Annotated in this window: 43 protein-coding genes; 21 read left to right on the top strand and 22 right to left on the bottom strand. The window is 59.0% G+C overall.

Annotated features, from left to right (window positions below):
• Positions 1–109: 109 nt before the first annotated feature.
• A complete protein-coding gene (locus tag ACXAH8_RS16410) occupies positions 110–1,087 on the top strand; it encodes an HpcH/HpaI aldolase/citrate lyase family protein (protein ID WP_475219881.1) in 978 nt (325 codons plus the stop codon).
• A gap of 11 nt (positions 1,088–1,098) precedes the next feature.
• On the opposite strand, the gene ACXAH8_RS16405 is transcribed toward ACXAH8_RS16410, so the two are convergent.
• The gene (locus ACXAH8_RS16405; RefSeq protein WP_475219880.1) at positions 1,099–2,082 is read right to left on the bottom strand and encodes a GlxA family transcriptional regulator; all 984 of its coding nucleotides are present in this window, start codon (positions 2,080–2,082) and stop codon (positions 1,099–1,101) included.
• Positions 2,083–2,193: 111 nt separating this feature from the next.
• On the opposite strand from ACXAH8_RS16405, the gene bcoG reads away from it, so the two are divergent.
• The 4 genes from bcoG to ACXAH8_RS16385 all read left to right on the top strand — a co-directional run bounded on the left by bcoG (position 2,194) and on the right by ACXAH8_RS16385 (position 6,672).
• Entirely contained in the window at positions 2,194–3,111 is a 918-nt protein-coding gene (gene bcoG / locus ACXAH8_RS16400) for a 3-dehydrocarnitine:acetyl-CoA trimethylamine transferase BcoG (protein ID WP_170554807.1), read from the top strand.
• Entirely contained in the window at positions 3,108–3,872 is a 765-nt protein-coding gene (locus ACXAH8_RS16395) for an SDR family oxidoreductase (RefSeq protein ID WP_475219879.1), read from the top strand. The genes bcoG and ACXAH8_RS16395 overlap by 4 nt, the downstream gene beginning before the upstream one ends.
• Positions 3,869–5,293, top strand: a complete 1,425-nt coding sequence (locus tag ACXAH8_RS16390; RefSeq protein WP_475219878.1) for a carnitine 3-dehydrogenase — start codon at positions 3,869–3,871, stop codon at positions 5,291–5,293. Before ACXAH8_RS16395 ends, ACXAH8_RS16390 begins: the two co-directional genes overlap by 4 nt.
• A 152-nt stretch (positions 5,294–5,445) precedes the next feature.
• Positions 5,446–6,672, top strand: coding sequence for a peptidoglycan-binding domain-containing protein (locus ACXAH8_RS16385; protein WP_475219877.1), 1,227 nt, complete (start codon positions 5,446–5,448; stop codon positions 6,670–6,672).
• A gap of 331 nt (positions 6,673–7,003) precedes the next feature.
• Here the strand turns inward: ACXAH8_RS16385 and ACXAH8_RS16380 are convergent, their stop codons facing one another.
• From ACXAH8_RS16380 to ACXAH8_RS16365, 4 genes are all read right to left on the bottom strand, one after another.
• Complete coding sequence (locus ACXAH8_RS16380; RefSeq protein WP_475219876.1) at positions 7,004–7,603, bottom strand: rhomboid family intramembrane serine protease; 600 nt, start codon at positions 7,601–7,603, stop codon at positions 7,004–7,006.
• Between the two features lie 80 nt (positions 7,604–7,683).
• The gene (locus ACXAH8_RS16375) at positions 7,684–9,309 is read right to left on the bottom strand and encodes an FAD-binding oxidoreductase (protein WP_475219875.1); all 1,626 of its coding nucleotides are present in this window, start codon (positions 9,307–9,309) and stop codon (positions 7,684–7,686) included.
• Between the two features lie 23 nt (positions 9,310–9,332).
• Positions 9,333–9,809, bottom strand: coding sequence for a nuclear transport factor 2 family protein (locus ACXAH8_RS16370; RefSeq protein WP_475219874.1), 477 nt, complete (start codon positions 9,807–9,809; stop codon positions 9,333–9,335).
• Between the two features lie 34 nt (positions 9,810–9,843).
• A complete protein-coding gene (locus tag ACXAH8_RS16365; RefSeq protein ID WP_475219873.1) occupies positions 9,844–10,464 on the bottom strand; it encodes a glutathione S-transferase family protein in 621 nt (206 codons plus the stop codon).
• Positions 10,465–10,579: 115 nt separating this feature from the next.
• Between ACXAH8_RS16365 and ACXAH8_RS16360 the strand changes: the two genes are divergently transcribed.
• Both ACXAH8_RS16360 and ACXAH8_RS16355 read left to right on the top strand, forming a co-directional pair.
• Positions 10,580–11,479, top strand: coding sequence for a LysR family transcriptional regulator (locus ACXAH8_RS16360; protein WP_475219872.1), 900 nt, complete (start codon positions 10,580–10,582; stop codon positions 11,477–11,479).
• A gap of 128 nt (positions 11,480–11,607) precedes the next feature.
• On the top strand, positions 11,608–14,928 hold the full coding sequence (locus ACXAH8_RS16355; RefSeq protein WP_475219871.1) for an adenylate/guanylate cyclase domain-containing protein: 3,321 nt from the start codon (positions 11,608–11,610) through the stop codon (positions 14,926–14,928).
• On the opposite strand, the gene ACXAH8_RS16350 is transcribed toward ACXAH8_RS16355, so the two are convergent.
• Positions 14,925–17,360, bottom strand: a complete 2,436-nt coding sequence (locus tag ACXAH8_RS16350) for a GcvT family protein (RefSeq protein ID WP_475219870.1) — start codon at positions 17,358–17,360, stop codon at positions 14,925–14,927. The two genes, ACXAH8_RS16355 and ACXAH8_RS16350, sit on opposite strands and share 4 nt — an antisense overlap.
• Before the next feature lie 194 nt (positions 17,361–17,554).
• Here ACXAH8_RS16350 and ACXAH8_RS16345 point away from each other — a divergent pair, with 194 nt between their 5' ends.
• Positions 17,555–19,075, top strand: coding sequence for a trimethylamine methyltransferase family protein (locus ACXAH8_RS16345; RefSeq protein WP_475219869.1), 1,521 nt, complete (start codon positions 17,555–17,557; stop codon positions 19,073–19,075).
• Here ACXAH8_RS16345 and ACXAH8_RS16340 read toward each other — a convergent pair whose 3' ends face one another.
• Positions 19,076–20,050 carry a LysR family transcriptional regulator gene (locus tag ACXAH8_RS16340; protein ID WP_475219868.1) on the bottom strand — a complete coding sequence of 325 codons (975 nt, stop codon included), beginning with the start codon at positions 20,048–20,050 and terminating at the stop codon, positions 19,076–19,078.
• Between the two features lie 341 nt (positions 20,051–20,391).
• Here ACXAH8_RS16340 and ACXAH8_RS16335 point away from each other — a divergent pair, with 341 nt between their 5' ends.
• From ACXAH8_RS16335 to ACXAH8_RS16320, 4 genes are read left to right on the top strand one after another with little or no spacing between them, the layout of a single operon-like run.
• On the top strand, positions 20,392–21,006 hold the full coding sequence (locus ACXAH8_RS16335) for a CDP-alcohol phosphatidyltransferase family protein (RefSeq protein ID WP_475219867.1): 615 nt from the start codon (positions 20,392–20,394) through the stop codon (positions 21,004–21,006).
• Positions 21,007–21,021: 15 nt separating this feature from the next.
• Positions 21,022–22,218: an ABC transporter substrate-binding protein gene (locus tag ACXAH8_RS16330; protein WP_475219866.1), complete on the top strand. Its 1,197-nt coding sequence runs from the start codon at positions 21,022–21,024 to the stop codon at positions 22,216–22,218.
• Complete coding sequence (locus ACXAH8_RS16325; RefSeq protein ID WP_475219865.1) at positions 22,208–23,920, top strand: ABC transporter permease; 1,713 nt, start codon at positions 22,208–22,210, stop codon at positions 23,918–23,920. Before ACXAH8_RS16330 ends, ACXAH8_RS16325 begins: the two co-directional genes overlap by 11 nt.
• A complete protein-coding gene (locus ACXAH8_RS16320) occupies positions 23,916–24,548 on the top strand; it encodes an ATP-binding cassette domain-containing protein (RefSeq protein ID WP_475219887.1) in 633 nt (210 codons plus the stop codon). Before ACXAH8_RS16325 ends, ACXAH8_RS16320 begins: the two co-directional genes overlap by 5 nt.
• A 49-nt stretch (positions 24,549–24,597) precedes the next feature.
• On the opposite strand, the gene ACXAH8_RS16315 is transcribed toward ACXAH8_RS16320, so the two are convergent.
• From ACXAH8_RS16315 to ACXAH8_RS16300, 4 genes are all read right to left on the bottom strand, one after another.
• Positions 24,598–25,995, bottom strand: a complete 1,398-nt coding sequence (locus ACXAH8_RS16315; protein ID WP_475219864.1) for a Dyp-type peroxidase — start codon at positions 25,993–25,995, stop codon at positions 24,598–24,600.
• Positions 25,992–26,708 (bottom strand): hypothetical protein, encoded by a 717-nt coding sequence (locus ACXAH8_RS16310; RefSeq protein ID WP_475219863.1) that lies wholly within the window; start codon positions 26,706–26,708, stop codon positions 25,992–25,994. Before ACXAH8_RS16310 ends, ACXAH8_RS16315 begins: the two co-directional genes overlap by 4 nt.
• A gap of 4 nt (positions 26,709–26,712) precedes the next feature.
• A complete protein-coding gene (locus tag ACXAH8_RS16305; RefSeq protein ID WP_475219862.1) occupies positions 26,713–27,726 on the bottom strand; it encodes a catalase in 1,014 nt (337 codons plus the stop codon).
• Between the two features lie 133 nt (positions 27,727–27,859).
• Positions 27,860–28,909, bottom strand: coding sequence for a patatin-like phospholipase family protein (locus tag ACXAH8_RS16300; protein WP_475219861.1), 1,050 nt, complete (start codon positions 28,907–28,909; stop codon positions 27,860–27,862).
• Positions 28,910–29,024: 115 nt separating this feature from the next.
• Here ACXAH8_RS16300 and ACXAH8_RS16295 point away from each other — a divergent pair, with 115 nt between their 5' ends.
• Entirely contained in the window at positions 29,025–30,053 is a 1,029-nt protein-coding gene (locus ACXAH8_RS16295; RefSeq protein WP_475219860.1) for an SMP-30/gluconolactonase/LRE family protein, read from the top strand.
• Between the two features lie 142 nt (positions 30,054–30,195).
• Here ACXAH8_RS16295 and ACXAH8_RS16290 read toward each other — a convergent pair whose 3' ends face one another.
• The 6 genes from ACXAH8_RS16290 to ACXAH8_RS16265 all read right to left on the bottom strand — a co-directional run bounded on the left by ACXAH8_RS16290 (position 30,196) and on the right by ACXAH8_RS16265 (position 36,391).
• Positions 30,196–30,969 (bottom strand): 4'-phosphopantetheinyl transferase family protein, encoded by a 774-nt coding sequence (locus ACXAH8_RS16290; protein WP_475219859.1) that lies wholly within the window; start codon positions 30,967–30,969, stop codon positions 30,196–30,198.
• A 184-nt stretch (positions 30,970–31,153) separates the two neighbouring features.
• Entirely contained in the window at positions 31,154–32,170 is a 1,017-nt protein-coding gene (locus ACXAH8_RS16285) for an endonuclease/exonuclease/phosphatase family protein (protein ID WP_475219886.1), read from the bottom strand.
• The gene (locus ACXAH8_RS16280) at positions 32,170–33,216 is read right to left on the bottom strand and encodes an ABC transporter ATP-binding protein (RefSeq protein WP_475219858.1); all 1,047 of its coding nucleotides are present in this window, start codon (positions 33,214–33,216) and stop codon (positions 32,170–32,172) included. Before ACXAH8_RS16280 ends, ACXAH8_RS16285 begins: the two co-directional genes overlap by 1 nt.
• An 11-nt stretch (positions 33,217–33,227) precedes the next feature.
• A complete protein-coding gene (locus ACXAH8_RS16275) occupies positions 33,228–34,121 on the bottom strand; it encodes an ABC transporter permease subunit (RefSeq protein WP_475219857.1) in 894 nt (297 codons plus the stop codon).
• Positions 34,122–34,132: 11 nt separating this feature from the next.
• On the bottom strand, positions 34,133–35,014 hold the full coding sequence (locus ACXAH8_RS16270) for an ABC transporter permease subunit (RefSeq protein WP_170376925.1): 882 nt from the start codon (positions 35,012–35,014) through the stop codon (positions 34,133–34,135).
• 72 nt (positions 35,015–35,086) lie between these two features.
• Positions 35,087–36,391, bottom strand: a complete 1,305-nt coding sequence (locus ACXAH8_RS16265; RefSeq protein ID WP_475219856.1) for an extracellular solute-binding protein — start codon at positions 36,389–36,391, stop codon at positions 35,087–35,089.
• Positions 36,392–36,607: 216 nt separating this feature from the next.
• On the opposite strand from ACXAH8_RS16265, the gene ACXAH8_RS16260 reads away from it, so the two are divergent.
• The gene (locus tag ACXAH8_RS16260; RefSeq protein WP_475219855.1) at positions 36,608–37,636 is read left to right on the top strand and encodes a LacI family DNA-binding transcriptional regulator; all 1,029 of its coding nucleotides are present in this window, start codon (positions 36,608–36,610) and stop codon (positions 37,634–37,636) included.
• Between the two features lie 134 nt (positions 37,637–37,770).
• Here the strand turns inward: ACXAH8_RS16260 and ACXAH8_RS16255 are convergent, their stop codons facing one another.
• The gene (locus ACXAH8_RS16255) at positions 37,771–38,166 is read right to left on the bottom strand and encodes an RrF2 family transcriptional regulator (protein WP_475219854.1); all 396 of its coding nucleotides are present in this window, start codon (positions 38,164–38,166) and stop codon (positions 37,771–37,773) included.
• A 104-nt stretch (positions 38,167–38,270) separates the two neighbouring features.
• Here ACXAH8_RS16255 and ACXAH8_RS16250 point away from each other — a divergent pair, with 104 nt between their 5' ends.
• The 4 genes from ACXAH8_RS16250 to ACXAH8_RS16235 all read left to right on the top strand — a co-directional run bounded on the left by ACXAH8_RS16250 (position 38,271) and on the right by ACXAH8_RS16235 (position 41,391).
• Positions 38,271–39,482 carry a GTP-binding protein gene (locus ACXAH8_RS16250; protein ID WP_475219853.1) on the top strand — a complete coding sequence of 404 codons (1,212 nt, stop codon included), beginning with the start codon at positions 38,271–38,273 and terminating at the stop codon, positions 39,480–39,482.
• Entirely contained in the window at positions 39,479–40,114 is a 636-nt protein-coding gene (locus ACXAH8_RS16245) for a DUF1826 domain-containing protein (protein WP_475219852.1), read from the top strand. Before ACXAH8_RS16250 ends, ACXAH8_RS16245 begins: the two co-directional genes overlap by 4 nt.
• The gene (locus ACXAH8_RS16240) at positions 40,111–40,371 is read left to right on the top strand and encodes a DUF6525 family protein (protein ID WP_419739338.1); all 261 of its coding nucleotides are present in this window, start codon (positions 40,111–40,113) and stop codon (positions 40,369–40,371) included. The genes ACXAH8_RS16245 and ACXAH8_RS16240 overlap by 4 nt, the downstream gene beginning before the upstream one ends.
• 93 nt (positions 40,372–40,464) lie before the next feature.
• Positions 40,465–41,391 (top strand): hypothetical protein, encoded by a 927-nt coding sequence (locus ACXAH8_RS16235; RefSeq protein ID WP_475219851.1) that lies wholly within the window; start codon positions 40,465–40,467, stop codon positions 41,389–41,391.
• 8 nt (positions 41,392–41,399) lie between these two features.
• Here ACXAH8_RS16235 and ACXAH8_RS16230 read toward each other — a convergent pair whose 3' ends face one another.
• Together ACXAH8_RS16230 and ACXAH8_RS16225 are read right to left on the bottom strand one after the other, a co-directional pair.
• A complete protein-coding gene (locus tag ACXAH8_RS16230; RefSeq protein ID WP_475219850.1) occupies positions 41,400–42,410 on the bottom strand; it encodes a fatty acid desaturase in 1,011 nt (336 codons plus the stop codon).
• Positions 42,411–42,507: 97 nt separating this feature from the next.
• Positions 42,508–43,362 (bottom strand): class I SAM-dependent methyltransferase, encoded by an 855-nt coding sequence (locus ACXAH8_RS16225; RefSeq protein ID WP_475219849.1) that lies wholly within the window; start codon positions 43,360–43,362, stop codon positions 42,508–42,510.
• Positions 43,363–43,402: 40 nt separating this feature from the next.
• On the opposite strand from ACXAH8_RS16225, the gene ACXAH8_RS16220 reads away from it, so the two are divergent.
• Entirely contained in the window at positions 43,403–44,170 is a 768-nt protein-coding gene (locus ACXAH8_RS16220) for a DUF5765 domain-containing protein (protein ID WP_475219848.1), read from the top strand.
• 135 nt (positions 44,171–44,305) lie between these two features.
• Here ACXAH8_RS16220 and ACXAH8_RS16215 read toward each other — a convergent pair whose 3' ends face one another.
• Positions 44,306–44,932 (bottom strand): adenylate/guanylate cyclase domain-containing protein, encoded by a 627-nt coding sequence (locus ACXAH8_RS16215; RefSeq protein WP_475219847.1) that lies wholly within the window; start codon positions 44,930–44,932, stop codon positions 44,306–44,308.
• Between the two features lie 322 nt (positions 44,933–45,254).
• Between ACXAH8_RS16215 and ACXAH8_RS16210 the strand changes: the two genes are divergently transcribed.
• A complete protein-coding gene (locus ACXAH8_RS16210) occupies positions 45,255–45,962 on the top strand; it encodes a response regulator transcription factor (protein ID WP_170666965.1) in 708 nt (235 codons plus the stop codon).
• Positions 45,959–48,100: an ATP-binding protein gene (locus ACXAH8_RS16205; RefSeq protein WP_475219846.1), complete on the top strand. Its 2,142-nt coding sequence runs from the start codon at positions 45,959–45,961 to the stop codon at positions 48,098–48,100. The genes ACXAH8_RS16210 and ACXAH8_RS16205 overlap by 4 nt, the downstream gene beginning before the upstream one ends.
• A 9-nt stretch (positions 48,101–48,109) precedes the next feature.
• On the opposite strand, the gene ACXAH8_RS16200 is transcribed toward ACXAH8_RS16205, so the two are convergent.
• Positions 48,110–50,116, bottom strand: a complete 2,007-nt coding sequence (locus ACXAH8_RS16200; protein WP_475219845.1) for an adenylate/guanylate cyclase domain-containing protein — start codon at positions 50,114–50,116, stop codon at positions 48,110–48,112.
• Between the last annotated feature and the right edge of the window lie 107 nt (positions 50,117–50,223).

Raw genomic sequence — 50,223 nt, 5'->3', positions numbered from 1 at the left:
TGGCGAAGACGGCAACGCCGACGTCGAGGCCAAGGTCAAAGCAGAAGTCGCTGACCTCTGCGCCCGCTTCCCTATCTATCCGAACCTGTAAAACCAAGGACCCTAAACCATGAGCTTTCACCCAATCGAACAGGCTCCGGCCCGTCTGAACCGCAGCGAACTGGCTGTTCCGGGCAGCCAGCCCGGCATGTTTGAAAAAGCGGCCAAGTCGGATGTGGATGTGATCTTCCTGGATCTGGAAGACGCCGTCGCGCCCGACGAAAAAGAACAGGCTAGAGCGAACATCATCGAGGCCCTGAATGACATCGACTGGGGCAACAAGACCATGTCGGTGCGGATCAACGGGCTGGATACGCACTATATGTATCGCGACGTGGTGGATGTGGTCGAACAGGCCGGTAAGCGTCTAGACCTGATCATGATCCCCAAGGTCGGCACTGCCGCCGATGTCTATGCTGTCGACATGTTGGTCACCCAGATCGAGGACGCCAAGGGCTACAAAAAGCGGATCGGGTTCGAGCATATCATCGAAACGGCGCTCGGCATGCAGAATGTCAGCGAGATTGCTGCCGCATCGAAACGCAACGAAAGCCTGCATTTCGGGGTTGCCGACTATGCGGCCTCGACCCGTGCGCGGACAACCATCATTGGCGGTGTGAACCCGGACTACTCGGTCCTGACGGACGCCGATCCTGAGGGCGGCCGCATGACCCATTGGGGTGATATGTGGCACTACGCGCTGGCGCGTATGGTTGTTGCGGCGCGCGCAAACGGCCTGCGCCCGATCGACGGCCCGTTCGGTGATTTTCAGGACCCCGCTGGCTATCGCGCGGCGGCCAAGCGCGCAGCGGTTCTGGGTTGTGAGGGCAAGTGGGCCATTCACCCCAGCCAGATCGCGCTGGCCAATGAGGTCATGTCGCCTTCGGATGCCGAGGTGGACAAGGCCAAGCGGATTCTCGTCGCGATGGCCGATGCAGAGGCGGCAGGCAAGGGCGCTGTCTCGCTGGACGGTCGCCTGATTGACTATGCCTCGATCCGGCAGGCGGAGGTGCTGGTTGAAAAGGCAGGTCAGATCGCTGCCGCGTGATCTGCCAAGCGTTAGACGGAGCGGGCTGTCCCATCGAACGGCCCGTTTCGGTTTTGCGGGCGAAAGGCGCTGATCGGGCGGCCGAATTCACGGGTGAACGACCGCCCCAAGGCCGACGCACAGGAAAACCCGCATCTTAGGGCAATCTGTTCGACACTCAGTCTCGTTTCCTGCGCCAGATAGCGCGCATGTTGCAGACGATAGAGCTTGTAGTATTTGCCAGTCGTCATCCCCAGCTCATCTGCAAATGCGCGGCTGAGGCTGCGCTCGGAGAGCGAGACGCGTTCGGCAAGTTCAAAGGTTGTCAGCGGAGTCTCAACGTTTTCGGCAATGACATTCAGCGCGTCCAGCAGTTTCGGCGACCCACGATCTTGCAATTGTTGAGAACCGCGCTTCAGCTCGGATTGGCGGGCAGGGTCGTAGATGAACATGTTCGATGCATCAAATGCGGCGGCGGGGCCGAACAGGTTCTGGATCAGGTCGAGGGTCAGTTCCAGCGCCGTGCTGGCCCCTCCGCAGGTCAGAAACGGTCCGGAATGGACAAACCGGGCGCTGGACACGTTCACTTTGGGAAAGCTTTCGCGAAAGGCATCAAACTCTTGCCAGTGGATCGTGGCTTGGTGCCCGTCCAGAACCCCGGCTTCGGCCAGAATCCAGGCTGCCGTATCCAAGGCCAGAACGCGACAGGCGGTCCGAACAGCCAGTCGGATCGCTGCAAGCAATTCCTTGGTAATCTGCTGCCGGACGCGGTAACCGGCCACGATGACCAGCGTTCCGGTCGATTTCGTCGGGTCGAAGGCCCGATTGGGAGAAACTTGTATTTCGCTCGAGCTTTCCACGGGTTCACCGTTCAGGCTGGTGATCTCCCAACCCGGGCTGGCGTAGAGCGCGCGCATCTTGACGTCCCGCAATGGCTCCAGCGCGCTGGCCAGAACCATGTTGGAAAACCCGTCCAGTAGCAGGAACTCGAAATGCTCATGAGGGGATGACGACAAAAGTATTCCTCCTGACGAGAAATGTATCGTTGGTTGCGGGGTTTTGAAAGTAGCGTTGCCGCATTCCGTCGCCTTCCAAGGCGCGATTCCTGCTGATCGAAGGACAAAGATATGCCCCTTGCCATGAACCGCGAAGTTTTCATCACCTGTGCCATCACTGGATCGGGTGGGACGCAGGACAAGTCTCCGCATGTGCCGCGCTCGCCCGAGCAGATTGCCAATTCGGCGATTGATGCGGCCAAGGCGGGGGCTGCCGTTGTGCATTGCCACGTACGCGACCCCGAAACCGGCGTGCCCTCGCGCGATCTGGGCCTGTACCGCGAGGTGACAGACCGCATTCGCGATGCTGAGGTCGATGTGGTGCTGAACCTGACGGCCGGTATGGGCGGTGATATTGTGTTCGGCCCGACCGAAAACCCGTTTCCGGTCAATGAAGCGGCCACTGACATGATCGGCGCGACGGAGCGGATGGCGCATATTGCCGAATGTCTGCCGGAAATCTGCACGCTCGATTGCGGTACAATGAACTTTGCCGAGGCAGACTATGTGATGACCAACACCCCCGGCATGTTGCGGGCGATGGGTCAGATGATGACCGATCTTGGCGTAAAGCCCGAGATCGAAGCCTTCGACACCGGCCACCTATGGTTCGCCAAGCAATTGGTGAAAGAGGGTATTCTGGAGCCCAACGCTCTGGTCCAACTGTGTATGGGTGTCCCGTGGGGTGCCCCCAACGACATCAACACGTTCATGGCGATGGTCAATGCGGTGCCGTCTGATTGGACATGGTCGGCCTTCTCGCTGGGTCGCGATCAGATGCCCTATGTTGCACAATCGGTGCTGGCGGGTGGCAATGTCCGCGTAGGGCTTGAGGACAACCTTTTTCTGGAAAAAGGCGTTCTGGCCACCAACGCACAACTGGTCGAACGTGCCGTTACAGTGATCGAGAACATGGGCGCCAAGATCATCGGCCCGGACGCCGTGCGTGAGAAACTGGGCCTGACCAAGCGCGCTCCCGTCGCGAAATGAGCAGGCGCGTTCTTGTAACCGCAGGCGCGGCTGGCATCGGCCGCGTCATTGCGGAGCAATTCATTCAAGACGGATCACGGGTCGCGGTCTGCGATGCAGACCCTGCCGCGGTTCAGAGCTTTGCCGAAGCGCATCCCGGCAGTATCGCCGTGGTGGCCGATGTCACCTCGGAACCCGCCATGGACGCCTTCCTGAGTTCCGTTGAGGCGGAATGGGGCGGCATTGATGTGGTCTGCGCCAATGCCGGTACCGGCGGCCCCGCCGGGCCGATCGAAGACCTTGCCTATGACGCGTGGCAGCAATGCCTCGCCACCAACGTGCACGGCGCCTATCTGACCTGCCGCTGGGCGGCGCGGGTCATGAAGGCGCAAAAAAGTGGCCTGATAGTCATGACCTCGTCCACCGCTGGGATCATGGGCTATCCGATGCGGTCGCCCTATGCGGCGGCTAAATGGGCCTTGATCGGCTTGACCAAAACCCTCGCGATGGAGCTTGGCCCCTTTGGCATCCGCGTCAACGCGATCTGTCCCGGAGCTGTTGAAGGCGACCGGATGGAGCGCGTTTTGGCGAACGAAGCCGCCGCCCATGGTCAGAGTATTGAGACCATGCGCGCCGCCTATGTGACAGGCGTGTCCATGAAAACATGGGTCACGGCGCAGGACGTGGCGAACAGCATACATTTCCTTGCCTCGGAGGCGGGGACCAAAATCTCGGGGCAGGTTCTGTCCATTGATGGCCATACGGAGACACTCGCGCCATGACACAAAAAGCAACCATCGTCGGAGGCGGCGTGATCGGCGGGGGCTGGGTCGCCCGCTTTCTGCTGAACGGCTGGAACGTATCGGTCTTTGACCCGGACCCGGAAGCCGAGCGTAAAATCGGCGAAGTAATGGACAATGCCCGCCGTGCCTTGCCCGCCCTTTATGACAAGGCGCTGCCGGCCGAGGGTGCTCTGACCTTTCATGACGATATGGGTGAGGCTTTGGCCGGTGCCGCGTGGGTTCAGGAAAGCGTGCCCGAGCGTTTGGACCTCAAGCACAAGATCCACGCGCAGATCGACGAACTGTCGCCTGCGGATGCGGTGATCGGGTCTTCGACCTCAGGTTTCAAGCCCTCTGAGCTGAACGAACACGGCGGCCGCGTCGTCGTCGCGCACCCGTTCAACCCCGTCTACCTGCTGCCGCTGGTCGAGCTAGTGGGGGACGCCGACACATGTGCCAAGGCGTCGGATATCCTGCGGTCCATTGGGATGTATCCGCTGACTGTGCGCAAAGAGATTGATGCGCATATCGCCGACCGTTTCCTCGAGGCTGTCTGGCGTGAGGCGCTTTGGCTGGTCAAGGATGGCGTCGCCACGACCGAAGAAATCGACGAAGCGATCCGCATGGGGTTCGGCATCCGCTGGGCGCAGATGGGCCTGTTCGAAACCTACCGCGTCGCGGGTGGCGAGGCGGGGATGAAACACTTCATGGCGCAATTCGGCCCGGCCCTGCAATGGCCCTGGACCAAGTTGATGGATGTGCCGGAATTTACCGATGAACTGGTCGACCTGATCGCGGGTCAGTCGGACGCGCAATCCGGCCATATGTCGATCCGCGAACTGGAGCGTCTGCGCGATGACAACCTGATCGGGATGATGCGAGCGCTGAAGAAAACCGGCAGTGGTGCGGGCGGCGTTCTGAACGCGCACGAAGCGATGTTGCCTGACCCCGAAGGTGATGATCTGCCGATCACGGTGGATCGTGTCATCCCGCAAAGTTGGACAGACTATAATGGCCACATGAATGAGGCCCACTATATCGAGGTCTCGGCCCAGGCGACGGACAATTTCATGCTGATGATCGACGCGGATGCAGACTATATCGCCGCGGGCAACAGCTACTTCACGGTTGAGAACTTCGTGCAGTACCATGCGGAATTGCATGCAGGGGATCGGCTGACCGTCACAACGCAGGTTCTGCGCGGTGAAGGCAAGAAAATGCACCTGTTCCACCGTCTGCACGGCCCGGATGGAGAGGTCGCGGCCACCGTCGAAACCCTGTTGCTGCATATGGATCTGAACGCGCGCAAAACCTCTCTGCCGACCGAGGGAGTGGCCGCGAAACTGACCGCTTTCGCCGAAGATCACGCCAAGCTGCCAGCCCCTCAGGGGGCGGGCCGCCATGTGGGGCAACGGGGCTGATAGCAACGCGTGCCGCCTCTGGGTTCATGAATCCGGCGGCGGCATCTACTGGCGGGTCGATCTGCAAAGATCCTGATCCGCCTTTTTTCCGCGAGCCCGGCGGCGTTGTGTTATAATTTCCTCCAATTGTTGTTGTGTTTTGGAGGTAAATTATGATTTTTCGTTTAGTGGCAGCACTTTGTTTGACCTTCGCTTTGTCGACCGCGAATCCCCAGATTGCCCGGGCAGACGCGGGTGATTTCATCGGTGGCGCGGTCGTCGGAGGCGTGGTTGGCTACGCAATCGGCAAAGATCAGCAAAAGAAGAAAGCGCAGCGCTCGACCACCCGGACATATCGGTCGGGCATCCCATCCACCTCGCAAGGGGCGCAGACGCAAACGGCGCTCAACTATTTTGGCTACAACGCAGGGCGGGTTGATGGTCAGGTGGGTGCCGGCACGCGAGCTGCAATCCAACGGTATCAGGCGTCAATGGGATACCCGGTCAACGGGTATGATTTCCAACCCTATCAGCGCGATTTCCTGATGCAAGCGTATTACTGGGGTACAAGTGGCGGCCAGGCCAGCACTCAGCTTTCCGGTCAGCCTTTGTTGATGGCCTATCGTCGGCAAGTCCAAACGGGCACAGCTGTGGCCGCTGCTCCGCAACCCGCGCCACAACCTGTGGCACCTGTGACTGCAACGGCGGCACCTGCCGAACCGGCGCCCGAACCGGAAGCGACCGAAACTGCCTCCGCAGCCCTGCCAAGCTTGTTTGCGGGCGGTACCGGTGGCCCGTCTCTGGCCAACCGTTGTAGTGCGGTGATGCTGCAAACTTCGACCAATGGCGGCTACACGACGCTGGCGAATATGTCGGACCCAGATTTCGCCCTGAGCGAGCAGTTTTGTCTGGCGCGCAGCTACGCCATGGCGAGGGGTGAGGATCTGATGCAGGACATTCAGGGCCTGACACCGGATCAAGTAGCGGCGCAATGCGAGTCCTATGGTGAGATGCTAGCGCCACAGGTTGTCTCGCTGTCGTTGACGTCGAAAGCCGACGCCGAAACGCAAATGCGCAAGCTGGCTCTGGATTCCGGCCTCAGCCCCGAAGACCTTGCCGCGACCAGCAAGGTCTGTCTGGCGATGGGCTACCGTCAGGATAATATGGACAGCGCCGTGGGCTCGGCCCTGATGCTGGTTGCCATGGGTGAACCCGCCTACGGAGAGCTGATCGGCCACCACCTGCGCGAAGGTTTCGGCGTGCAGGAGCGTCGCGATCTGGCGATGCAATGGTATGACGCAAGCCTGTCCGCGCTGGATGCCGGATCTCAGGCCGTGTTCCTGCCATCACAATCGGATCGCCCGGAATTGCTGCGTGCGGCGATGACAAAGACTCAGTAGGTCTGGATGACCTGTTCCGCGGGCGCAAGGATCGCCCGCGGTTTTTTCCAGCGCTGCGATAGCAGGAACTATGATCGAGTGCCGCACAGTCCGGCGCAATCCAGCGATGTATGTTTAATTCTCGGCGTCACGCGCTTCTGAATGCATCAAGATACAATGCCCGTGCGCAAACACCTCAAAGGCGTGCTGTTTGGCATTGGCGGCCAGCGACATACCCGCTTGTTCCGCCAGCCAATGCGGTGGGCGAGGATACGTCGATCAGGATCGGGCAAATCCCGGCGCCAAGGGTGTGTCAGCGATCCGCAATCGACCCCTTGCCTCGTAATGCTGGCTACGGTTGGTCCACGTTCAAAATCCGCGGGGCATGTACGTGAGTTCGGACGAGCAAAGCCGCGGCAACGCCTGCGATTGCGCCGAACAGATGCGCCTCCCACGAGATGCCGGGCTGACCGGGCAGAACGCCCCAAAGGATTGATCCGTAAAGCACCCCAACCACCATGGCCACGGCAAGGGTCACGGGCGACCGATCAACCAATCCCCGCGCGACCAGAAAGCCGAACCACCCGAACACCAGCCCGGATGCGCCGATATGGATGGCTGTGTTTCCGAACAGCCAGACCAGCGCTCCGCCCAAGGCAATGATGACGGCGTTCACGACCAACAATGCCCGTGTTGCTGTCGCCGCCAGCAAGGCCCCCATCAGGATCAGCGGAGGCGTGTTTGAAATGAGATGGGGAAAGCTGGCATGCAGAAGCGGCATGCCAAAGATACCGTCCAACCCGGCGATCTGCCTTGGGATCAGCCCGAACGCGAGGTTCAGGCGGTACCCAACCGTCCAATTGAGAACCTGTATCGCCCAAAGCACCGCTATGAAGAGCGCCAGGACCTTGAACCGCGAAAAAACAACGCTTTTACCGTTTTTATCAATCATCTGAGATAGATAATCCCAGCAGGGAGAACGATCAATATGCCTTGCAGGATGGTCGGATCAGAGCGCGGTCGCTGACGCACTCAGGTAGAAAAGACCTCGAAATGGATCTGGTTTTCCTCAACCTCTAACGCTTCAAGACCGGCCTTCAGGTCGGTCATGAAATCCAACGGACCGCAGAGCAAGTACTGAGCGTTGGGACCGGCGTTCAATGCGATCAACTCTTGCGCCGTGATCCGGCCTTTAATGTCAAAATCCTGGCCCGCCACGTCCTGCGCCTCGGGCGCACTGTAGTAGATCCGTTTCCGTGCGGACGAGCTGGCGGCGATCAAGCGGTCAGTTTCGCCGCGCAACGCGTGAAATCGTCCGTTGCGCGCGGCGTGTATGAACCAGACCGGACGATCAGGGTGCTGTGCCACAGTCTGATGCAGCATTGCGACCATCGGGGTCACGCCAACGCCGGCGCTGACAAGGACAAGGGGGCTGTCACCGGAGGGGATCAGGAAATCTCCGGATGGCGGTTTGGCCTCGATAATGTCACCTACTTGCACCTTGTCGTGCAGATAGCGAGACGCCGTGCCATTAGGCTCGCGTTTCACAGTGATCCTGTAGTGGTCCTCGGCCGGGTTGCCGGACAGGGTGTATGTCCGCCTAAGCTTGGTGTCATGGGTCGGAACGCTGAGCACAATCGGCAGGTGCTGCCCTGCCTCAATCGTGGCAAGTGGACCTCCGTTTGTGGGTCGCAAGTGAAATGAGGTAATCCCCTCGGCCTCGGTAGTCTTGTCCGTAACGACCAGCTGCCTCGATGGGGTCGGCTCAGCCGACCATCGCAACGACAGCGCGTTTGGTCGGTCAATCACGGCGTCGACCTGAACGTCGATCATGCGCAGAATGTTGGGGTCACGCGCCTCGGCCGGCGCCCAGTCGATCTCGGCCCGCCCGGACAGATGCAGCAGCCCTCCAGTCGCGAAATCGACGAATAGCAGCCCGATGCGGGGGTTCTCCAACAGGTTGCCAATCGTATTGAAGAAATTGTTTCCGGAATAGTCGGGAATACGCAGACGGTTTGGAGCGACCACGCGGACAAAACCGGGTGTCCCTCCGCGATGAGAGGCATCAAACCCGTTCGACGCCGCGTGTTGCGGACCATGTCGGCCGGACCCGATGAACAAGGTATCCGAGGCGCTGATACGGACGATCTGTTCGGGGTCGAGGTGGTCCGATACAACCGCCTCTGCAGGTTTATTGGTGGCCACCCGCCGCCAGTCGCGTTCATTGATGTACTGAGGGCAGTTGCCGAAGCTCTGGCGGATGTCGATTGCAAAACCAGTGTCGGTTGGACGGGTCCGACCGCTGAACCGATTGCGTCGCCGCGTCGCCAGCTCGATGCCGACAACGCCGATATCAGCCCCTTTTCGCAGGCTTTCTGCCATCGGATCACACGGGTCAATCAGGGTATCAACTATCAGCGTTTTTGGATCAGGCGAATGAACGAACCCGTCCTCGCCTTCAATGATTGTCGCCCATATGCGGCCTTCTGCATCGCTGGACGCAGCCACCAGAAACGGCTGCGCTTTATAGAAGGCACGATGCTGGTCGGGTAAGTGGTCGCGAATGTACGGCGCGGCCCTGCGGGCTATATCGCCCGCACCCGCCCGCACCTGCGCCGCCAGTTCGCCCGCGTGAAACGGAGTATCCGTGCCAGACATCGTCTTACCTCCTTGCAGTGTGTTTAAAGGCCCAGATCGCTCAGCCCCGGATGGTCGTCCGGGCGGCGGCCCAGAGGCCAGTGGAACTTGCGCTCATCCTCTGTGATCGGCAATTCGTTGATGCTGGCAAACCGGTTGGCCATGTAGCCACTCTCGTCGAATTCCCAATTTTCGTTGCCGTAGGCCCGGAACCAGTGCCCGCTGTCATCACGGTATTCATAGGCGTATCGCACCGCGATGCGGTTGCCGTCATGGGCCCAGAGCTCCTTGATCAGGCGATAGTCCAGTTCCTTGTTCCATTTGCGGGTCAGAAACGCCTCGATCTCGGCGCGGCCAACGGGGAATTCTGCCCGGTTGCGCCATTTGCTGTCCGGCGTGTAGGCCAGCGCGACCTTGGCCGGGTTGCGGCCATTCCAGCCGTCTTCGGCCAGACGGACCTTTTCAATCGCGGTTTCGCGGGTGAAGGGCGGCAGAGGTTGGCGAGGTTCTTCTTGTGTCATTGCAAGTCTCCGATGCGGTGTCTGGCGAGGACGTTCAGGCGACAAGGCCCGCGGCCGTGGCCGGCATCGGTTCGAACCCGTCCAGCGCCTCGAACCGGGCGATCCATGCCCGCACATTCGGATAGGGGTCGAGCGAGACATTCCCCTCGGGCGCATGGGCCGTGTAGGAGTAGGCAGCGACATCTGCGATGGTCGGTCGGTCGCCAACCAGCCAGTCGTGGCCTTCCAGTCCTTGTTCAAGCTTTTGCATCGCCTTGGCTGCGGTTGCGGCGGCGAAATCGACGTCCAGAGGTGCACCAAACACCGTGATCAACCGCGCCGCGGCGGATCCGAATGCGATCTCACCCGCGGCGAGAGTCAGCCAGCGCTGCACCGCCGCCTCGCCCACCGCGTCGGTCGGCATCCAGTCGGGCGCGTATTGCCGGGCGAGGTATACGAGAATCGCATTGGAATCCGAGACTACAACATCGCCATCCTCAAGCACGGGGACTTGCCCGTTGGGATTCATCTCCAGAAACTCGGGCGATTTATGAGCGCCTGCGGCCAGATCGACGAAAACGGCCTCGTGGGCGATACCGGCCAACTTGGCAAAGACCAGGGCGCGGTGCGCGTGGCCGGATTTCGGGAAGTGGTGGATACGTACTGCGTTCGACATTTGTCAGCTCCTGTCATGCGCGGAATTGCTTCTGCAGCTATATATACAGCTTGCCATCTCGGGAGATAATGGGCAGTTTTAGGGGATCATTAAGCCCTAGGAGGGCGTAAAATACATGGACAAGATCGACCGAATGCGCGCCTTTGCGCTGGTGGCACAGAATGCCTCGTTCACTTTGGCAGCCCAGCGGCTTGGGCGGTCGTCTCGTTTGGTCAGCAAATACGTGGCCGATCTGGAGGAGGCACTGGGCGTTCAGCTTCTGAACCGAACGACTCGCAGTGTATCCCTTACCGATGCGGGGGCGACCTACCTGGCGATGTGCGAACCGCTTCTGGACGGGTTTGACGAAATGGAGGAGGCGGTGCGCAATGCGCAGATCTCTTTGCGCGGTGTGATACGGATTTCTGCGCCGACAGGGTTCGGCTCACTACGGCTTGCCCCGTCGCTGGCGGCTTTTGTCGAACAGCACACTGAGGTCGAAATTGACCTCAACCTTTCAGACCGCCGGGTGTCGATAGTAGAAGAGGGTCTGGATTTGGCGATCCGGATCGGGCCGACACGAGACAGTTCCCTCAAGATGCGCCGGCTGGGGCCGATGCCGCTGATTGTGTGTGCGTCTCCTGACTATCTCGACCGTGCAGGTGTGCCCGCGCATCCAAGTGCCCTTGCCACGCATGAGTGCATTCTGGACGGCAACATGAGCGACCCTGCAGTCTGGCGGTTTGATGTCGATGGCAACGAGGTGGCGGTTCACGTCAATGGTCGCCTTCAGGCCAATGCGCCTGCGGCCTCGGCGCGGTTAGCCGCTGCAGGAGTGGCCGTTGCCAGATGCCCGGCCTACACGGTGGCCGATGCCCTTAGGTCCGGGGAATTGGTCGAGCTGTTCGCCGAACACCGTGTCATACCTTACGTTGTGGCCGCACTTTTCCCGCAGAACCGACGCCTGACCACGCGGGTCCGCGCGTTGATCGACCATCTGGCGAGCGATGACTTGATCTGCAACGCCGGGGCGTGACGGCTATGCCTTCAGGTGCCTAGACCCTTGACCTATCCCTGGCCCCTTGTTTTCGTAGGGTCGAGCGATGGGCAACTCTCACTGCATTCAGTTTTTGAGGGGACGCCCGCAGCCGTGGAAGGGATGTAATGGCCGAAATCGAACGTTGGCTGAACAAGCACGGACTGGCCAAATACGCCAGTGCCTTCGCCGACAATGAGATTGAGCTGGGCGACCTGACAGAGCTGACCGACGAAGACCTCGTGACCATTGGCCTGCCGCTGGGGCCTCGGCGGCGGTTCATGAAGGCGGTGCGCGCAACCACTGACGGCACCCCCCGACCTCAAAACACGGCACTGGGCGCGTCGATCGTGGCCGAACGCCGTCAGCTGACGGTCATGTTCATTGATCTGGTCGGCTCGACCGAGATATCGCAACGGGTCGATCCTGAGGATTTGGCCGAGGTTCTACGGCTGTTCAAAGAGACTTGCGCGGCTTCGGTCGCGGATTTCGATGGTCAGATTGCAAGCTATTACGGTGACGGGATCATGGTGTTCTTCGGGTTTCCGCTGGCCCATGAAGAAGACCCCGAGCGCGCCATTCGCGCCGGCTTGCGCATCATCCGAGAAGTGCCGGAAATCCGCACTCACGCGAAACTTCAGGTGCGTATCGGGATCGCCACCGGTCTGGTCGTGGTTGGCGATTTGCGCGGTGAGAAGATGTTCGAAGACGGAACCGCGATGGGTGAGACACCCAATCTGGCCGCCCGTCTTCAAGCGATGGCGGAACCCGGCACCATGATCGTGTCACCTCGGACGCATCAATTGGCGGGTGGGGCCTTCGACTATGTGCTGCAAGGGTCTTTCAAGCTGAAAGGGTTCACGAACGAAGTCGAGGCGTGGCAAGTAACCGGCGCGCGCGATACGGACAGCCGTTTCAGGCGCGTTGAGGGTGCCTCGCTCGGCCCTCTGATCGGTCGCATGACAGAATATGAGACGCTCAGCGACAAGTGGAAGCTGGCCAGTGAGGGCGAAGGTCAAATCGTTCTGGTGTCCGGAGAGCCGGGGATCGGGAAATCGCGCCTGATTGAGGAGTTGCGGCAGAAAGCCCCCCAAGGCGCGCATGAGCGAATTCGGCTGCAGTGTTCGCCGTATCATTTTGCCAGCTCGTTTTATCCGATCATCCGGCGGCTTCACCATGTCGCCGACCTGGGGTCTGAGGACTCGGATGAGGCAAAGCTGGAGAAGATTTCGTCGGTTTTGAAAGACCCCTCGGATCAGGTCCTGCGATTGGCCGCGTCGCTATTGTCGGTCCCGTTCGAGGATCGGCTGGGGCCGCTGACCCTGACACCGCAGCAGATCATGGATCAGACGCACGAGATGTTGTTGGACCATTTGCTGGCCCATGCGTCGGAAAAGCCGGTTTTGCTGTTGTTTGAGGATGCGCATTGGCTCGACCCGACGACAAAGGCGTTGATGGATCGGCTTGTTGACCGTCTCCGGGATCTTCCGGTGATGGTTGCAATGACTTTCCGGCCGGAATTTGATCCGGGTTGGGCGTTGCAATCCAATCTGACCAAAGTGGTGCTCAGGCAGCTTGATTTTCAAGACGTTAAACGCATCGCAAATGAGGTCGCGCAAGGGCAGGACATCCCCGACGCCATGTATGAACTGGTAGCGGCCCGATCCGATGGTGTGCCGCTCTACGTGGAAGAGGTGACGAAGGATCTACTGGAAGCAGGCGATATGCCCGATGCTCCAATTGCTCGCGCCAGCGGAGGGGCCTCTGCTGCAAGCTCAGTTCCCAGTGCATTGCATGATGCGTTGATGGCACGTTTGGATCGCCTGAGCTCGGCCAAAGAAGTGGCGCAGATCGGGGCTGTGATTGGGCCGCAATTCTCGTATCCGCTGATCTCGAAAGTGTCGCGATTCAGCGATACTGTGCTGCGGTCCGGCTTGGACCTGTTGGTTGAGGCTGGCATCGTCACGACCTCAGGAGATGACGAGTTGCAGACCTTCAACTATCGCCACGCCCTGATCCGCGACACCGCCTATAACAGTCTTCTGAAAACCGAACGCCGGGTTCTGCACGAACGGGTGGCCAAAACGCTGGACCAGAAAACCTCAGCGGTCGAGGATGCAGGCCCAGAAGTTCTGGCCCATCACTACACCCTTGCAGGTATGGTGGATGAGGCGATCGACTGTCGCTATCTGGCGGGTCAGCGCGCCGTCAAACGCTCGGCCAATACCGAGGCTAACACGCAGCTGTCCCTGGCGCTTGATCTGCTGGGCGATCAGACGACCAGTACTGAGCGTGACAAGAGAGAGATCGAGATACAGACTTTGCGCGCAGGGGTTCTGCGGTCGACGGCTGGTATCGCAGCGGATGAGACCGGTTCGACCTATGCCCGGATACGGGACTTGTGCGAACGCATGGATGAGACAGAGAACCTGTTCCCGGTCCTCAACGGCCTCTATTCCTTTCACTTAGTTCGGGGTGAGTATGATTTGGCGCGGGCCGTCGCGCGACAACTTCTCCACTTGGCGGAAACATCAGGCGAAACGCAACATCAGATGGTGGCCCATCGGGCGATGGGCGCGGTGCTGTTTCATATCGGAGAGCTGGACCCCGCCCACGCGCATCTCGAACAGGCGTTGGCGCTTTACCGCCCCGACCGCGATGCCCATCTGGCATATGTCTATGGATCCGACCACGCGGCCATAACCTCTTGCTTCCTGAGCCTTGCCACCTGGATGCGTGGTGAGCCGGACAAGGCGCTGGAAATACAGAATCGGGCGGTTGAGGCTGCCCGCGACCTCGAACATGCCCATAGCGTGGCGCAGGCTCTGACTTACCTGTGTATGCTGCATCTTCTGCGCCGCGATCCGGTCGCTGTGACCCGGGAGATGGAGCAACTGGAAGAGCTGTCGAACAAGCACGCGTTCACCTTCATGACCCTGACAGCCAATGTCTGGAGAAGCTGGGTCAAGGCCTACGCATCCCCTGGCCCGGAAACCATCAAGGACCTCAAAAGGGCGACGGATGCATGGTGGGCCAGCGGAGCGGGAAATCACAAACCGTTCTTCATGACACTGATTGCCGAAGTCACGCTTGCCATGGGCGACCACGAAGGTGCTCTGACCGCTTTGGCGGAAGCGCGTGAACATCAGCGTTTGACCAACGAGGGGTGGGCACAGGCAGAAACCGACCGGGTTTATGCGCTGGCGAAATCCTCAACCAGTCCAGCCGAGGCGGAATTCCGACAGGCTTTGTCCCGCGCAAAGGACCAGAAGGCGCGGATGTTTGCCCTCCATACGGCCATAAATTTCGCCCGAACCTGCGAGCGGTTTCACTGCTCGGCGATTGCAAACTCAGAGCTTCAGGCGGCGGCTGAAGCGATCTCGGGCGGGGACCAAACGGTTGAGATGCGCCTCGCTCGTGAATTGTTGGCTGGGGTGGAAACGGCCTAGGCGCGCATCCGTACGTGTTCAGGATCATAGGGTGAGGCAAGGATGACCTGCGCGTCGACTAGATCCCCATACATGTCAATCTGAACGTTGGTCCCTTCGCCCGCCAGCGCTGTATCAATGAACGCGTAGGCCAGGTTCCGCCCGACCCGATGACCCCAGTCGCCCGAGGTGACGGTGCCAACCACAGTGTCGCCATGCATCAACGAAGCCCCGCCATGAGCGGGTGCGTGGGTGGCGTCGATCTGCAGCGTCACGAGTTGCTTGCGCTTGCCGCTGGCGCGACGTTCCAACAGGGCCTCCTTGCCGATGAATTCGCCCTTATTCGGGTTTACGAACCGATCCAAACCGGTCTCATATGGGTCGAATTCCGTGAGGATGTCGGATTTCCAATGCAGAAATCCCTTCTCCATCCGCATGGAATCCACCGCGCGCGCGCCAAACAGCTTCATGCCATGGGCCTCACCCGCCGCGCGCAAGGCCAGATAGGCTGCATAGAGCGAGGCGTTGGGTACGTGGATTTCATAGGCCAACTCACCCGAGAAGCTGACACCCATGACCGTGGCCGGGGCGAACCCGACGAAACATTCGCGCACGGACAGCCAGGGGAAGGCCTCTTTCGACCAGTCGCCGCGCGCACAGGCCGACAGAACATTGCGGGCCTTGGGACCAGCCAGAACCAGAATGGTCTGGTCATTGGTCAGGGATCGGATCTGAACATCCTCATCCTTGCGAATGTGCTGGGTCAGCCAGTCCATGTCGTGATATTCGCTGGCCGCAGCCGAGCCGTACCAGACACGCTCTGGCCCCCGATCCGAGGCAGGCAGGTTTGCCACAGTGGCCTCAGCTTTGACCATGCCGTGGTGGTTCAGCAGGTAACCCAGGCCAACGCGGCCGTCGCGCTTGGTGACCGTGCCGCAGAACATCCGATCGAGGAAACTGTGGCGATCGGTGCCGGTGATCTCGAACCGATTGAAGCCGTTGACTTCGCACAGGCCAACATTCTCCTGCACGTTCTTCACGTCTTCGGTGACGATGTCGAACGACTCATCGAAGTTGAAGGTAAGTGTGGGGTGAAAATCGGGCGATGGCTTGATGTAGTCCACCCGCTCCCACCCGTTCACGACGGTAAACTCGGCCCCTTCTGCCGCCAGTACAGGCGTCAGCGGGGTTGTCTTGGCCGGTCGTCCGGCGGGCCGATGTTCATGCGGGAAGTGGAACCGGAATTCGTTCTGGTAGTCTTCGATAGCCTTCAGAGAGGTCAGTTCCACATTCGTATGACCAGTGAACCGGCGCGGATCGAGGCACCACGTGTCATAGCATGCCTCACCATGCACGATCTGTTGCGCCAACAGCCAGCCGTGGCCGCCGCCTTCACCCAACCCCGCGCGCAGGCCGATGATACAGAAGGCGTTGCGCTTGCCGGGGATCGGTCCGACCAGTGGCGCTCCGTCGATTGTATAGGTGATCGGCCCGTTCACGATGGACCGAATGCCGGTTTCTTCCAATGCTGGCATGCGTTCAAACGCTCCGGCAAGAACGTCCATGACACGTTCCAGATCATCGGGGCAGAGCGCGTTTACAAAGTTTGGATCAATCCCGTCCATGCCCCAGGTTTTGCAGTCCTGTTCATAGAACCCGACCAGTAGCCCGCCCTTTTCCTGCCGGCAGTAATAATCACTGATTGGGCAGCGCAGCAGAGGCATCCGGTGACCGGCTTCGGCAATACCAGGGATATCTTCGGTCAGGAAATACTGATGCTCCATCGAGGCGACGGGATGGTGAACCCCCATCATCGCGCCCACTTCGTTCACGCGGTAGCCACAGGCATTGACGACGATGTCACAATCGATGTCGCCATGTTCCGTATGCACGGTCCAAGTGTCATCCTTGTGCTGGGTCATCGCGATGACTGGGGTATTGCGGTACACCTCAGCCCCGGCCTTGCGGGCGTGATAGGCCAGCGCCTGACACAGCTGGGCCGGGTCGATGTCACCGTCCAGAGGGTCCCACAATCCACCCAACAGGTTGGTGGTCGAGATCAGCGGGTGACGGCGGGCGCATTCCTCGGCGTCGATCACCTCAAAATGCACGCCCATCCCGCGCGCCATCGAAGCAAAGTGGCGGTAGCCCTGCATCTGCGCTTCGGTATTGGCTAGCCGGATGCCGCCATCTGCGTGGTGGTAGTTGATCGGATATTCGGGGTTTTCGGAGAGTTCCTTGTACAGATTGATCGAATGCGTCTTCAGCCCGACCATGGTCTGGTTCATACCGAAATTCGTCACCTGCGCCGCCGAATGCCATGTGGTGCCGCTGGTCAGCTCGTTCCGCTCGACCAGAACCACGTCGCTCCAGCCTTCCTGTGTCAGGTGGTAGAGTGTCGAGCATCCGGCAATGCCGCCGCCGATGACAACAACTTTGGTACGGGATTTCATAGCGGGTGAGCCTCCGGAGTTCGCTTGCTCTGCATACGAAGTTCGTTTGTCACAGTGTGCAATTATAGAGTGATATAATGAGACGTTATCAAAATTAGAAATCTATTTTTTCGAAATAAAAGAGATGATCTTGCGCCACGCGCAACAATTCCTCTTGCTTGATGTCACGAACCCCCTGTTTCAAAGGACTGGGAATGGCTGGACAGCGTAGCAAGCGAGGTGGGCGCGAAGGGCGTCTGGCAAAACGAGCAGCCAAGCCCGCGTTTGATCCATGCCCGCCCGGTCAGATCGGCGGGATGTACAAGCCGCTCAGCGAAGCCGACCTGCGCCGCATCTATGACACTGCCCTCGACTTGCTTGAGAAACTGGGTATCGGTGAGGTGCCGGAGAGACTGCGCAACGATCTGTTGGCCGTGGGTGCCGTGGACAACGGCAAAGGACGGGTTCTGTTCCCGCCCGAGCTTGTCGAAGAGGCGATTGATCAAGCTGCAAAGACCTTCACCTTACATGGCCGCGATCCTAAGCGGTCGATCGAGGTTGGTGGCAACAAAGTGTATTTCGGAACCGGCGGCGCCGCTGTGCAGACGCTTGATATGGAAAGCGCGCTTTATCGGCCTTCGACCCTGAAGGACCTGCATGACTTTACGCGGCTACAGGACACGCTGGCCAATATCAGCTGGTTCACACGTTGCTGCGTGGCGACCGATGTGCCGGACAATTTCGATCTGGATGTGAACACCGTTTTCGCGCTGCTCAAGAACACCACCAAACCGACGGCAACGTCGTTCACGCTGGCCGAATATGTCGCTCCGATCGTCGAGATGCTTGACATTGCCGCAGGAGGGCCCGGAGAATTTGCCAAACGCCCGTTCATGAAGGCGCATATCAGTCCAATGATATCGCCCATGCGCTATGGCGAAGATGCGGTGGATGTCACTTACGCATGCATCAAACACAACATTCCGATCTCGTGCATCACGGCGGCGCAAGCCGGAGCAACGGCGCCTGCAACCTTGGCGGGGTTTCTGGCGCAATCTCTGGCGGAAACCTTGGCCGCCCTATTGTTGGTCCACGCGATCCAGCCCGGTTTTCCGATGGTGTTTTCCAACTGGCCTCTGGTTATCGACCTGCGCACCGGGGCATTTTCCGGCGGCAGCGGAGAGACCGCGGTGTTGAATGCCGCGTCCGCCCAGCTGTCCAATTGGCTTGGTTTGCCCTCGGGCGTGGCTTGTTCCATGACCGACGCCAAGGCCATAGACGCGCAATATGGGATGGAGAAAGGCATAACTTCCATGGCAGCGGCCTTGGCGGGTGGGAACTTGATCTACGAAAGTTCTGGCATGACCGCATCGTTGTTGGGGGCGAGTTTTGAGGCTTTCGTGCTGGATGATGAGATGCATTCCAACTCCTATCGCGCCTTACGCGGGGTCGAGGTGACGGATGAGAACCTCGGGTTCGATGCAATTTGTGATGCCGTTCTGGGCGATGGGCACTTCTTGGGTGGCCAGCATACGCATGCGGCGATGGAGCGGGATTACTTCTACCCCACGCTTGCTGACCGAGCCGAGCCGCGCACATGGGCCGAAAACGGTGCGCAAGACGCATGGGGCAGAGCAAGGGCCCGCGCGGATGAGATTCTTCGCGAGCACAAGCCTTCTTACCTGACCGATGAGCAAGAGGAGGCCATCAGGTCTCGGTTCAATATTCTGATCTGATCATTCCACCAGTTTGAAGCTGTCCGCCAGCCACGGTGTTTTCTCGTATTGCGCAGTCAAAGCATGATCTCGGATCAGTGCGCGCATCTTGCCGTCTATCAGGTCCAACACGGACCGCGAACAATCGGGTGTAGAGACAATCGCAAGCGTGCGCGCAAAGCTCTTGCCTGGAAACTTGTGCATGCTGAGATTTGGGTGAAACCTTTTGGCACGCGAGAACAGCAAAGGGGTGGTGATGGTCCAGCCCGCACCGGCGGCGACCATCGCCATCAAAGTCTGGTTGTTGCTGCATTCGAAATTGGACTGCGGTGAAAGCCCCAGCCGACGCATTTGGGACTCGATCTGCCGGGCGATGATCAAATTGCTGGAAAACCGCAAGAACGGCAGTTTGGTGCGCCCTTCGACTATATCCGGAAGGGATTTCTCGCTGAACCGAGGGAGGACGACCACAAACGGATCTCGTAGCAACGGGCGATCCTGCAGGTCCCGCAGCCGTTCCTCTGGGGTGGTCGTGATCCCCAGATCAAGATGCCGGTTGCGCAGCATCTCGACAATCGCGTGGCTGGAATCGGTGTGGTACATGAAATCGCAGCTCGGCATATGGCCCGAAAGAAAGACGGCGAGTTCTGGGATAATATCGCTGTCGAAATCTTCGATCGTGCCGATCCTGAGGTAACTCGCCTCGGCAATATTCCCAGCGGATGCTTCGGCCTTGGCCTTGCGGATGGCATAGAGCGCATCGCTGATATTGCGCAGAAAGACCTGCCCTTTGGGCGTCAGAACCATCGGCCTTCGCGCGTGGTTGAACAGCTCGACCCCGAGGTGGTCTTCGAGATTGCGCAAGTGATGCGAGACGGTGCTGATGGTCAGGCCGGTTTCCTCGGCTGCGGCCTGAAGCGATCCTTTCTGGGCGCAGATCTGAAACAACTCCAAGCCTTTTAGGTTCAGGTCCTTGTTGGCGGTAGGACGGGGCATGTTTCCTCGGCAAGAACTAGGTGTGAATTAGTTACAATGATTTGAAATTATTGTTGGTAAAAAATCAAATCAACGAAAAGCCGCACCTACCGACCGGAGCGCCACTATCTTCTCGTGTTGCAGATGACACAACAGCGTGAAGATGCGGTATTCCTTTTTTCTTTCACCGCTTCGTTCTTTAAGCGTACCCAAGTAAAACGGCACGATCTTGTCGATGTCGTGCAAACCGGTAGTGAGGCAACTCAGGTTGGAAAACGGCCTTCTCTTCTCAATTCTGCCCGATGCCACGGCATGTGAAAGCTGCGTCTTCGTGCCAATTGTCTGCAGCCCGGATGCCAACCATGCTTGATGCCCGCATCCGCCCACTGATCGATCCGCCGCTGAACGCGATTGGGCGGGGGTTGGCGGCGCGTGGTGTCTCGGCTGATCTTGTGACTCTGGTGGGTCTGGGGTTCGGCCTGATGGCGGCTGGCGCGATCGTTCTAGGTTTGCAGGTTCTGGCCGTCCTGTTCATCCTGTTGTCGCGTCTGGCGGATGGTCTGGATGGGGCAATCGCGCGCGCTGGGCGTAAGACCGACTTTGGCGGCTATCTCGATATCACTTGTGACTTTTTGTTCTACGGTGCGATCCCCATGGCGTTTGTCTGGGCGGACCCGTCGGCAAATGCCCTGGCCGGAGCGTGGTTGCTGGTCAGCTTCTACTTCAACGGCGCGACCTTCCTGGGCTATGCGATCCTCGCCGAAAAACGCGGGCTGGAGTCGCAGAAATATGGTGCCAAGTCACTGTATTTCACCGGCGGTCTTCTGGAAGGCACTGAAACCATTGCCTTCTTCATCGCAATTTGCCTGCTGCCTAAATGGTTCGACCCGATGGCATGGGCGTTTGGCGCGGTTTGCTTTGTCACCGCCATTTCGCGCATCCTGTTGGCGCGGCAGGTCTTCACTCACTCGGAATAAACGCAAGGAAAACCCATGAAACATCTATTTGCTGCCCTCTGCGCGGCGCTGGCCGGAACAGCATGGGCTGAACCTGATCCCGCGAACTGGCAGGACGTTCTGGATGAGGCCAACGGCCAGACCGTCTATTGGAACGCGTGGGGTGGCTCGACCACGATCAACGATTTTATCGAATGGGTCGGAACCCGCGTCGAAGAGGAGCATGGCGTCAAGCTTGAGCATGTGAAACTCACCGATACGGCCGATGCGGTCAGCCGGGTGATTGCCGAGAAGTCTGCGGGTCAGGACAAAGATGGAGCGATTGATCTGATCTGGATCAACGGTGCCAATTTCAGTGCCATGAAAGAGGCAGATCTTTTGTTCGGCCCCTTTGCTGAGGCTCTGCCCAACTGGCGGTTCGTAGACGTGGACGGTAAAACTGTCACCACCGATTTCACTGTCCCGACCGAAGGGTTTGAAAGCCCTTGGGCCATGGCGCAGGTCGTGTTCATCTATGACAGCGAGGTTCTGCCCGAACCCCCCAAATCCGCCGAGGCAATTCGCGAATGGGCGGCTGCGAACCCGGGTCAGTTCACGTTCCCTCAGCCCCCTGACTTTCTGGGAACGACGTTCCTGAAACAGATGCTGATTGAACTGGTCGAAGACCCGGCCATCCTGCAACAGCCCGCCGGGGACGACTATGCGCAGGTGACGGCGCCACTGTGGGACTGGTTGCAGGATGTAACACCGAACCTCTGGCGGGCAGGTCGCGCCTATCCGCAAACCGGTCCAAGCCAACTGCAGCTGATCAATGATGGAGAGGTCGACATGGCGATCAGCTTCTCTCCGGGTGAGGCGACAACGGCCATTGCCAACCAACAGCTGCCGGAAAGCGCACGGACTTTCGTTCTGGAGGATGGAACGCTGGGCAATGCCAGCTTTGTAGCGATCCCCTACAATGCCTCGGCCAAGGCGGGTGCCATGGTCGTTGCAGATTTCCTGATGAGCCCCGAGGCGCAGTTGCGCGCGCAGGACCCGGACGTATTGGGATTTAGCACTGTGCTGGACATGGCCGCTCTGCCCGCTGACGATCGCTCCGGGTTCGACGCGTTGGAGCTTGGCGTGGCAACCTTGTCGCCCGCCGAACTTGGCCAAGCCCTGCCCGAGCCGCATCCCAGCTGGATGACCCGGATCGAAGCGGATTGGGCCGAGCGTTACGGCGTTGGCAACTGAACTAAGCCCCGGCAAACCATGGGGGCTGGCACCGACGCTGACGATAGCGTTGCTGCTGGGTCCCATCGCTGCCGGGCTTTTGGGAACGATCCTACCGGCCTTCGGAGGCATGCGCCCGGACGGGCAAAACGGGTTTTCATTCGACCCGTGGACGCGCCTCTGGGCCGAGCCCGGCGTGGGTCAGGCCCTCTGGCTGTCGTTCAAAACCGGTTTCCTTTCGACGCTTGGGTCGCTGATCGGGTGTTTTCTGCTGATCGCAGGTTGGCAGGGCACGCGCGCGTTTTCGCGGCTTGAGGCGCTACTGTCTCCCCTTTTGTCAGTCCCCCATGCGGCGGCCGCGTTGGGGCTGGCGTTCCTGATTGCGCCGTCTGGCTGGATTGCGCGGCTCATCTCGCCCGGTCTGACGGGATGGACCCGCCCGCCGGACGTGTTGATCCTGCAAGACCCCGGCGGGTGGTCTTTGATTGCTGGGCTGATGACTAAAGAACTGCCATTTCTGCTGCTGATGTCGCTGGCCGCGCTGCCTCAGATCAAATCGGCCGAGCGGATGCGCGTGACGCAAGTGCTGGGCTACGGCAGGGTCCGAGGGTGGTTTCTGGCCGTGATGCCCGCGCTTTATGCGCAGATCCGGCTGCCCATCTATGCGGTCCTGGCCTATGCGATGTCGAATGTGGATGTCGCGATGGTTCTGGGGCCGTCGCGCCCGCAGACGCTGTCCATGTTCATCCTGCGCTGGATGACGGATCCTGATCTTGCTTTGCGCGCGCCCGCTGCTGCGGCTGCCTTGGTTCAGTTGGGGCTGGTGGCCGCAGCCATCATGGTCTGGCGAGGTGGTGAAAGGGCCGTGGCCGCGCTGATCAACCGTGGTGTGGAAAGCGGAACGCGCGGCATGGGCTTGCGCGACACCGCCCTTAGAACCCTTGGCCTCGTGGTGTCACTCACGGCGGGGATCGCGGTGTTCGGCGGGCTGATCGGCCAACTTTTCTGGTCTTTCGCCGGGCGTTGGAGGTTTCCCGACGCGCTACCGAGCAGCTTCAGTCTGATTTCCTGGGAGCGCCACGGCCCGGACGCAGTAGAGGTCACCTTGGTCACTTTGGCGCTGGCGTTTGCCACCGCAATTATCGCTTTGGTTCTGGTGATCGGCTGCCTGAACGCAGAACTCCGCACCCGGCGCAAGATGAACAAGACGGGTATGGTGATCCTTTACCTGCCACTCATCCTGCCTCAGATCGCTTTCCTGCCGGGCCTGCAGATTCTGATGATCCAGATCGGAGCGGCGCAGGGCATCCTTCCCGTGGTCCTGACCCACTTGGTCTTCGTTCTGCCCTATGTGTTTCTGGCATTGGCCGGCCCTTACCGCGCGCTCGACCGCCGCTATGCCACGATTGGCGCCGCCATGGGGCTGGGACCGGTTGGAGTGCTCTGGCGCATCCGACTGCCAATGTTGCTGGCTCCGATCTTGACCGCGCTTGCGGTGGGGATGGCGGTGTCAGTCGGCCAATATCTGGCCACTCTTCTGGCCTCGGGCGGGCGGCTGAACACGTTGACGACCGAGGCTCTGGCCCTGTTTTCAGGCGGTGATCGCCGTGCGATAGGGGTCTGGACCATCGCGCTGGCGTTCACGGCATGGCTGCCATTCCTGCTGGCCTTGATGATCCCCAGAATTGTCTATCGCAACAAAAGCGGACTGCGCCATGATTGAAAACGGCCTCTTTTTGGATCAGCTTTCGATCTCTCACGCCGATGGCAGAGGGCTGGCGCAGCTATCGGCTGACATTGCGCCCGGTGAGGTTCTGAGCCTGATGGGGCCGTCCGGGGTTGGGAAATCCACAATTCTTGCGGCAATCACCGGAACTTTGTCGCCTGCCTTTCGTCTTGAAGGGCGCATAGCGTTGAACGGGCGGGTTCTGAATGCCCTGCCGCCTCAGAAGCGGCGCGTTGGGATCCTGTTTCAGGACCATCTGTTGTTTCCACACCTGTCTGTTGGTCAGAATGTCGGCTTTGGCCTGCCGCCCCGTACCGCGGACCGGGCCGCGCGCATTCAGGCCGCCCTGTCCGAGATCGGGCTGGACGGGTTTGAAACCCGCGATCCCGAGACCCTGTCCGGAGGTCAGCGCGCCCGTGTGGCCCTGATGCGGATGCTTCTGGCGGAGCCCGATGCGTTGCTTTTGGATGAGCCTTTCTCGCGCCTCGATGTCGGTCTCCGGGACAAAATGCGGGACCTCGTCTTTGCCCGAGCCGGCGCGGCGCGGCTGCCAGTTTTGTTGGTGACCCATGACATCGCCGATGCCGATGCCGCAGGAGGCAGGGTTGTGACTCTGCCTCAATAGCGGTGTTGGTCGAGATGTTCGGCTTTATCTGGTTCCGGCTCGCCCTAGCCTAGTTCGTCAATCCGGACAGGTACTTGATCGCCGTCAGGCTGGGCAGGAACGTGTACGCGCCACCGCGCGTATGGATCAGGCGGGGAAAGCCGTGCAGGCGGATAGTGCCGCCATCGGGCAGGCTGAGGTCGAACCAGCTGGTTTCCGGCGTGTTCGCCCCCAGCAGAGGGTCATTGGCACCCGTGATCGTTGGGTCGTGCAGGCCAAGGTTGATCCAGTCGCACATTACCGCTTCGAACTGCGCGCCGATATTGGCGCCAATGAAGCTGCCCAGCAGGCCGCGCTCGGCCGTGTCGGGTTTTTGGGGGTCGAAATCCGGTCCATAGGACATGCCGCGCCGTACCAAACGTCGCGTGTAGTTGGCGATGCGTTGCACGATCCGACCGCCACGCGGGTTGCCTCGTCGTAAATGCGAGCCGGCGGGACAGCGGGAGTGGGCGTTGTAGTTGAAATTGGTCAGCGAGACCTCATGCTCGGGCCATTGCGCGTCTGGTGACAGCTCGTACGGAATGCCGTTGCGCCAGCGCCCGCACATCTGGGCCGCGACGACTTCGCGAAGGGCACCGTGGATGTCCAGGCCTTCGCCGATGCGATCCAGATTGTTCGGATCGACCAATTTGTCGCGATCCGGATGATTCATCAGATCATCGGCGGCTTTGTCCAGATAGGCCTCGAAACCGGCCGCATCCTGCGCCAGAACTCGGAACGCATTGAACGACCCGTTGAAACCAAGCGCATTGGGCGAGGGGACGCGGAACACCACCCCCTCCTGTCGTGTGGGATAGCCCAGAAGGGCGGTGCCCAGCGGGTCGATCGGTTCGTCGACACCGGCCTGTTCGGGGTCAAAAACCTGCTCGAACCGGGGCTGGGAAATGCCGTCGACATAGCCGAAAAACACCTTGCTATCGGCCAGATTGCGGCCGTCGCGTTTGCCCAGAATGGTGAAGGCCGCGCCAACCTGTTTCTCGACCAGGTCGAGGTGATCCTGAACGTCGGAATAGACCGACGCCATGATGTGAACCCGGTCAGGCTGATCAAACGGAGCAGGCCAGTGATCCGGCCCGCTGGCGCCGAAATCGCCCAGTTTCGTCGCGCGTTTCGTCATGCCCTGCACGAATTCGCTGGGGAAGGTTTTCAGATGCTCGGGCGCGGTGCCAAGGGCGCGCAGCCCGGCATAGGTGAGGCCGATGTTGAAGCAGAAGGGCGGTTTGACCTCCCACAACACACCTCGGGTGATTTCGGGGACGGTTTCACTGCCGCCATCGACGGCGGTTGCCAGAAACTGACGGGCCGCGGCGCGGTCGGTGACTTCAAGAAACAGATGGCGCACCAGATCGCGGCGATAACCGCGCAGGATGTTGCCCTGAATGTCGGCGAGATCGAGTTTTGCAGTCACCAGCCTTGTCCAAATTTTTGGCGCACTTGCGCGGCGGAAACGCCCGGATAGGCGCGATAACCGCCCCCCAGCGACAGGTTAGGGTTCGCGTAGAGTTGCAGAACAAACGCACGCGGTAGGGTCTCCAGCCGATGCGGCGGCTGGTTCGGAGGCAGCCCTTTGGCCTCATCCTGAAGGCCGAACAGGTCGGTCGGGAAATCGGGGGCCTGAAACAGGTCGTGCTCATGGACCCAGTCGATGAATTCTTCTACGTTGTGCTCGGTCGGGATCAGGTGCTCCGCCCCGTCCACAAGCGAGATGACATCGTTGAACACACTGCCGATGGTGGTGATGAAATCCCGAATGTAGTTGCTGAAATCGCCGTCATAGACCGAAATCATGCAGATCTTGTCGTCGATCAGCAGAAACCGGGCGAAATGCACCGTTCCGACATTGTCCAGCCCTGCAAAGATCTCTTCGACATTTTGGGCGATGGCCAGTGCAGCATGGGCCCGTCCGGCGGGCGAGGGGTCTTTCAACGGCATGATCAGGTTCATCATGCGCTGCACGTTCTCGCTGGGTTGCGGTGAGGGGCGCGGGCCGCCGGGCAGTTTCGGCTTGGGGTCGCGCCAATGCCAATAGGGCACAACGATGTAGCGTGACAGGAACTTGAACCATCCCCGATCCGGCAGGCTGTTGACGTAGCGATTGAACCAACTGTTCTGACGAGTCATGACCTTACCCCTTCGAAAACGGGCAAGGGGACCCGCCGCGCCAAGCGCTTGAGATTTTGTACGAGTCGATGCGCATTTTCAGCACCGGATCATCCGAGGCCTCGATCCCGGGGGTCAGCAAACCAGGATTGAAGCTGAGCTTCTCGGCCTGTTCTATCTGGTCCTCAGGCACAGCGTTTAGTGTCAGAACGCCCATCATGATCCGTTTGCGATGAGGTGGCCAGGGGCGCGAGGAGTTGTTGAAATCGTCTCCGACCTCACCGATTGTCATCATCAGAGAGAACCGCGCAGGTTCCTTGGCAAGACGCTCCCTGAGTTCGGCCTGCAGATAGTCATCCACCGGTGTTTCCTCCGGGTCGGTGTTCAGCACTCCTGCGATGGGTTGCCACGAAAACCGCACCCAGCGGCGTACGCCCTCCGCTCCGGTCACGATGAATGTATGGCAGGCGTGATAGGCCGCCCGCGCATAGCTGGTCGGCGCTCCGATCTGGGCGGCCTGCAACACACCAAGCTGAGAATAGGCGTTTCGGTCGGCAAACCCGATGGCGCCTTCGTCCGGGCTGATCGTCTCGCCCGGATAGGGGTCGCGTTCAGGCAGCATCAGTTGAAGGTAGCTCCAGATTTTCTGCCAAGGGGTCTGACCGTTGTAGAGCTTGGGCTTGGCGGCCTCGGCGAAATCCAGAAACGCCTCGGGCGTCGGGGTGAAGAACTCGGGCAGATTCATCGCGATCAGGTCGGTATCGGACCCGTCCGACAAGTGAAACCGAACCGCCAGACCCCGCACATCGGACCAGCCGTCATGCACCACAGCGCAGCCCGACCCGTTCGAGAATCGAACAATCACATCCGTCTTTTCCGTGGTGAAGTGATCCGCGGCGCAGAAATTCCGGGCGATGGGTGTGGGCTTGAAATAGCCGGTCGCACTGATCCCGATTGTGTGAACGGGGCGCAGGGCCAGATCACCATCAGGACGATGCAGAACTTCTACCAGCTTCTCGGCAAGGCCGGGATCGCTCATGACTTGACCACCTGTTAACTGAAGTTACCCCAAAAATGTGGCGTTAACCATAAACACTGGTCGGGCAAAGGCAACAGGAAGAATACATAAAACCCAGCGAAGCCACTGTTTGATCAAGCAAAACTGAGTTCGGCTACCATTTGTTCAGCATGTCTTTGGCATGGGTCCAGTATTCACTTTGCCGGCAGGTGTAGAATGCCTTCTCCATCAGATCGTAGGATTCAGGTCGGTGTGTTGCCAGCCCCACGACCTTGGGTAGCGGAGGGTTCAGACGTACCATCCGCTCTTTCAACACAAGATGGGCCATCCAATACTGGTTCTCAGCCGATGTGGTTAGCAGCAGTTCGATCAAAGCCCCCCGAGGCGCGCCCGAGGTGATCCCGAACCACTTCAACAGGCCCCAGTCGTCGGGGTTCTTGATCATCTCCTCCGAGATATCTGTGGGCTGTTGGCCAGTGCCGATCGACAGAGCCTCGATATACGCCAACCCTTCGGCGCGACCAGCCGCGATGGCCACGTTGATGCCGTTCATCACTGGATTGTTGGCAAAGGCCCCGCCATCAGCGAAATAGCCGTAGTCCACCCCGTCCGAGATGATCTGATGCGGCGGGAAATAGGATGGCGCGGCCGAGCTTGCCATGGCGACATCCAGCAGGCCGACATCGCTCATATCCAACCATTTCTCGTAGCCCAGCGTCTGGTTGGTGATGGTGAACGGGGACCACCCCACCTTGTCGCTGCGATGCAGGCACACGGTGTTGACCGCGAGAACCAGATCCGGGGACAGAGAGTTGACTTTGCGGTCTCCAACTAGACTGCGCCCGATCTCCTCGAGCCCGGTCGCATTGTATTGCGAGGCGGTGATGCCCGGGCCGCCGCCTAGTTTGAACCTCCGCAGCACCTCATCCAGTGCCTTGTCCAGAAAGCTGTGTTCGTTTTCGCGGAAGATCTTGTCGGCATCTTCGCGGTAATGCGCGGCGAGGTCGCCGATCAGCCGGCCCATATCCTTGCCCTGCGTCCGGCCATCCGCCAGCGCCACGGCGATCAGCCCACCGGTCGAGGTGCCGGCGAACCCGTCCGCCTTGTCCAGAACGCCGGTCTCCTCCTGCAGGCTTTGCAGGATCAGGCAGGTCAGGTAGCCCCTGATCCCCCCGCCATCGCAGGACACAAGTTTGAATACCATTCGATGCGCCTCATCGCTTTTTAGTTGTAAGGGGTTTTAGGATAACTGGGCTGGGAAAAGCCAGCCGTTTTGCGACCCGTTGAGGCTTATCCCGCATAGCAAATTGGAAAAAGCCTTGCGAAAACCTGTATTTGTCAGCACAGTTCGCCGCGAAAAGGACGGGCTTGGCCCGCAATCGCCGACCCCACCGGGGCCACGGCACAATCAGGGAGTTGAGGCTATGGCGTTGGAACTACATGAGATGTGCAGCGGGCTGGGCTTTCCAGAAGGTCCGGTTGCGATGAATGATGGCTCGGTCCTGTTCGTGGATATCAAAGAGCAGACCCTTGCGCGCTTGTCCGTCGATGGCACCGTCAGTGTGGTGGCCGAAATCCCCGGTGGCCCCAATGGCGTGGCGATCGGCCCGGATGGCGCTGCTTATGTCTGCAACAACGGCGGTGTCTACAGTTTCGTGCCCTACGGACCCGACGATATCACCGTTCCCGCACCCATTCGTCCGCACTACAAGGGTGGGTCCGTGCATCGGGTCGATCTTGAGACCGGAGAGGTCACGATGCTGTTTGATTCCTACGAGGGGAAACGGCTCATCGCGCCCGACGATCTGGTCTTCGACAAGGATGGCGGGTTCTGGTTCACGGACACCGGGATCGAGGACGCGGAATCTACGCGCTATGGCGGGCTGTACTATGCCACGATCGACGGCAAGACACTTATCAAGGCTGCTACGATCCCGATGCCCAACGGGGTCGGGCTGTCGCCAGATGGCGGCATCGTCTACGTCTCGGACACGGTATTTGGGCGGCTTTGGGCGATGAAGATCACCGGCAAGGGTCAGGTTGAACCCGGCCCAATTCCGGGGATGCCGGGGCAGGTGGTTCAGACCTTGCCGGGGTACCAATGGCTCGACAGTCTCAAGGTCGAGGCCGACGGACGGGTTTGTGTGGCGACGATTTTCAACGGTGGTATCACGGTGTTTAGTCCTGACGGGTCGACCGAACATGTCGCCATCCCCGACCTCTTCACGACCAATATGTGTTTTGGTGGCGAAGATATGCAGGATATCTGGATCACAGCCTCCAGCACGGGCAAGATCTACAAAGCCAGATGGCCTCGTCCGGGATTGAAATTAGAGTTCACAGCTTGATGCAAAGGCCGTCTGCCTTGCACGGGCGAGATCAGCAGATATTTGAGCGATAGCCAGTAGCGGAGCGAGATATCGGTGTTTCGCAGGTGTAACCCGGCGACACGGAACAAGAAGCACAAGGCCTTGGCCGGCCTGCTGAGGCTCAGTCTGCAGGCGCGGGTGTGACAAGCCAAGTAATAACGCTGCGGTCCAGTTGTCGGTAGCCAATGTCGAAGACCGCCCCTGCCGTGAACGTATTATTCAACGATTTGGTCAACCGCAGCTTCAGTAGGGTTTCACTAGGCGCGCCGTAGAGTTCGGCATGGTCAAAACCAAAGAACTGTTGAACCGCAGGGAACAGGGCCTTGTAGAGAGTTTCTTTGGCCGAGAATACAAGCGTTGCCTTCAACGCCTGCGCGTCGCTTTCCCGGATCAGCCGGGTTTCCTCGGGCTGCAAAGCGACCTTGAAAATCGCATCCAGTGAGGATCCTTCGGCGATGTCCTCTATATCGACGCCAACCAAGGTGCCGGGCTGATCGGTGACAATCGCCGCACAGCGCCCCTTTGAATGCGTGATCGAACCTGCGACGCCTGCGGGCCAGATCGGCTCACGGTTGGGACCTGTGGCGATCTGCGTCGATGCATGCCCCGTTGACGCCAAAGCGGCCATGGCTACGGCACGGCCTGCAAGGTACTCGGCCTTTCTCTTTTCAACGGCCCTGTCCAAACGATCCGGGCGGTCGACGCACAACGTCGTGAAAAGGTCATCTTTAAAACGAGATTGATCAAACCTCGCGATCACAGCAGTCGCTGTCGCAGACCCGATGTCCATGGCCCCCACGTCCGTCAGGAACCCATCGGAGCGCGTTTCAAGGGAAGAGAGGTGTTGGGCAGGCGGTGTCATGGCCCCCTTGGCTTCCCTCAAGCGTCGCGCCACGTCAATCCGGTTTTTCAAATCGTACGACGCCAGCATATTGGGGCAGCTTGAATTGTAGAGAGATGTGGGGAACCATCTGAGGCCGAAAGCTAGAACCTACGGCCCGCCCAGAGGGTTGGGCGGCTGAGTGCCCCTCATGTCCGCAGATCGCGTAGCCGCGTGCCAGACTGCGACCGGATTTGGATCATGCGTCTGAAAGTGCGGAGATATCGGCCTTTGTCCACACGCAGTCGTGGTCAGAAAGCGGTGTGCCGGTGGCTGAGATTGAACTCAACACGCCTTTGTCTACGGGCGTGAAACCCCGTCCGGCCAGCCAATCCAGTTTCATCTTTCGGTCCGGGTGTGGCGTGATCAGACTGGGGCGGGTCGTGTCGCCCTCGGCCGTAAACGCCCACGAATAGCCCTGATCTTCGGCCAGAGCGAACAAGGTTTCGCGGCGCCAGTCGAAATCGGGGGGAAGGTGGTTGCCGGTGTTCAGATCTCCGCCGATCAGAACGGGCATGTCGGGGGCGAAGGCATCGATCTCCTTTAGCAGAAGTTCGAACTGAACTTGCCGGTGTTCAGCGGCGGAATTACTTTCCAGATGGGTAGAGACTACGCAGACCGGCCCCTGATCGGTGGGCACCACGGCGGCAATGGCCATGCGCCCGCCGACCCGGGGTTGCTCGGGGTCGGCAGCGCCGCTTTCGGGGGTGAACCAGTGGCCGTGGTCGTCCAACCGGATCAACGTCGTGCGTTCAAACGGGACTGAGGACAGGACGGCATTGCCGTGCCAGCCGGTTGTGTTGAAATCATCGGTGCAAAAGGCGCGCTCGGTCGGGCCGCCCAGGTCAAGCTCGTGAAACTCGACGCCAAAGGCGTACGTCATGCCAAGGGCGCGAGCGACCTCTTCGGTGGTGTGGCGTTGCGCGGTGCGGGCCATGCCGCAATCGACCTCGGAGAGCAGAACGATATCTGGTGCAATCGGGTCCAGATGCGCGGCGGTTTCTTCCGGAAACAGGCAGCGTTCAACATTCCAGGCAGCGACGGTGATCTGCGCCGGCAGTTGGGCCGCTTTGGCCTCGCCGCCCAATTGCAGCGCGTTCATCGCCGGCAAGGATGCCATTAGCGAGCGATGCGCCTGCGTTGTGCGCGGGGCAGCCAGAATTTCAGCCCGCTGGTCAGATGTGACAGCGGGCAATGTCGCGACAGTATCAGTGATCAAAGGACTTTTCCCGTTTCCACGTCAAACAGACGCAGGGCGTCGTGTTTCAGGGTGATGCGGGTTTCGCCCGTGTGCACGCTATGGTCTTTGCCGACCATGACTGTAAATGGCTGGTCCGCAAGCGTTCCGTGCAGCAAACGATGCGCGCCAAGTTCTTCGAGGATGTCGACCTGGAACGAGACGGATCCGTTCTCATCCAGTTCGACATCCTCGGGACGTACACCCATGGTCACCGGGCCGCTGACGGCCTGTGGCGCGGGCATCAGCCCGTTGTAGCCGTTGAGGCGGACCTGCCCGTCTGACGCTTCGGCCTCGATCAGATTCATGGGTGGGGCACCCATGAACGAGGCGACGAAGGTGGAAGCCGGATTGTGGTAGATCTCGGAGGGGGTACCGATCTGCTCAATCCGGCCTGCGTTCAAAACGATGATCCTGTCGGCCATCGTCATTGCCTCGACCTGGTCATGGGTTACGTAAACTGCCGTCGTGCCAAGACGACGCTGCAGGGCTTTGATCTCGATCCGCATCTGGTTGCGCAGCTTTGCATCGAGGTTCGAAAGAGGTTCATCAAAGAGGAACAAGGCGGGGTCGCGCACCACCGCGCGCCCCATGGCGACGCGCTGGCGTTGACCACCGGACAATTGCGCCGGTTTGCGGTCCAGATATTCAGTCAGGTTCAGCATCTTGGCGGCGTCTTCGACCTTGGCTGCGATCTCGGACGCGGGCGTGCCGCGGTTCTTCAGGCCATACCCGATGTTCTTGCGCACCGTCATATGCGGGTAGAGCGCGTAGTTCTGGAACACCATCGCGATGTCCCGATCCGCAGGGTCCACATCGTTGACCACCCGGTCGCCGATTTTCAGCGTACCTTCGGTGATATCCTCAAGCCCCGCGATCATCCGCAACAAAGTGGATTTGCCGCATCCCGAAGGGCCGACCAGAACGACAAACTCGCCGTCCTGAATGGTGAAGCTAGTGGTCTGAACGGCCTTGAAGCCGTTAGGATAGACCTTGCGGATGCCCTCTAATGATACCTGAGCCATGCGCGTATTCCTTATTTGTCGGATTCTGTGAGGCCCTTGACGAACCAATTCTGGAAGAAGATGACGATCGCCACCGGTGGGATCATCGCAACAATGGCCAGCGCCAGCGCTTGTCCATGCTCGGGGATCTGACTGTCGGTGTAGGTCAGCACGATCTGTTTTATGCCCCGGACCAGCGTGAAGAAGCTTTCATCCGTTGTGATCAGCGTCGGCCACAGGTACTGGTTCCAGCCAAAGACGAACATGATGATGAAGATCGCGGCAATCATCGTGCGGCTGAGTGGGACGAGGATGTCGATGAAGAATTTCCACGGCCCTGCGCCGTCGATCCGGGCCGCCTCGGCCAGTTCTTCGGGGACGGACATGAAGAATTGCCGGAAGAAGAACGTGCCAGTGGCAGACGCGATCAGGGGAACGATCAGACCGGTATAGGTGTTGGTCAGGCCCAGTTTCTGGATCGCTTCGTAGGAGGGCAGGATGCGGACCTCGAGCGGCAGCAAAAGGGTGGTGAAGATCACCCAGAAAGCCAGCGTTGCAAAGCGCAAACGGAAATAGACGATAGCATAGGCGGCCATCATCGAGATGATGATCTTGCCCACGGCAAAGCCTATGCCCAGAATGAACGAGTTCATCAGCATCAAGGTGCCATCAACTGTCTGCGTGAACCCGCCTTTTTCAAACATGGCGGCGTTGAAGTTCTTGCCCAGGTCGTCGCCTAAGCCCAGTTGGATGCCTTCGCGGTGGATGGTGACCGCATCGTGGCTGGCTGTCGTCAGCGCCAGCAGAGGCGGCAGGATCATCAGCAAGGACCCAAGGATGAGGACAAAGTGATCTCCGATCGTTTCCCAGCGGATTCGGCGGGATTTGCGGGTCACGGCGGGTGTGTCGAGTGCGGTGTCGGCCATGATATCCTCCCTCAGGTATAGTGAATCCGGCGTTCCACCAGCCGGAACTGGAAGACGGTCAGGATCAGAACAAGGGCCATCAACACAACGGATTGCGCGGATGATCCGCCAAGGTCGTTGCCGCGGAAGCCATCCAGATACACCTTGTAGACAAGGGTCATCGGGTTGTTGCCCGGCTCACCCTTCATCAGTGCGTCGATGATGCCGAATGTGTCGAACAGGGCATAAGTGATGTTGATGATCAGCAAGAAAAACGCGGTTGGAGCCAGCAAAGGGAAAGTCACGTCCCAGAACCGCCGCGTGGACGAGCGGTTGTCGATCATGGCCGCCTCGCGGACTGAACGAGGGATGGATTGCAGGCCCGACAGGAAGAATATGAAATTGACCGGGATCTGTTTCCACACCGCGACGATGATCATTGCCGTTGCGGTGGCATTGTAGTCAACGCCCAGCTTGAACTCCCAGCCGAACAGTCCGAAGAACTTGGTCATGGGGCCGGTACTTTGATCAAAGAACAGAATGCCCAGAAAGCCCGCGACGGGTGGCGCAATTGCGTAGACCCACATCAGCAGGGTGCGATAAGATCTCGCCCCTCGGATCACCTTGTCAGCCTTGACCGCCAGCAACAGCGCGATGGCCAGCGAAAAGAAGGTAACCAGAATGGAGAAGACAACCGTAAACCACGCGATGCGTTTGTACTGATCATTGCCCAGTAATGAGGTGTAGTTGTCCGCCCCCACAAAGGTCGAGCCGAACCCGAACGGGTCCTGCAGAAAGAACGACGATTGCAGCGCCCATCCAGCGGGCCAGTAGAAGAAGATGGCGATGATCATGAGCTGCGGCAGCAGCAGCGCCACAGGAAGCCAGATAGTGTCGAAGCCCGCGCGTTTCATTGTTAGTCCAGTTGCAAAATGGGGGATGGCCGCGCCCAAAGGCGCGACCATCTTGGGGGTGATCCCAGAACCTTAGCCCTGAGTCTTTGCGAAGCGCGCCAGCAATTCGTTGGCTTCGGCTTCGATGTTCTGGAAGGCGCTTTCCACGTCGGTCTCACCGGTCAGGATACGGCCATACTCGCGGTTCATGATGTCGCGGATCTGAACGTAGAAGCCCATGCGGTAGCCTTTGGTGTTGTCACCGGCCTTGGCTTGCAGCTGGTTCACACCAACTTCGGCGGCAGGATAGCGGTCATAGTGACCGTCTGCCTTGGCGGCTTCATAAGCGGCCTCGGTGATCGGGACATAACCGGTTTCCTGGTGCCAGAAATACTGGGTCTCAGGCGCGGTCAGGAAGCGGAAGAACTCGGCAGTTGCCTTGTTTTCCTCGTCCGATTTACCCGACATCGCGAACAGCGCTGCGCCACCGATGAAGGTTTGGGTCGGCTCAGCTGTGACGGCTTCCCAATAGGGCAGCTCAACCGCGCTGAATTCAAAGCCCAGGTCTTTCTGCAGCAGGCCACCGAAGGAACCGGACGAACCCAGCCACATGGCAACTTTTCCTTCTTCGAACGGTTTTGCGTTGTCACCCCAACCGGTGCCATACCATTCGAACATACCGTTGTCTTTCCACTCAGTCACGGCGGTGAAGTGTGCCTTGATCGCGTCGTTGTTGACCAGGATCTCGGTGTCCATGCCGTCATAGCCGTTGTTGTTGGTCGCAAACGGCAGGTTGTGGCGCGACATGAAGTTCTCGGTGAAGATCCAGGGCAGGTGCGACTGGCTGAGCGGGATATAGCCTGCCTCTTTCAGCGCCGGAGCGGTGGTCGACTGGAACTCTTCCCAAGTCTTCGGGGGGGTCACGCCCGCAGCTTCTAGAGCGTCTACATTGTAGTACAAGATCGGGGTCGACGAGTTGAACGGCATCCCGATCATCTTGCCATCGCTGTCGGCATAGAAATAACGCACACCGGCAATGTAGTCGTTGATGTCGAATTCGACGCCGTTTTCAGCCAGCAGGTCCTGAACCGGAACGGTCGCGCCTTTGGCCGCGATCACGGTGGCGGCACCTGCGTCAAACACCTGCATGATGTTGGGCTGCTCGCCCGCGCGGAAGGCAGCGATCCCGGCGGTCAGCGTTTCTTCGTAGCTGCCCTTGTAGATCGGAGTGATTGTGTATTCGTCCTGCGACTCGTTGAATTTCTCGGCAACCTTGTTGACGGTTTCACCCAGCTGCCCGCCATGGGCATGCCACCAAGTGATTTCGGTTTCTGCAAAAGCTGCGGTCGCGGTTAACGCGAGCGCGGCAGCTGTTGCGCAAAACTTCAGATTGTTCATTTCGATCCTCCGGTTCGGTGTCGGCCCTTTGCAGCAAAAAGACCGTTGGCACTATGTGCCAGTTTTCATGCAGGCTCCCCTGCGGCGTTTTTCGCGCGCAGCCTCCGACCCGCATCAGTGGAATACGTCCGCAAACTGCACACGTGACCACATACTGTTAACGTATGACAGTTCGATGAAAGATTTCTAGCAATATTGACAAATTCGACAAAAAAGATGGACAGCTTAGGCGTGGTTGATGACAGCAAAAAACAACTGGACAGACCGCGCCGCGTTACGGCGCAGGCGGTTGCCGATGCGGCGGGCGTATCCCGTTCCGCCGTGTCCCGTGCGTTTACGCCCGGCGCTTACCTTGATGCGGAAAAACGTACAAAAATCATGCGGATGGCCGACCGTATGGGGTATCAACCGAATGCGTTGGCGGCGGGGTTGAAGGGGGGGCGATCGCACCTCGTAGCGGTCTTTGTGGGCAACAAACGGAGCACCTACGACTCAGAGTTTGTGAACCGGTTGGTCGGGCAGTTGAACGCTCTGAACAAGTGGCCGATTCTGATTGATGGCAGTGGAGAGAGCGCTGAATCAGCCATGGATCAGGTTTTGCGCTATCCGCTGGATGCTCTGATTCTGCGCGGAGGTAGCATGCCCGGCGCGCTTGTGGAGCAATGCAGCAAATTCGGGGTCCCCATGATCTCATCCGGGCGCATCGTGGATGCGGCGGGGATCGACAATGTGTGCTGCAAGAATGCCGACGGGATGACCATCGCGACCCGTGTTTTGTTGGACAAGGGCCGCACACGGTTCGGGTTCATTGCGGGCGCGGCCGAGTTCGGATCTTCAGATGATCGGAGGGCCGGGGTGGTCAACACTTTGGCGTCGGCAGGATTGTCCCTGATCGCGGAAGAGGTCGGAGATTTCACGGTTGGGGCTGGATACGACGCAGCGCAAAAACTACTGCGGGAAAACAGCCTTGATGCGCTGATCTGTGCCAATGATGCCAGCGCCATCGGAGCGTTGACCGCGGCACGGGAGTTGGACGTGGACGTGCCCGAAACACTCTCGATTGTGGGCTTTGATGATATTGAAATGGCCGGGTGGCCCGCGTTCAATCTCAGCACGATCAACAATCCGATCGACCTTTCGGTCGAACATGTGATCACCTTGCTGGAAAAACGTCTGGCTGAACCGGCAAAGGACAGTGAGACCCTTCTGATCGAGCCTTTCTTTGTCCCGCGCGGTACCCATTGACGCTGATACGGCCCGAGGTGCCTGAAACCGTGAAGGGTTTCTCGGCGCCGTGCTGGATGACAGTATTCTTCACACCGCCGGTTGCCTGCTCTTGCAGACAGAGAGAGGTCTCGACACCTAGGCAGGGCCCTGACTCAAACCTCTTGGATCGAAGTCTCTGACAGTCTTTCCACGAGGTTTTGCTCAATCTCTTCCAGAACGCCGCGTACTCGTTTTTGAAGGGCGTGTTCGACAGAACAGGTTGGCGCCTCATCTTCAAGGCCGCTGGCGACAAGGCGCTCGTCCAGCGCAAGGTAGACATCGGCCAGCGTGATTTCGCTCGGCTTGCGGGCCAGACGCCATCCGCCTGCATGACCTTTCTCGGACGTCAGTAGACCGGCGGCACGTAATTTCCCCAGAACGCGACGCACAACAACCGGGTTGGTTCCGGCATGGTCCGCAATTTCGGTTGAGGTGCGCACACGGACCGGTTCTCCGGCCATGTGGCTGAGCGTATGCAGGGCAAGTGACAGGCGGCTATTGCGCTTCATATGACGGGGTTCTCCAAACCTGCTGGCAACGTAACTTTGGCTGTTGCATTAATCTAGTAACTATGAAAGTTACAAGAACCGCATCCAGAGCTATGGAGACTCATATGTCAGATACGCGCCTTCCCGTCACGGTGCTTTCCGGATTTCTTGGGGCTGGCAAGACCACTTTGCTGAACCGGGTTCTCAACAACCGCGAAGGTCGCCGTGTCGCGGTGATCGTGAACGACATGTCCGAGGTGAATATCGACGCCGACCTTGTGCGCGCCGATACCGAGCTGAGCCGGACGGACGAGACGCTGGTTGAAATGTCGAATGGCTGTATCTGCTGCACCCTGCGCGATGACCTTCTGGATGAGGTCCGCCGACTGGCGGCCGAGGGGCGCTTTGACTATCTGCTCATTGAATCAACGGGTATTTCCGAGCCTCTGCCTGTGGCTGCGACCTTTGATTTCCGCGATGAGTATGGCGACAGCCTGTCCGATGTGGCGCGTCTGGATACGATGGTGACGGTTGTCGATGCGGTGAATCTGCTTGGGGATTTCTCCTCGCATGACTTCCTGCAGGATCGCGGTGAGACCATGGGCGAGGAAGACGAACGCACCCTCGTCCATTTGCTGACCGATCAGATCGAATTCGCCGATGTCGTGATCCTGAACAAGGTTGACGATGCCGGGCCGGAAAAGGTCGACGCGGCCCGCAAGATCATCCGCAGCCTTAATGCGGATGCCGAGATCGTCGAGGTCAATCACTCCGCTGTGGCGGCTGAGAAAATCTTCGATACCGGGCTGTTTGACTTCGAAAAAGCCCATGAGCATCCGATGTGGGCCAAAGAGCTGTATGGCTTTGCTGACCACGTGCCGGAGACTGAAGAATATGGTGTTGCGTCTTATGTCTACCGGGCGCGTCTACCCTTCGTGCCCGAGCGTATCCTTGAGCTTCTGAACGGCGATCTGCCGGGTGTGATCCGGGCCAAGGGGCATTTCTGGATTTCTACGCGTCCCGATTGGGTGGCTGAGTTTTCGCTGGCCGGAGCGCTCTCTAGCGTGCAGCCTTTGGGCACTTGGTGGGCTTCAGTTCCGGAAGAACGCCGACCGACCCATGACAGTGCCCGTGCCTATATGCAGGCCCATTGGCAAGAACCATGGGGAGACCGCCGGCAAGAGATCGTGTTCATCGGGGCGGGGATCGACTGGCCAACCCTTAGGGCGCGATTAGATGCCTGCCTCGTACCTGCCGTTGCTGCCTTGGGTCCCGACAATTTGCCCGACTATCCCGACCCGTTCCCGATCTGGCGTCGGGCTGAGGCGGCGGCATGAGCGTTGTACGCCAAACCGTAATCGGTGCGGCCGTTGGAGTTGGCGTTGCGGATACGCCCGAGGCGCTGAACGCCTTTCTCAACCCTGGCTGCGCCGCAGCACTTTGGCGGCGTCAAACTCCGCCCAGTGTTCAAAGCTGGCTGAATGATCTTGACCCCGAGGACCTGCCCAAGGGGCGGGTGATCCTTCCGTTGGGCAAGGTGGCCGAAACGGTCGGCCATCTCTGCGACATGTCCGGTTTGCCAGCATGCCCCGAGCGTGACTGGCTGGAGGCAGACATCGCCTTACTGGCAGAGGTGTTCTCAGATCTGGTCGCGGCTCGGTATTTGCGGTTGCGGCTGGATGTTGTCACGACCAATGCCTGCCGCAAGTTCCATATCGACGCCATCACCGCGCGACTGGTCTGCACCTATCGCGGCACCGGTACGCAGTACGGCATTTCGCGCGATGGCGCTGAGCCTCAACGTGTCTTTACGGTGCAAACCGGGTCTCCGATCCTGTTGCGCGGGACGCGTTGGCCGGAAACACCGCGGTCGGGCCTTTTGCACCGTTCCCCTCCGATCGAAGGCACCGGCGAGACCCGGCTTGTTCTGGTGCTGGATCCCATCACAGACCCGGACGAGGCTGCATGACCGGAAATCTGGGGCAAAGCAGCTTGCGGCGCAGGAAGCGCGCGGGCGATCCCATGGCCGTATTTGACAGCCTGCCCGCCCCGTTGCGGCAGTGGTTGTCCGAAGCGGCCCTGCCATGGTCGCCCGTCTCGGCGCGCCGGATTTGGGTCAAAGCACTGGCCAAAGGTCTTACGCCGGAAGAAACGTTGCTATCGCTGAATCGGGCCGAGGCGAGTACGCTGGCACGTGACAAGGTGATGGCCCTGCCGCGCGGTTAGTGCACCCAGGCTCTGGGGTCGCTTTGACTTGAAACTGTTACGCTCAGCCGTCACCATCCGATCATTGTTGATTGATGAATTACGGAGGGCGCAATGGCCTATAAGCTGATTAAGGGCGAGTTTCATATTTTCTATCCCGACATTCCAAAGCAGGGCCCGGAACCTGACGGTGATACTCTGAAATTCAAACCAGATGACCCGTCGCTTGTTCAGGACCTTTGGCGTTCGGGTCAGCCCCGGCCCGGCTTCAATGGGCGCGGGATGATCAATCTGCGCTTTGAAGGGCTGGATGCGCTCGAAACCCATTTCCGCAGCGCGCATCAGAACAAACGCCTCGCGGAGGCATCGCGCGATTTTCTGTTGGATTGGGCCGGGTTCGGGGACGTGGTGTTCTGGGAGGACAAGCCCAACAAGGTGAAACAGGTCGAGAATAACCCGGTTCGCGGTTACATCCTGACCAATGGTCTGGACGGCCACGGCCGGATTGTGGCCTTTGTTTACTCGGGTGATGCGCCAGAACCGGACGGTGAGGTATTCAAACTAATGCCAGAGCGCGTGGATCAAAGCTTCAACGCGCGCAGCCTGGAGGCGGGTCAGTCCTATCCGCTGTTCTACCTGACGCTGCCGATCTCACTTGCGCAGCATCTTGGAGGGATTGCGGATCAGGCCCGCGCGACTGGAAATGGCCTGTATCCCGACGATGCGTCTACTCCTGGGGAGCAGTTCGAAGTAACCCCTGCGAATTACCAGGATCTGGCAATCTGGCCCAAGCTCTTCCGGCGCCTGCATGACTATTTCGCGGATGAATTCGATGATTTGAGCGGGTTCGATACCTGGCTACGCGCGGACCCGAGGGATCGGGACGATCGCATGCTTCTGCCCGAAGACTATGACGCCCATTTCCACAATGTGGTCGAGGTGACCTCGCCCACGTCCATGAAGCTGACCGTCGACCCCAAGGATATCGTGATCCTGCCGGACGATTTCACCATGCCTGAAACCGGCCTGCCGTCGCTGTAAGGCTGTCGCTAAAGCTCTGCCGAAGGTGCCGGGCCGCGCCAGTCCAGGCTGAGATCATGGCGCAGACTATTTGGGAAGGGGATCATCCGATTGGCATCCTCGTCCCACAGCCTCCATTTCAGGCAGTTGAGCGCGGCGTGGAGGTCAATCGCGGCGTTATTCCAGTCCTGCGCGATTGAGGCATTGCAGCTCTTGAGGAGATAGCAAGGGATTTTGGCGTTCAGGTGATGCAGGTCATGGAAGCCGAAATTCAGCAGCACAAAATCCACAACCGGCCCCAGTCGGAGCGAACTCGCACCGTGCAGAGCCGCTGCATGGGCGGTTTTGTCGCCCGACTGCCGCCAATAGGTTTCTTCGAAATTGTGCCCGACATAGACGACAAATATCCCGAAACTGCCTGCTAGAAGGCTGCCAAGAAGAAGGGCGTAGAAGCTCCACCAGCCCAGAAGTGTGATGATCAGGCCCCAGAAGGCGAACATTGCGATATTCTGCAAAAGAACATCCCGGACGCTGACTTTCAGCGTGTTTCGGGGCCAGCGGTATTGGACGAAGTAGATCAGGACCGGACCTATCAGGAACAAGGTGATAGGGTGCCGGTAGGCGCGGTAGAACAGCTTCTTTGAGAGGGGCGCGGTCTCATATTCGCGCCGGGTCATCACATAAACCTCGTGAGCGTCCCGGTGATCCAGATTGCCCAAGTGTTGGTGATGCAGGTTATGATTATACCTCAGAACGCTATGGGCGATCCCGGAAAAGAGGCACAGGAGGTTTCCAAGCAGATCATTCCACTTGCGGTTCGTGAAAAAGCTGTAGTGCCCACAATCATGCTGGATGGAATAGAGCCGCAGGATTCCTGCCGCAAACAGGATCGAACCTAAGGTCAGGGAAAGCCATGCTCCGGGAAAAAGGGCAGGGATAGCAAGCCCCGCAGCGACGACGCCCGCGCTGATTGCCAGTGCTTTGCAAGCCTTCCTGTCGTCTGGTTTTGTGAATTCCCTCGGAACCTTGATCGAACTCATTACCGTCACTGAAAATGATTGAGACTATGAAACTGGTTGGCGTCCCCAACCGTTAGCACGGCTTTGGATTTCCGCCAAATTCATTGAGGTGCGCGGCTCAGGCGTTGGTTTGGGAAAGCTCCAGAAACAGATAGGGCTGTATGTTCTCGAATGGCCAAACGCGGACGATCTGCGTAAGGCCCAGTTTTTTAGCCCCGCGCCCGATCGCGTTGAACACGCCGATATGTTCCTGAAATACCGGATCATCGTTGAATCTGTCGACCATGCGGTCGGTGATCTCAGACCGCACGCGCAGGCGCAGGCTTGACCCTTTTAGGTGGCGTTTGATCTGGGCAAGACGAACGAAGTTGAGGCTGTTCCACAACCCATGAACTTCGTAGGTGTCCTCAACCCATGTAATCCGCTTTCGAAACAGTCGCCGTGTCAGGGTCTTTGAGCTAAGCGCGGGGATGTTGAAATGCGGCTCATACGGGAAGCCGTAGTTGGGGCAGAGGATCAGGCAGCGGCCCTGTGGGGCCAGAAAACGCGGCAGCGTATCCAGGAAATGCCGCCAATCCGGCAAATGCTCCAGCACGTTGACCATGTAGATCAGGTCATAGGGCTGCGGCGGAGTGAAGGCCTCATAGGTGCTGCGTTGAATGTCTCCGCCCTGCTTGGCAGCGTGATCTAGAACATGCTCCATCGGTGCGAAGCCTTCGGCGAAAGGCTCAATGGCGTCCAGCGTAATGTTAGGGTTCCGCCGGCGCAGCATGGTCAGTAGGATACCTGCCCCGCAGCCGATCTCCAGTGCCCGCGCGCCGGGGGGCAGGGCGCAGATTTCACGGTCGAGATTCTGGAAATGAAACCGCGCCGCGCTAAGCCATATGTCTTTCAGGGGAAAGTCGAACCGCGCGAAATCCTCAAGAATGTCGTCGACCGAAAAAAGGCTTTCTTGAGGGCTGACCGAATGCATACTGATCCCAAGACGAGTGGTTTGAAGGATTGATATAACAATGTGTTGGAGCGGGCCAGCGTCCTATACCATTGCTGCCGTCGGGGTGATCGCCACCGTCAAGGCCATACGCCAAGGCGATAGCCCGCTGCTCTGGTCTCCGCTGATGTATTTCACCGCGATCGAGGTGCTGCAGGGCTATTCCTATTCCGTCGAGGGACAATGCGCATTGCCCCAAAACCAGGTCGCCGCGTTGCTGGCCTATATACACATCGCCTTTCAGCCGCTGTTTACCGGCATTCTCGCGTTGTACTTCATCCCGAAAGATGTGCGCGGCATGATCGCGCCCGTGGTCTTCGGTCTTGGCGCATTGACCGGAGCATATTTGTTGCTGCAAATCTATCCATTCGACTGGGCAGGTCCGTGCCGCCCGGGTCGTCTTCTGTGCAGCGATCATCTGTGTGTGAAGGCGGAAAGCTGGCATATTGGCTGGCATCTACCGCTGAACGATCTGGGTGAAAGCCTGCCTGCCACGATTTTCGGGCAGCAATATGATCTGAACTTCCCGGTTTATTTCACGGTGATGTTCCTGCTGCCTGCCGCTTTAGGCGCATGGAAAGTCGCGGGATTTCAGCTGCTGATTGGTCCGACGCTGGCATGGGCCTCAACCGATAGCCCGACGGAAATGCCTGCGATCTGGTGTCTGTTCTCGCTGGGTATTGTCATGATGATCGTGTTTACACCGCTCAAGACGGCGCTGCAGGCAAGTTCATGGCCTTTATGGACTGTGCTGCGCTGGGTGAACGGGACCAATAAAAAACCACTCTAGTACCCTAACAAACCGTTCACCCGCGCATCACTTTCTTTACCTCGTGCCTAACCTGCGAACCGCAGCTCCGATCTGGTTGGAGACCCGGTTCCCCCTCAAGCCGGTGGGAGGCAAGAAACCCTATGGAGGCGGCGACTACGTCTCGGCGTCACCCTCCAGTTGATATAAAACCCAATCGTCACTCAGGCCTTTCAGCTGTTTGGGTCCAATTTCCTGAAACTCCAGCCCCAGACCCAAAACCAGATCGCGCACGGTGCTGGAAACCCATGTCTGCCCACCGGGTGTCAGGCTGAGAACACGGGCCGCGATTGCGATCGCGATACCGGTCACATCGTTGGTGGTGCGCAGACACTCTCCACAATGAATACCCGCCCGAAGCTTTAGGCCAAGCGCGTCTGCTGTGACCCGAAAGGCCTTGGCGCAGGCGATGGCGGCACTGGGGCGAGGAAAGATCGCCAGCATGCCGTCGCCCATCAGTTTCACAAGTGTGCCTTCGTGTTCTGCAACGGTTTCAAGCGCTGCCGAATCCAGAGCATCCATGACATCGCGCCACTCGGCATCGCCCAGACGCGCAACGATCTCGGTCGAGTTCACCACATCGGTCATCATGATCGTGACCAACAGGCTTTTGTTTTCACCATCGGCCGAGCACTCGGCGATATTGTCCTCGAACGTTTGGTCGATCAATGCGCTCGGCTGAGGGTGGATGATCGTCGGGCGAACCGGAAAGGTCTTCACGACCGCTGGTTCGTTACTCTCCATATCAACGACTGCCAGAGTGCTATGCTTGCTGCATGGCGCTGGAAGTTCAGACAGTTCGGGATCGTCGATGGGCTCAATAATTTCAAAAGACGTATTAAACATAACTGCACCAACAAATTGGGACGTTGAAACAGAGATTAAAATCAAATTGTCACCAAACCGCGATGCAGATGTTAACCAGATGTTAACAGGTCCGGTTGTTACGCACGCTAGGCTTGTGTCCGTGGCTGAACATATTCCAAAAAGAGTGTGGGGATGGTTTGGACGTAAACACTCACACGTGCCAAGCTGTGTTTAGAAACAGACAGGTAGGACCACAGAGTTGAAGAAGCTGAACGTATTGTTGGTAGAGGACGACCCGTCATTGCTTGCTCTGACGTCCGCGCTTCTTCGGCCGCACTACAATGTTCTTCAGGCGTCCAATGTTGCGGATGCACGCGCGACGCTTGCGTCCCAATCGGTGGATATCGCTTTGCTGGACCTCGGATTGCCGGATGAGGACGGTCTGGTGCTTGCGCGTTCGATGCGCGCGAAATCGGCTCATCCTCCGATTATCTTCGTGTCGTCCCGCAATACCGCGAGCGACAAGATCAGCGGGTTGGACATCGGGGGTGACGACTATCTGACCAAGCCGTTTGACCCGGATGAGCTTCTGTCCCGGATCAACGCAGTTCTCAGACGCACGAACCCCCAGGCGCAGATGCCGCGGCAGGATACCAGGGTCCGGCTGGGCGAGATCGAGATTGATCTGGACAGTCGACAGGTCTGGAATGCCCAGCACGAGGTCATACCCGTCACACGGGCCGAGTTCGACGTGCTGATGGCTATCGTAAACGCGAACGGTCGGGTGCTGTCCCGGTCGGTGTTGCTGGATGCGGTCGCCCTGTCGCCGGATCATGACGCCGGAGAGCGTACGATTGATGCTCTGGTTGCCAAGATCCGCAGGAAGCTGTCGGATGGCGGAGATGGTCCCAAGATCATAGTGACGGTCCACGGGGTCGGCTATCGCCTCGGGGTGACGCGACAGTGAAACCCCGCGCTTTCATATATGACGAACCGATCAACGCGGTCACCCAGAACTTTCTGGACAAGAAGTTTGAGGCTCAATACCTCGATTGGTACTTCGAATCCACACGTGGGCAATTCCGCACTGCGCTGCTCTTTGGAGCGTCTTTCTACGTCGTCTTTGCTTTTCTTGAAGTTTTTGTTCTCCATTCCCGCAGCTTCTCGGGTCAGGATCTGGCCGTTTGGGGTGCGCGGCTGTTCATCATCTCGTTTATCTTTGGGCTGTTCTTTTTCTCTCACAAACTTCCCGCGCGTACTTTGCCCGTGATCATCTCGACCGGCTGGTCGATGATGTATCTGGCCATCTGGGCCGCCTTCGCCTTTTCCGGGGACCATGAATCCAAGGATTTTCTGTATCGCTTTGCGCTGATCAGCCTTGCGGGCACCGTGTTTCTGCCCTTTGTCTTTTCCCACTCGGCAGCGTTGCAACTTTTGCTGTTCGTGCCGGTCTCATACTATCTGGTGTTCGACAAAACGAGCCTGAGCAGCGGGATGGACACCTGGATCGGCCCCTCCTTCGTTCTGGCTTCCACTGTTTTGATTGGTCTTTATGCCAAGTTCTTTTCCGAACGCACGCTGCGGGCCAATTTCGTGCAGAGCGTCTATCTGGAAAAGGCGCGCAACGATGCGGAAAAGGCGAATGAGGCGAAATCCCAGTTTCTGGCAACCGCAAGTCATGAGCTGCGCACGCCGCTGAATGGCATCGTCGGCAATATCCGCCTGATCAAATTGACCCCGCAGGACCCTGAGTCTCTGGACCAGAGACTGGATGAGATTGAACGCTCCAGCCTTGCGATGCGCAATCTCATCGACGATGTCCTCAACATCGCGCGTCTTGATGAAAAGCCCGAAGATCGCGAGTTCCGCACCTTCAACCTGTCCGAGGTTCTGCAAGACCTCGAGGCCGTCTTGCGCCCACTGGCACGGTCGAAGAACGTACAGTTGATCATCCCGCAGTTTGACGATGGCGTTTATCTCAGTGGCAACAGTGGCCACCTGAGGCACATCCTGCTGAACCTTCTGGGCAATGCGGTGAAGTTCACCAATGAAGGCTCGGTCACGTTGTCATTTGAGCAATCAAAGCAGTCGGTGGCCTTTACAGTCAGCGATACCGGGATCGGTGTGCCCGAGGACCAAGTCAAGGATATCTTTGAACCCTTCACGCAGGCCTCGAACATCGACTCGCGCAAAACAGGCGGAACCGGGCTGGGGCTTTCGATTGTGCGCGGGCTTGTCTCAACGCTGAATGGGCAGGTGTCAGTCAAAAGCAACCTGGGCGAGGGGACAGTGTTCCGGGTCGAAGTGCCTTTCCACGCGGCCCCGGCCCCGAGCCCGCAATCCGAAATGGCGGGTTTTGCAGCCACGGTCGGGACGAAGCAAAACGTTCTGATCATCGAGGACGACCCGACCAGCATGGAGATCCTCAAAAGCCTGTTGGAGAGAGATGGTCACACGGTCACAGCAGCGGCCAACGGCAAAGAGGCGATTGCCCGCTTCCGTCCAGATGACACAGATTGCATTCTGACCGATATCCGCCTGCCCGACACGACCGGCGTTCAATTGGCACGTAACCTGAAACAGATTGCCAAGGAAGCGGGACTAGACAAATCGATCACGACCATCGCCGTGACGGCCAACGTGATGCCCGAAGATCTGGATGAATACACAAATGCTGGCTTTGACGCGGTGGTCTCCAAACCTCTGGATGAGCGGGTGCTATATGGTGCCATGCGGGCCTCACTCGGGCTGCCGTCGTCCGAGATATCCTATATTCCAAACACCGATGACACCAAAGAACGCCTGAGGAAATTCCTGAGCAATGAAGAGTTGGAGCAGGTTTTCCTGACATTCCGAGAATCGCTCGAAGACTGCTATGTCGAGCTTAAGAAAGCCCAAGGCCAAGGCGACAGGGACCGGATCGAGTTCCTCGTTCACCGGGTCTATGGCAGTGTGTCCAGTTTTGGTGAAACGGAATTGGCCGCCAAGGCACAATCGGTCGAGGGGCTTTTGCGAAGCGGCGCCGAGAATTATAGCGCTGAGTTGGACAAGCTAATTCAATCCTGCGGGCTCTTCATTCAGGATCTGAAACGACAGGCCTCGTGATGTGGCCTGTCAAAGCGCGGCCTGCGCCCGTTCGATCATCACCACTGATGCCGGGTCGCCACCGCGTAGGGTGTCTGCAGATTTGAACGCGTCGATGGCCTGGGCAAAACGCCCGGCCCTGAAATGGGTCAGGCCAGATTCGTAGGCCGCGATCCAAGCCGGCGGTTCAGGCGTGTCAGCAGTCATCGCGATCAGTTCAAACACGACCAATTCCTCGGACCGGCCCGCGATCTCCATCGTGTCCAGTTCGCGGGCGATGATCGCGTTGCCCGCTTCGCGCCGGGTTTCGGGGCCGATCAGGATTGCGGTGCCATAGGCTTTGTTGACTCCCTCCAAACGGCTGGCCACGTTCACCACGTCGCCTATGGCGGTGTAGTTCAAGCGATGCTCGGACCCGATATTGCCAACCAGAGCTTCTCCGCTATTTAGCCCGATCCGCACATGTAGTGCCTCGTCCGACTGGCTTTGCAGGGCCGAGTTTTCAATGTCTTCCACTAACTCTAAGGCGGCGCGGCAGGCGTGTTCCGCGTGGTTCGGATTCTGCCTCGGTGCGCCCCAGAAGGCCATCACCGCGTCGCCGATGAACTTGTCGAGCGTCCCGTCATGGCGTTCGATCGTTGAAGAGGCAGCATTGAAAAACGGCTCCATCAGTTCCACGACCTTTGGGCCGTGTTTCTCGGCCAGACCGGTGAAGCCAGACACGTCGCAGAACAGGACCGAGATTTGTTTGGTCTCGCCGCCGGGTTGCGATTTCACACCTGCGGCGACCAGCATTTTTACCAGATCGGTCGGCACATATTTCCGAAACGCCGAAAGCCCTGCCGCCATGCTCGCTGTCGCAGCCGAGAGGTTTTCAAGCTCTATTAGCCGCGAAGGGCGGCGTGAAACCTGCTCGACATCAAAGCTCTCAATCCGGCTGAGGTCTTCAGCGACGCGCGACAGCGGGTTGGCAACGACCCGGCGCACCAGCCAGATTGCAGCCATGGTCGCCAAGGCCACCACACCCAGAAGGATGTAAACCAGATTTATCAGCGTCCGGTCGATACCTGACAGAAAGGCCGATTCCGGGATGACTGTCGCCACACGCCAGCCATAGAACCCCAGCGGTGTCAAAGCGACTGCATAAGCCACGTCTTCGTACACGACCCGTTTTGTCAGGGTGCCCGCAACGACCTCGTCTGCTTCGGCCAGCAGCTTCTGGCCCGAGAGTTTCGCTACTTCGTACAGCTCTCCCTCACCCATGCGGGCGGGGGTGATTTCGTCCGCGTTGGGATCGGGCACGGCAATGACCTTGCCATCGGCGCTTAGGATAAAGGCCGCGCCGAACTCGCCGGGGCGCAGGGACCCCAGAAAGCGGGACAGGCGGTCGGTATCAATGGCAACCGACAGCACGCCTTGCCGCTGGCGGCGTACGTCGATTGGGCCGGAATAGGCAAACACCGTCTTGTCGCTGTTTGGCAGATCACGCACTTCGATCCAATCCGGTGTGTCGCGGTCGATGAAGTTGTCATACCAGGGGTGTTCGCGGGGGTCGTATTCCGTTTCGGCAAAGCTGCGTTCTTCGAACTGGATGTCGCCGGGGATGAAGATATAGCGGTCCCGGCGCAGCTTTCTGTCGTGTATGTTCTCGTCAATCTCGATCATCTCAAGCCCGCTATCCCCCAGCCGATGGGCTGCAAAGAAATTACCGTCGGGCCAGCCAAATGTGATCCACGAGATATTTGGCTGAGATTGCAGCTGAGACAGAAACACAAATTCCCGCTTGTCGGCCTGACGTGTCTCGATCACGTTCTGAATGAAGATCGTCCGGACAGCTGCCCAGGCAGCTTCGGCGGATCTGAGGGTCAGACCAACCTCGATCCGGACCGTGTTCGATATCTGGCTGTTGATCTCGGCGGCCAGCATCTGACTGTTGTCCCGCGCCGTAGTCCACCACAGGGAGTGCACGATGAAGGTCGACACGCCGATGGACAAAGCGACGAGCATTGACACAGCGATCCCAACGGTGACACGCATTGAAGCTCCACGGCGGCCTATAGTGACTGGCGCTGCAATGCGGACAGTCAGGTTCGAGGCCAAGTCTAGGGGCTGCAACCGTCAGTTGCCAGTTGGTTTCAAACTGC

The sequence above is a fragment of the Ruegeria sp. ABV3_008 genome (assembly GCF_056161185.1).
The sequence above is the reverse complement of the archived record's forward strand: the minus strand, read 5'-3'. Positions and strand labels throughout refer to the sequence as shown.

What these genes read in the sequence shown, in the direction of transcription:
- ACXAH8_RS16410 (WP_475219881.1), top strand. Translation starts at nt 110, where the DNA reads ATGAGCTTTCACCCAATCGAACAGGCTCCGGCCCGTCTGAACCGCAGC.
- bcoG (WP_170554807.1), top strand. Translation starts at nt 2,194, where the DNA reads ATGCCCCTTGCCATGAACCGCGAAGTTTTCATCACCTGTGCCATCACT.
- ACXAH8_RS16395 (WP_475219879.1), top strand. Translation starts at nt 3,108, where the DNA reads ATGAGCAGGCGCGTTCTTGTAACCGCAGGCGCGGCTGGCATCGGCCGC.
- ACXAH8_RS16390 (WP_475219878.1), top strand. Translation starts at nt 3,869, where the DNA reads ATGACACAAAAAGCAACCATCGTCGGAGGCGGCGTGATCGGCGGGGGC.
- ACXAH8_RS16385 (WP_475219877.1), top strand. Translation starts at nt 5,446, where the DNA reads ATGATTTTTCGTTTAGTGGCAGCACTTTGTTTGACCTTCGCTTTGTCG.
- ACXAH8_RS16380 (WP_475219876.1), bottom strand. Translation starts at nt 7,603, where the DNA reads ATGATTGATAAAAACGGTAAAAGCGTTGTTTTTTCGCGGTTCAAGGTC.
- ACXAH8_RS16375 (WP_475219875.1), bottom strand. Translation starts at nt 9,309, where the DNA reads ATGTCTGGCACGGATACTCCGTTTCACGCGGGCGAACTGGCGGCGCAG.
- ACXAH8_RS16370 (WP_475219874.1), bottom strand. Translation starts at nt 9,809, where the DNA reads ATGACACAAGAAGAACCTCGCCAACCTCTGCCGCCCTTCACCCGCGAA.
- ACXAH8_RS16365 (WP_475219873.1), bottom strand. Translation starts at nt 10,464, where the DNA reads ATGTCGAACGCAGTACGTATCCACCACTTCCCGAAATCCGGCCACGCG.
- ACXAH8_RS16360 (WP_475219872.1), top strand. Translation starts at nt 10,580, where the DNA reads ATGGACAAGATCGACCGAATGCGCGCCTTTGCGCTGGTGGCACAGAAT.
- ACXAH8_RS16355 (WP_475219871.1), top strand. Translation starts at nt 11,608, where the DNA reads ATGGCCGAAATCGAACGTTGGCTGAACAAGCACGGACTGGCCAAATAC.
- ACXAH8_RS16350 (WP_475219870.1), bottom strand. Translation starts at nt 17,360, where the DNA reads ATGAAATCCCGTACCAAAGTTGTTGTCATCGGCGGCGGCATTGCCGGA.
- ACXAH8_RS16345 (WP_475219869.1), top strand. Translation starts at nt 17,555, where the DNA reads ATGGCTGGACAGCGTAGCAAGCGAGGTGGGCGCGAAGGGCGTCTGGCA.
- ACXAH8_RS16340 (WP_475219868.1), bottom strand. Translation starts at nt 20,050, where the DNA reads ATGCCCCGTCCTACCGCCAACAAGGACCTGAACCTAAAAGGCTTGGAG.
- ACXAH8_RS16335 (WP_475219867.1), top strand. Translation starts at nt 20,392, where the DNA reads ATGCTTGATGCCCGCATCCGCCCACTGATCGATCCGCCGCTGAACGCG.
- ACXAH8_RS16330 (WP_475219866.1), top strand. Translation starts at nt 21,022, where the DNA reads ATGAAACATCTATTTGCTGCCCTCTGCGCGGCGCTGGCCGGAACAGCA.
- ACXAH8_RS16310 (WP_475219863.1), bottom strand. Translation starts at nt 26,708, where the DNA reads ATGACTCGTCAGAACAGTTGGTTCAATCGCTACGTCAACAGCCTGCCG.
- ACXAH8_RS16305 (WP_475219862.1), bottom strand. Translation starts at nt 27,726, where the DNA reads ATGAGCGATCCCGGCCTTGCCGAGAAGCTGGTAGAAGTTCTGCATCGT.
- ACXAH8_RS16300 (WP_475219861.1), bottom strand. Translation starts at nt 28,909, where the DNA reads ATGGTATTCAAACTTGTGTCCTGCGATGGCGGGGGGATCAGGGGCTAC.
- ACXAH8_RS16280 (WP_475219858.1), bottom strand. Translation starts at nt 33,216, where the DNA reads ATGGCTCAGGTATCATTAGAGGGCATCCGCAAGGTCTATCCTAACGGC.
- ACXAH8_RS16275 (WP_475219857.1), bottom strand. Translation starts at nt 34,121, where the DNA reads ATGGCCGACACCGCACTCGACACACCCGCCGTGACCCGCAAATCCCGC.
- ACXAH8_RS16270 (WP_170376925.1), bottom strand. Translation starts at nt 35,014, where the DNA reads ATGAAACGCGCGGGCTTCGACACTATCTGGCTTCCTGTGGCGCTGCTG.
- ACXAH8_RS16265 (WP_475219856.1), bottom strand. Translation starts at nt 36,391, where the DNA reads ATGAACAATCTGAAGTTTTGCGCAACAGCTGCCGCGCTCGCGTTAACC.
- ACXAH8_RS16260 (WP_475219855.1), top strand. Translation starts at nt 36,608, where the DNA reads ATGGACAGCTTAGGCGTGGTTGATGACAGCAAAAAACAACTGGACAGA.
- ACXAH8_RS16255 (WP_475219854.1), bottom strand. Translation starts at nt 38,166, where the DNA reads ATGAAGCGCAATAGCCGCCTGTCACTTGCCCTGCATACGCTCAGCCAC.
- ACXAH8_RS16250 (WP_475219853.1), top strand. Translation starts at nt 38,271, where the DNA reads ATGTCAGATACGCGCCTTCCCGTCACGGTGCTTTCCGGATTTCTTGGG.
- ACXAH8_RS16245 (WP_475219852.1), top strand. Translation starts at nt 39,479, where the DNA reads ATGAGCGTTGTACGCCAAACCGTAATCGGTGCGGCCGTTGGAGTTGGC.
- ACXAH8_RS16240 (WP_419739338.1), top strand. Translation starts at nt 40,111, where the DNA reads ATGACCGGAAATCTGGGGCAAAGCAGCTTGCGGCGCAGGAAGCGCGCG.
- ACXAH8_RS16235 (WP_475219851.1), top strand. Translation starts at nt 40,465, where the DNA reads ATGGCCTATAAGCTGATTAAGGGCGAGTTTCATATTTTCTATCCCGAC.
- ACXAH8_RS16230 (WP_475219850.1), bottom strand. Translation starts at nt 42,410, where the DNA reads ATGAGTTCGATCAAGGTTCCGAGGGAATTCACAAAACCAGACGACAGG.
- ACXAH8_RS16225 (WP_475219849.1), bottom strand. Translation starts at nt 43,362, where the DNA reads ATGCATTCGGTCAGCCCTCAAGAAAGCCTTTTTTCGGTCGACGACATT.
- ACXAH8_RS16220 (WP_475219848.1), top strand. Translation starts at nt 43,403, where the DNA reads ATGTGTTGGAGCGGGCCAGCGTCCTATACCATTGCTGCCGTCGGGGTG.
- ACXAH8_RS16215 (WP_475219847.1), bottom strand. Translation starts at nt 44,932, where the DNA reads ATGGAGAGTAACGAACCAGCGGTCGTGAAGACCTTTCCGGTTCGCCCG.
- ACXAH8_RS16200 (WP_475219845.1), bottom strand. Translation starts at nt 50,116, where the DNA reads ATGCGTGTCACCGTTGGGATCGCTGTGTCAATGCTCGTCGCTTTGTCC.